The sequence below is a fragment of the Pseudoalteromonas ulvae UL12 genome (assembly GCF_014925405.1).
In the GTDB taxonomy this organism is placed as follows: Bacteria; Pseudomonadota; Gammaproteobacteria; order Enterobacterales; family Alteromonadaceae; genus Pseudoalteromonas; species Pseudoalteromonas ulvae.
On record NZ_AQHJ01000023.1, the window covers coordinates 1 to 57671 of the forward strand.

Consider the following 57671-nt stretch of genomic DNA (forward strand, 5'->3'; position numbering starts at 1 on the left):
ACTTTACAATAGGCTAGTTGTTGGGATATCGCCAAGCGGTAAGGCAGCGGGTTTTGATCTCGCCATTCCCAGGTTCAAATCCTGGTATCCCAGCCACTTCTCTTTTCATTTGTTAAGTGAAGTAAAAAAGTCCATCTGCGGGGGTGGCGGAATTGGTAGACGCGCTGGATTTAGGTTCCAGTATCGCAAGGTGTGAGAGTTCGAGTCTCTCCCTCCGCACCATATTCTTTAGCTAGAATTAAAATAGCTAGGTTGCATAACCTTAAAAGCACTGTACACATTCATGCTGCGGGGGTGGCGGAATTGGTAGACGCGCTGGATTTAGGTTCCAGTATCGCAAGGTGTGAGAGTTCGAGTCTCTCCCTCCGCACCAACATGAATGTTCAATATTTTGATTGTTGTAAATGCAAGTACAATATTTACATGCTTTTTGTTGGGATATCGCCAAGCGGTAAGGCAGCGGGTTTTGATCTCGCCATTCCCAGGTTCAAATCCTGGTATCCCAGCCACTTCTCTTTTAATTTGTTAAGTGAAGTAAAAAAGTCCATCTGCGGGGGTGGCGGAATTGGTAGACGCGCTGGATTTAGGTTCCAGTATCGCAAGGTGTGAGAGTTCGAGTCTCTCCCTCCGCACCAAATTGGCTAACCAAGTTAGCTAGTTTAAAATGACATTGTTGTTGGGATATCGCCAAGCGGTAAGGCAGCGGGTTTTGATCTCGCCATTCCCAGGTTCAAATCCTGGTATCCCAGCCAATTCATCTCTTATAGTTACTCTCTTGTTTATTCTATTCTCTTATTAATTCCTCATTAATTTATCTATTTGTTATTTGAAACTGTATTTTCCCCTATTCTTTTTCATCGTTCCTTTTCGTAATCATGCTGTTATTTTAAAATCAAAAAAATGCTGCTCAGTGGCAACATTTTTAGGGTGTTAAGTATGATGTACGTCTTAACTCATGGTCTCTGTTTCGCCCATTGCATATTTTAATACTTGTTTTTTAATCGGCCCACTTCGATTGGCAAGTCCTAACATACGCTGTCTTATCCAGCTTAATCCTTTCGCTTGATTTGAAAAACCAAGGTAACAAGCATCCATCGCGCTCATCATCAACAAATTGGCTCTTTTTCGTTGCTGTTGATATTGCGCAAGTCCGGCCACGGCACCTAAATCAGATTGATTATGCAAACACTTAGCTAATTCAACCACATCTTTGAAACCTAGATTGACGCCTTGGCCAGCAAGTGGGTTAATCGCATGAGCACTGTCACCTATTAGTACAACGCGATCGGCAAAATATTGATTGGCATGTTGCCGTGTAAGTGGAAAAACCGCATGGCGAAGCACTTCGAACTCACCAGCAAGCGTTGGATAAACGGCTAAGATTTCTTGCTTCAGCTGCGCTGGCGTAAGTTGCTTAAGTTTATCCAGTGTTTCACCTTGGTGATACCAGATCAAATTAGCGTACGGTGCCTGCAGAGGCAAAAAAGCCACCGGACCTGTCGATTGAAATTGTTGCCAAGTAATATCTTGTTGCTCAGCGTCGAGTTTAATTAAGATGCCCATGCAATGCTGTTGATATTGCCACCCTGTGACACCAATTCCAGCCAAAGTACGTGTTTTTGATTGCGCACCATCTGCACCAATGACCAAATCAGCGCTGAGTGAGGTATTTGAAAACGTGAGAGTCACCCGCTCATCAGCAGTATTAAGGCTAATGAGTTCTCCCAGATCACTGTGCACTGTAATGTCGTACTGAGAAAACTGTGACCAAAGTGCGGCTTGAATGACTTTATTTTCGATAATATGGCCCAAATGCGATTGATTAATCTCATCAGCCGAAAAAGTTAAGGTATGCGCCGCTGATTCAAAAGCGGCCAGACGACGATAAACCGCATGGCGATGTGATTGAATAATCGGCCAAGCGCCTAATTGAGAAAATAACTGTTCAGAAAAGCGATTAATTGCAGAAACACGAATATCAATTTCGGGATCAGATAAAACGGCGTCAGCATCAATTGGGTGTTGCTCTACGATATTAACGCGTGCACCCTGCTGAGCTAATTTGATTGCCATTGCAGCACCCACCATGCCACCACCGACAATGATCACTTCATTTTTCATAATTAGTCTCTTTATCTAAGATCGGATTATTGTATCGCAATTCCGCTAAAAATAACCTTTTCACCTGAATCTTGGACGGTTTTTTCACTCTTTTTCGCGATTAATCTTTGCGCAAACCTGATTAGTTTAAATCTATACTTGGCGAGCGGCTGTGATAGTTATAAAATACGCGTCCTTTAAGCGGTCGGTTTATAAACGAGGCAATAGTTAGATGAGTAAAAAGCTGCATATTAAAACCTGGGGTTGTCAGATGAATGAATATGACTCTCAGAAAATGGCTGATTTATTAGATGCCACCAATGGCTATCAATTAACAGAAGAAGCTGAAAATGCGGATGTTATTCTTTTAAATACCTGTTCTATTCGTGAAAAGGCACAAGAAAAGGTGTTTCACCAACTTGGCCGCTGGAAATTATTGAAAGACGATAACCCTGATTTAGTCATTGGTGTAGGTGGATGTGTGGCATCACAAGAAGGTGAAGTGATCCGCCAACGTGCGCCCTTCGTCGATATCGTGTTTGGCCCGCAAACATTGCATCGCCTTCCTGAAATGATTAAACAAGTCCAAGAAAAGCAAGGATCTGTGGTTGATATTTCATTCCCTGAGATTGAAAAATTTGACCGCCTACCTGAGCCAAAAGCTGAAGGTCCAACCGCTTTTGTATCGATTATGGAAGGTTGTTCTAAATACTGTACTTTCTGTGTAGTCCCTTATACTCGTGGTGAAGAAGTTAGCCGTCCACTGGATGACGTTATTTTAGAAGTCGCGCAACTTGCCGAGCAAGGCGTACGTGAAGTGAACTTACTCGGTCAAAACGTGAATGCTTACCGTGGCAAAATGCACGACGGTGAGATTTGTTATTTTTCTGATTTATTACGCTATGTTGCAGCGATTGATGGCATTGACCGTATTCGTTATACCACGTCTCACCCTGTCGAATTCACGCCTGATATTATCGAAGCATATGCGGATATTCCTGAGTTAGTCGATCATTTACACTTACCCGTGCAAAGTGGTTCAGACCGCATTTTAGCTCTGATGAAACGCGCGCATACGGCACTAGAATATAAATCGACAATTCGTAAATTGAAAAAAATTCGCCCGAACCTCAGCATGTCTTCTGACTTCATTATTGGTTTCCCGGGTGAAACGACTGCTGATTTTGAAGCAACGATGAATCTCATCAACGATATCGGTTTTGACATGAGCTTCAGCTTTATCTACAGCGCGCGTCCAGGTACCCCTGCCGCTGATTTACCAGATGACGTGTCTGAGCAAGAGAAAAAAGAACGTTTATATATTTTGCAAAACCGCATTACTCAGTTTGCGCAACAAATCAGTCGCCAAATGTTTGGCACAGAGCAACGTATTTTAGTTGAAGGGCCTTCGAAAAAGAATCCAATGGAGCTTCGTGGTCGTACTGAAAACAACAGAGTTGTAAACTTTGTCGGTGACCATAAATTAATAGGCCAATTTGTTGATGTCAAAATCACCGAAGCCTTACCAAACTCATTACGTGGCGACCTCGTTCGCACAGAAGCGCAAATGAACTTGCGTAAAGATATCGCACCTGCGGCTATTTTAAGTAAAAATGCGCCTGAGCAAGCCAATGACATTGGCGTTGCGACATTTACGCCGTAATTTTAAATTTTAGCACTACTGTTCACGCCAGCAAGTTGCTGGCGTGTTTTTAAAGGAATCAATTTTGAGCAATACCAAGAGCTTAGAAGTCTACTTAGAACCCTCTGATAACAAACGTCTTGCCTCTTTGTGTGGCCCTTTTGATGACAACATCAAACAAATTGAACGCCGTCTTGGTGTCGAAATTAGTCATCGCGTCAATTGCTTTCGTGTGACAGGCCATATCGTTGCCGCACAAGCAGGTATCGAAGTACTGAAAAACCTGTACATCGAAACTCAACCTGTTGCTGGCAAAACCAAAGAAATAGACCCAGATGTGGTGCACATGACGCTAGCCGAGGTAAGCTACCTTGATCAAGACGAAGCCAATAAAGAATTTGCCCAAGACGTTAATATCAAAACACGCCGCGGAGTCGTGAAACCACGAAATCCTAATCAAGCGCAATACGTTGCTAACATCCTTAATCATGATATTTGTTTTGGAATTGGTCCTGCTGGTACTGGTAAAACCTACTTAGCTGTCGCTGCCGCCGTTGATGCACTTGAACGTCAAGAAATTCGTCGTATATTACTAACACGACCGGCAGTTGAAGCGGGTGAAAAGCTTGGCTTCTTACCGGGTGATTTAACCCAGAAAATAGATCCTTACCTTCGCCCTCTTTACGATGCTTTATTCGAAATGTTGGGCTTTGAGAAAGTTGAACGCCTCATCGAAAAAAATGTCATCGAAGTCGCTCCCCTTGCTTATATGCGCGGCCGTACACTTAATGATGCATTTATTATTTTAGATGAAAGCCAAAATACCACCGTTGAACAAATGAAGATGTTCCTGACCCGAATTGGTTTTAATTCTAAAGCTGTCATCACTGGTGATATTACTCAAGTTGATTTACCTCGTGGCGCTCGCTCAGGGCTGCGTCACTCAATCGAGGTATTGGGCAATGTAGAAGAAATTAGTTTTAACTTTTTTCAAGCACAAGATGTGGTCCGTCACCCTGTTGTTGCCCGTATTGTTGAAGCTTATGAAAGTTTTGAAGAAATTGAACGTAAAAAACGTGCCGAAAAGCAAGCAGCGATGGAAAATAAATCATGACTGAACTTGATTTACAATTGGCCACTGAATTCGATAATTTACCCAGCGAAGAGCAGTTTCACTTATGGGCTGACAGCGTATTAACGTTATTTCGCGAAAACAGTGAGTTAACCATTCGTCTTGCTGATGCAGCCGAAAGCCAGCAGCTAAACTTTGAATACCGGGGTAAGAACAAGCCAACCAATGTGCTGTCTTTTGAGTTTGAAGCCCCTCCAGGTATGGATTTACCACTCGTCGGCGATTTGCTTATTTGCCCACATATTGTGTATCAAGAAGCAATCGAGCAAGAAAAAACATTCCATGACCACTTTGCACACATGGTCGTTCACGGTTGTTTGCATTTACTTGGCTTTGATCATATTGAGCCAGCAGATGCCAATGAGATGGAAAGTCACGAAAAAGAAATCCTTGCCAAGCTTGGGATCAGTGACCCGTATCGTGATGATGCAGAATAACTTTAAACTTGCGTCGATTCACAGTATATTGATCCGGTTTTAAGAACAAACAGAATTATTTCACCTCTAGATTTACCCATTTTAATCATGGAGTAAGCTAGATAAGTTAAAGCAATATGGAGCTAAAAAATAGCGTATGAGCGACGATAACTCGCAGAGTAGCCAGGGTTCGTCTGGTAAAACATGGTTAGGGCGTATCGCCCAAATGTTTCAGGGTGAACCCCAAAACAGAGCTGAATTAGTCGAGGTTATATTAGACGCACAAGAACGTGCATTAATCGACCCCGAAACTAAAGACATGATGAAAGGTGTATTAGGCGTATCGCAATTAAAAGTGCGTGACATCATGATCCCCCGTTCTCAAATGACCACTTTAGACATTGAGCAGTCACTCACTGAATTACTGCCTATCATGGTCGAATCAACTCATTCACGTTTTCCGGTTGTCTGTGAAGATAAAGATCATATCGAAGGTATTTTACTCGCCAAAGATCTATTACCGCTGATTTTAACTGATCAGGATGATATGCCTAGCTTAGCTTCGTACTTACGCCCAGCGATGGTCGTACCTGAGAGCAAGCGTGTTGATACCCTACTCAATGAATTTCGCCAACAACGCTACCACATGGCGATTGTGGTCGATGAATATGGTGGTGTATCAGGTTTAGTGACCATTGAAGATATTCTCGAATTGATTGTCGGTGAAATCGAAGATGAACACGACCACGAAGAGGAAATACAAGATATTCGTCAAATTGCTACCCATGTTTTCTCTGTGCAAGCATTGACGCCTCTGGATGAGTTTAACGCGTATTTCTCTACCCAGTTTGATACTCAAGAAGCAGACACCATAGGTGGTATTGTATTACACGCTTTTGGTCATATGCCTTCTCGAGGCGAAACCATTGAAGTCAGTGGATTACAAGTTAAAATCACTAATGCTGACAGCCGTCGTATTCAGCAGATACAAGTTACTGTACCAAAGAATGGTCAGGTTGTAACTGAAGACGCAGCCTAATGCACTGGTTTCGTCCTGAAAAAAAAAGCATGCTTGCGCTTGTCGCTGGCATGCTTTTAACGTTTAGCTTCTCACCATTCTCAATTTGGCCACTTAGTTTTGTCTCAATGGCCATCCTGTGTTATTGCCTCCACCAACAACCGTGGCAACAAGCTGCAAAGCTAGGCTTTTTATTTGGTTTCGCTTGGTTTGCCGTTGGGATCAGTTGGGTGCATGTTTCCATTGCACAATTTGGTGGCCTGCCTTTAATTGTTTCACTGGCCTTAATGGCCGCCCTCGCCGCTTACCTTGCTTTATTTCCGGCGTTGGCATCTGCTGTTACTGCCAAACTGTCAAAACGTTACTGGCTTGGTATCTTTATCCCCATTTGGCTGATCAGCGAACATTTAAGAGGCACACTCTTAACTGGTTTTCCATGGTTGTCATTTGGTTATAGCTTAACTGATAGCCCACTTAATGTACTGGCTCCGGTGATGGGCGAATTTGGTCTGACTGCCTGTGTTATCCTCGGTGGATACGGTTTGTTTTGCTTGTACATCAAGCAATGGCATTTTGCCGCATACTCATTGGCTGTTATTGTTATAAGTTCAATGCTCGCACCTTTTATGAACTCAACATTTTATCAAGGTGAACCGATTAAAGTGGCCTTAGTGCAAGGCAATATCAAACAAGAGCTCAGATTTGATCCTGATGAATTTGCACGGACCATGCTCAAATATCAAGATTTAACTCGCCTTAATTGGGATGTTGATTTAGTGGTTTGGCCTGAAGCTGCGGTGCCCGAGATTGAAGTGATGGCACAAGAATATCTACAACGTATCGATAGCGCTGCAGCATTAAATAACACGGCACTCATTACTGGCATTGTCGATTATCAACCCAGTACAAAAGCGATTTTCAATACCTTAATTGTACTGGGTAAGCAACATAACAGCGATCAGACGGGTCATTATCAGTATTTACATCAAAATCGCTACCAAAAATACAAACTCTTACCTGTGGGTGAGTTTGTACCATTTGAAGAGGTACTTCGCCCGCTTGCGCCTTTATTCAATCTTGCATGGTCATCTTTTACTCAGGGCGAGCAAGTTCAAGCAAACCTGACAGCGAATGGCCTCAATATTTTACCCGCTATCTGTTTTGAAATTGTGTTTACTGATTTAGTCCGAGATAATTACCGCAACGAATCAGATATTTTATTTACTGTGAGTAATGATGCGTGGTTTGGTGATTCACATGGCCCCCACCAGCACATGCAAATTGCACGCATGCGCGCAATTGAGCTAGGTCGGCCACTATTAAGAGTAACCAATAATGGTATTACCGCGATATTTGATCCTTTAAGTGGCCAACAACAACGCCTAGCGCAATTTGAAGCTGCAGTGCTCAACACTAGCATTCATAAAATCAAAGGGGAAACCTTTTACGCTCAGTATGGAAAAACCCCGTGGTGGTCACTCGCTCTGCTGATTTTGCTCATCACTATATGGTTAAACTACCGTCTAAAAAGTCAATAAGCTAAAAAAAGGTCGCTTATCGCGACCCTTTTTATTTAATGACCTATGTGTGAATAACAACTTACATTGGGTTTATTCCGAGTCACTGCCATTGACAATATCTGCAATGCCACTTAAACGCTGCAATGCCACATCGTTAATTGTGTCTTTTGCATAGGTGCCTTTTTTAGATAAATCGCCCGCTTCTTTACCCATTAAGATCTCTAACGCTTCATCGACGGTCGCAACAGCATACACATGAAACTTTTCTTGTTCGACTGCACGGCACACTTCGTCATTGAGCACTAAATTGACACGGTTAGACTTAGGAATAATCACGCCTTGATCACCCGTTAATCCACGCATTTTACATAATTTGAAAAAGCCTTCGATTTTTTCATTCACACCACCAATCGCCTGAACTTCGCCATGCTGGTTAATTGAACCCGTTAACGCAATACTTTGATTGATTGGCAAGCGTGTAATCGCCGACAAAAGCGCACATAACTCGGCGAGTGATGCACTATCACCATCGATATAACCATAGCTTTGCTCAATGGCTATATTGGCGCTCAGTGTCAATGCAAACTCTTGTGCGTATTTATTACCTAAATAACCCGTTAATAACATCACACCTTTTGAATGAATGGCTTTGCCAAGTTCAGCCTCACGCTCAATATCCAGCACCCCATCACTACCCGCGTAAACGGTCGCGGTGATCCGAGCTGGGCTACCAAAGCTGGTATCACCAATGTGTAAAACGGTTAAACCATTCACTTTACCCACGGCTTGACCTTGTGTATCAATTAAGGTGTGGCCCTCTTTGATTTCATCAAGCATGTTTTCACTGATTTGCCCTGTCCGGTACTCTTTACCTTGCAAAGCTTCATCAATATGGAATGCTTCGATATAATTGCTGGTATCTTGGCGGGCGTAATAATGAGCTTCGTTGACTAATTCCAAAATATCGGCAAATCGAGCTGAGAGCTTTGATTGATGCTCTGCTTGGCGGTAACTGAAATACATTAATCTTGCCATCGCTTGCGCACTAAGGTCGCTACTGAGGTTCTCACTGACATGTTGCTGGACTCGGGTAATCAATTGATAACGATATTTATCAGAATCTGGTATGAAATACTCAAAGTCGGCCAAAACTCTAAAAAACTCATTAAACTCATCGTCGTAATCTTGCATCAAATAATACAAATCGCGAGAGCCAAGCAAAATGATTTTTACATCAAGCGGAATAAGCTGGGGTCTTAGGGTAAAACTGCCACCTAAGCTGCTTTCTTGGGCAGGCAAATCATTTTTTATATGGTGAGCTTTGAGTGATAATTTCAGGCCATCCCATACTTGCGGGTTCGCCATCACTTTTTCAGCATCCATAATTAAGTAACCGCCGTTGGCTTTATGTAAAGCGCCCGCTTGGATAGAGCGATAACTGGTGACCACTGAACCTTGCTGAGACGAATACTCCACTTTGCCAAACACATTCCCAAAGGTCGGATTTGGCTCATACACAACAGGTGCAGGGTCGTCTTCTTTGTAATCAACGATTAGATTAGGTGCAAAGTAATCGGCTAACATCGCCTTTTTATCGAGATCTTCATTTTTTTCTTCTGACTCATCCGCCAACCACTCAAGTACCGCATCAATGAGCTCTTTTCTCAGTTCTTTGAAATATTTCAAAATACCTATTTGCGTGGCATATTTATGCTCGAGCTCTTTTAACAGTGGTTTGATAGCTTGCTCTGCCGTCGCTCGCTTTAATTCTCGTAGTTTTTCAGACGATTCACGTTTCCATCGCGGTAGCTCAATTAAGGCTTCGTTCAAATCATCTTCTAATGCTGTAATTCTGGCAAAAATTTCTGTGCGCAGTGTTTCTGGTAACGCTGCAAACTGAGTTTCATCCAATTGCTTGCCATCCACAACAGGGGCAAAACTAATCACGCCATTGTCTTCGAATAAGACAATTCCTTGTGTAATTGCTTTCGCTTCGACTAAATCGATCGCTTGATCGTATTTGGTATTAAACGCGGCATCGATTGATTTTTTCTTGCGTTGATAACCTGGGTTATCAAACGCAGCTGGGAAAGTATCAATAATTTCGTCAATCAACGAATCAATATCAGCGCAAAATAGTTTACTTTCACCCGCGGCTAAGCAAATGGCGATGGGCTCTCGATGATCTTCAAAATTATTAACATAAAGCCATTCTAACGGTGTTTTACGGGTTTTGCTATGAGCTGTCAGTTTATCTTTAACTAAGGTAAAACGCCCTAATGCAGCCTCTCCCATCACATATAAATTGTAACCTTGAAGTTCCATTCCTAACGAAAAATCAATCGCGCTACGTGCGCGCTGCTGACCAATAAAACTTAAATCATCGGGGTAAGGGGCCGCCATGCAGCTCGAAATTTGCTGAAGATCTATCGAAGGAGTCAGTGTTTTCACTGATAATTGATTGGTTTTTATCGTCATTGCCTATTCTTATATTGATTTACGACAAACAGAGTCAACATCACACTACACAGTGATAAAGAAACGTTTAATATTAATGGCTCAAGCTTACCTAAGCATTCGTTAAGTTAAAACTAGCAATTGAGGTTTTTGGTAAATAAATCCATTTATGGACTAAGGGCTTGGCGTGTAAAGTATATCCCTTGGCATTTCGAGCACGCATCGATTTTTACTGGGTGGTAATTGTGTATCGATTGGTCACAGTTTTTACAGGTTAAAATGCCTATCCCCACCCATTCTCCTTGATGATAAATCCCGTTATGTTGGAAATCTTCGAGTAAAGAAAACCACTCAACTTGCGAGCGATCCGCCACTTCGGCCAATTCATACCAACAAGACTCTTTGAGTTCTTCGAGTGCCAATTGGTGATAATGTTTTTGATGGGCTTGCCAGTGGGATAAATCACGCAGAAAATACTCTTTGTACTGTGCTAATTGCTCTGAGCTATAGTGCCCAATCGCTTTGGCTTCATTTTCGCCTTTTTGAATGTATGCGACAAGTTGGCTTAATTCATGTTTTTTAACATCACTGAGCCACTGATGAAGCTCTTCCAACCATTTTTGATAGTTATTGCTGTGACTCATACTTAGCTCTCCGTGAAAGGCCTTATTTTGAGTATAGACAATTGAGGCTATTTTTCTGCAACCGCTGATATAATGGACAAAGTAAATGACTGATATTGAGTTCGATTAAATAAACTAAGCTCTGGTTAAGAGCTTTATTATCCAGAATTCAGGTCAAATAGTGTAATCGCTTATTTTTTAAGATGATTGACTAACAATTAGCTATAACGACTTAGCATAAAAAACAAAAACAACATAACCTATTGTTTAGGTTATGAATAATTAATGGTTCAATAATTGCTTATTTTTATTAACTGAATAAGAACAAACACAGAAAAGGATGTAAAATGACTGTTAAAGTTGAAGATCGCCCTATTGAAACATTACGTCAAGAAACCATAGACCAGCTCATCTTAAACTATAGCCATGGTATTTTATCTAATGAAGCATTTGAACGGCGTCTTGATCAAGCGATGGCCACGCAAAATCATCAAGAGCTCGAGGCGCTAGTCAGTGATTTAACTCTTAAGACCGATCCACTCTACACTGAACGTAAAGAGCAACGATTCAACACTCAATACTCTGACCACCCAGCCGAAGAAGCCGAAAACATTATTAATGTCTTTGGTGGAACTAAACGCAGTGGATTGTGGCAGGTACCTAAAACCATCAATGTGTTTAGCCTATTTGGTGGCTCAGAAATAGATTTTTCAAACGCGGTATTCACCGGTCCGAATGTTACTATCAAAGCAAAAAGCATCTTTGGCGGCGAAGCCATTTATGTGCCCGAAAATGTCAATGTTGTCACTAAAACCTTTTGTATCTTTGGTGGGATCAGTAACAAAGCTCCTTCTATTTATAACCGCCAAGCACCAACCATCACCATCGAGGGGTTTGTTTTGTTTGGGGGAATAGATATCAGCATTAAACGCACCGTAAAAGAAAAGTTTGTTGCCTTTGCAAATGAACTAAAAAGTATGTTTCATTCTTAAAACAAAAAGAAAAAAGAGTAAGCAACCAGCTTACTCTTTTTATATTGCGTCGAGTTTTGATTCAAACCTTTGAGTATTACCTATCAGTCGATGACTCAGCATAAAAAGTAAAACTCTAGCTATTTTCACAACAAATGAATCTCTTTGAAACCGACATCAAGCCTACAATCTTCGCTAGCGACCCGTCTGAATTTAAGTTATCCTATCGGCAATTTTTTATTAGTTTGCAAGAAGTTTGGAATTGTAAATGCAAGAGCAATATAACCCGCAGGGTATAGAATCAGAAGTACAAGCATACTGGGACAAAAACCAAGTATTTAAAGTAACAGAAGACGAAAGCAAAGAAAAATTCTACTGTCTGTCAATGTTCCCATACCCAAGTGGTCGATTACACATGGGCCATGTACGTAACTATACTATTGGTGATGTTGTCTCTCGTTTCCAACGTCTGCAAGGCAAAAATGTAATGCAACCTATGGGTTGGGATGCATTTGGCTTACCTGCTGAAAATGCTGCTATTAAAAATAATACGGCTCCTGCTAAATGGACCTATGAAAATATCGACTACATGCGTACTCAGCTTAAGCAGCTTGGCTTTGGTTATGACTGGGACCGCGAAATCGCAACATGTCACCCTGAATACTACAAGTGGGAACAATGGTTCTTCACTAAATTGTATGAAAAAGGCTTAGTTTACAAAAAAATGTCAACTGTAAACTGGGATCCAGTTGACCAAACTGTATTGGCAAACGAGCAAGTTATTGACGGCCGAGGTTGGCGATCTGGTGCTTTAGTTGAGCAAAAAGAGATCCCACAGTGGTTTATTAAAATCACTGATTACGCGCAAGAGTTATTAGATGATTTAGATAAACTTGAGCACTGGCCTGAGCAAGTTAAAACCATGCAGCGCAACTGGATTGGCCGCTCAGAAGGTCTCGATGTTGAATTTAAACGCGTTGATAATAACGAAAGTTTCCGCGTTTATACCACGCGCCCTGATACCATTATGGGTGTGACCTATGTTGCAGTTGCCGCGGGCCACCCGATTGCAATTGAAGCAGCTAAAAATAGCCCAGGTGTGGCAACGTTTGTTGAAGAATGTAAAAACAACAAAGTAGCCGAAGCCGATATGGCCACTATGGATAAAAAAGGCATTGCAACTGGTTTCTATGCCACTCATCCGTTAACTGGCCAACAAGTGCCAATTTGGGTCGCTAACTTTGTCTTGATGCATTACGGTTCTGGCGCGGTGATGGCAGTACCTGCTCACGACCAACGTGATTTCGAATTCGCAACAGCTTACGGCTTAGATATTAAACAAGTCATCGCACCAGCAGCAGGCTCTGATTTGGTTGCCGATATCGACAACCAAGCCTTCACAGATAAAGGCACACTTATTAACTCTGAGCAATTTGATGGCTTAGATTTTGATGGTGCCTTTAACGCGATAGCTGACGCGCTTACTGCGCAAGGCTTAGGTGAACGAAAAGTAAACTTCCGTTTACGAGATTGGGGTGTAAGTCGTCAGCGCTATTGGGGCTCTCCTATCCCAATGCTCAATAAAGAAGACGGTTCAGAATTAGCTGCCCCTGAAGAAATGTTACCTGTACGCTTGCCTGAAGATGTGGTGATGAATGGTGTTACGTCACCAATTAAAGCCGATCCGCAGTGGGCTCAAGCTCAACTAAATGGTGAAACAGTTTTCCATGAAACCGATACGTTTGATACGTTCATGGAATCATCTTGGTATTATGCTCGCTATTGTAGCCCTCGGTTTGCTGAAGGCATGTTAGAGCCAGGTGCAGCCAATTACTGGTTACCGGTCAATCAATACATAGGTGGTATCGAGCATGCTATCTTGCATTTATTGTACTCGCGTTTCTTCCACAAATTGTTACGTGATTTTGGCCTAGTCAACTCTGATGAACCATTTGAGCGTTTACTGTGTCAAGGTATGGTGCTAGCCGAAACATATTATCGTAAAGACGAAAAAGGCGGTGATATCTGGATTTCACCTTCTGATGTTGAAACCGAAAAAGACGATAAAGGCCGTATCATTAAAGCGTGGCACAAAACAGATGGCGAGCCTGTGTTCTCATCTGGTATGAGCAAAATGTCAAAGTCAAAAAATAACGGTATCGACCCACAATCTGTTATTGAACAGTATGGTGCCGACACAGTTCGTTTATTTATGATGTTTACTGCCCCACCGGAGCAAACCCTTGAATGGTCTGATTCTGGTGTTGAAGGCGCGCACCGTTTTGTTCGCCGTGTCTGGAAATATGCCTTCGATGTTAAAAATGCGGGTTCTGCTACCTTAGATATCGCAGCATTATCAAATGATCAAAAAGCATTACGCCGTGAGTTACATAAAGCGATTGCCAAAGTGACCGATGATTTAGAACGTCGCCAAACATTCAATACTGCGATTGCGGCAGTTATGGAGCTATTAAACAAACTTACTAAAGCACCGCTTGATTCTGAACAAGATAAAGCCTTAGCCCATGAAGCGCTCAATGCGTTAGTGATTATGTTGTCGCCTATTATCCCGCATGTTTGTCATCAATTATGGCAAGAAATGGGCAAAGAAGGCGATGTCATCAATGCCGAGTGGCCATCGTTTGACTCAGCAGCCATGATTGAAGACGAAAAACTCATTGTGGTACAAGTGAACGGTAAAGTTCGCGCGAAAGTAACTGTTGCAGCCGATGCTGAGCAATCTCACGTTGAAGAAATTGCCTATGCTGAAGCGAATGTGAGCCGTTTCTTAGAAGGCGTTACAATCCGCAAAGTTATTTATGTTCCGGGTAAATTACTGAATGTGGTTGCCAACTAAGATGTTTCGCACGTCGACCTTTTTAGGATACATAGCGCTTTCGCTATGTATCCTTGTTACTGCAGGCTGCGGGTTCACACTCAAGCAAGCCTCTAATTTACCCACTGACTTACAACAGTTAACGTTTAGTGCTGTTGATCCTCAATCTGATTTATACCGCATAATGAAAAAACAATTTTCATTAGCAAAAATCGATTATAAAAATGAAGTCAGAGCTGACCGCGCCGAGTTAACGTTGCTCAGCGATCAACTTGACCGTCGCACTTTGTCTTTATTCCCAAATGGGCAAGTCGCTGAATACGAATTAACTTATGGTGTACGATATCAAGTGACTCGTCCCGGTGCACAAGCTACCGAGCAATACTTTGAGATTTATCGTAACTATCAAGATGATCCTGATAGTGCCTTGGCTAAAGCCAAAGAACTTGAGCTGATTTTATCTGAAATGCGCTTACAGGCTAGTCGACGTATTGTTCGAGAATTGGCCCAACTTTAATGCGCTGCTATGCCAATCAGTTAGCCAGTAAACTCCAACAGCGTCTTGAGCTGGTTTACATGGTGTTAGGCGATGAACCATTTCAAGTGCAGCAATGCTGTCATGCGATTAAAACAGCCGCTAAACAACATGGCTATGATGAGCATATTCGTTTATCGGTGACTCCACAGTTTGATTGGCAAGAAATAGAACAACACCTCAATAGCTTATCGCTATTCAGTGATAAAAAAATCATTGAGTTAGATTTTGCCGATGCCAAAGCTGGCCAGCAAGGCGCTAAAGTATTAAAAAGCATTGCTGAACGCCCAAATCCTGATTGCCTCATTTTAATTAAAGGGAATAAAAATGGCCCTGAGGTCCAAAAAACGGCTTGGTTTAAAGCTCTTGATAATATCGGATTATTTGTACCTTGTTACGAAATAACAGGTCATCACTTACACACTTGGTTAAATGGCCAATGTCAGCAATTACAACTTAACCTCGACGGTGATGCTAAAGCGCTGCTGCTAGAATCTACGCAAGGTAATTTACTGGCCACATATCAAGAGCTTGAAAAGCTGTCTTTACTGTATGGTCAGGCTGCGGTCAGTCGCCAATTACTCGCGCCTGTACTGCTTAATCAAGCTAAATTCGATATTTTTGATCTCACCGATGCACTGCTACAAGGAAACAGCAAACAAGCCGTTACGATTGTTGCTCGCTTGCAAAAGGACAACACAGAGATCACTTCCATCGCATGGGCAATTGCACGTGAAGCGCAACAATTATTCACCATGCAAACTCGCTTACAGCAAGGGCTCAATAAAGCACAGGTATTCAAAGAGTGTAATATATGGAAGAATCGTCAAGCAATAACCGAGCAGGCACTCAATCGCTTACCCTACCAACAATTAACATTGTTAATTAGCCAATTAGCTTTATTTGACCGCCACTTTAAACAAGGCACGCTTGCTTGCCCTTTTCAAGCCATCACACACATTGCATTGGGCTTTTGTCAGCCCGTTAATGTAGCCTTGCCAATCTATCACGACCCAATATGATAGGTATTTTTGGCGGCACATTTGATCCGATCCATCAAGGGCACCTAAATATTGCCACACACTGCATTGAGCAATTGCCTCTGAGCACACTCGCATTTATGCCCTGTGCACAACCGGCACATAAAACACACAGCGGTGTCAGTGCAGAACAACGCTTGGCCATGGTTAAATTAGCCATTGCGCAGCAGCCTAAATTTACCATTGATGATCGAGAACTGAAACGCAAAGGCCCTTCCTATTCATTACTGAGTCTGCAAGAGTTAAGGCAAGAACACCCAAACGACGCCATTGCCTTTTTAATCGGCATGGATTCACTGAATAACTTACATAAATGGTATCAGTGGCAAGAAGTCGTCGACTTATGCCATTTAATTGTCTGCCAGCGTCCAGGTGAAGCATTAAACCCAAGCCCAGTAATACGCGATTACATTGCACGAAACAGCGCACCTGATGTGCACGCTTTAAAAACAAAACAAGCAGGTCTTTGCTATTTTTTGGCCACTTCTTTGACGGCGATTTCGTCAAGTGAACTGCGCGAACAACTTAAGACATCCCCTAGCCTGCCAGAACATTTGCCCACCAGTGTCGCTAACTACATTAAAAATCAGCATATCTACTGTTAATTTTCATTCTCATCTTAATAATTACAAGCAGCCGTGATAAAATCACTAATTAGCTTTAACTTATTTGTGAGAACACATTTTGGAATCAACCGAACTATTAGAGTTTGCTGTAGATAAAATCGACGACATGAAAGCTCGTGACATCATTAAATTAGATGTCAGAGAAAAATCAAATATTACCGATTACTTAGTTATCTGTTCAGGTAACTCAAAGCGTCACGTACAATCCATTGCTGAAAACGTCAATAAAGAAGCCAAAGCGATAGGCCTTGAGCCACTAGGTATTGAAGGCCAAACAGGTGGTGAGTGGGTCTTAGTAGACTTAGGTGATGTGGTTGTTCATGTGATGCAAGATCAATCTCGAGATTTCTACCAGTTAGAAAAACTTTGGGGTTAATCAACAATGAAGATACAACTAATTGCGGTTGGTACTAAAATGCCAAGCTGGGTTGAAACAGGGTATCAAGAATATCAACGTCGCTTCCCAAAAGACATGCCGCTGGAATTAGTTGAAATCAACGCGGGAAAACGTGGAAAAAATGCCGATATCAAACGCATTTTACAATTAGAGGGTGAAAAAACCTTAGCCGCAATCCCAAAAGGGAACCGTATTGTTACCTTAGAAGTCACAGGTAAACCTTGGGATACCCATGACTTAGCCAAACAAATGGAAAAATGGCAACACGATGGGCGTGATATCAGTTTGCTCATTGGTGGGCCTGAAGGTTTGGCACCTGAGTGTATTGCTGCATCTGAGCAGAAGTGGTCACTGTCTAACTTGACTCTGCCTCATCCTTTGGTCCGAATTGTGGTTGCAGAAAGCCTCTATCGTGCGTGGAGCTTAAACAACAACCACCCATATCATCGCGAATAATCTCAATGATGTTCAAACGACGAAGCCAAATCAGAGATCATTCCGCCGAAGCCAATTTATTTGCTCGGCGCTCATTTATCGCCTTTGTCTTTGTCTTAATTCTGATTGCTATTTTATTTGTTAATATTTACCAACTTCAAGTTATTGCTCATCAGAGCTATCAAACTCGCTCCAATGACAACCGAATAAAACTCGTCCCTATCGCACCTAATCGCGGATTAATCTACGATAGAAATGGCGTCATCCTCGCTGAGAATCAGCCAATTTTTAATTTAGAAGCCATCCCTGAAGATGTCGATGACATGGCTGATTCTATCATTCGCCTAAGTGCAATTTTAGATATTAGCGACGCTGAAAAAAGCGAATTTTTAGACGATATAAAACAGCAAAGACGCTTTAAAAGCCAAGTATTAAAGTCTCGCTTAAATGAAGAACAAGTAGCAAAATTTTCGGCGCATCAACATAAATTCCCAGGTTTTAGTATTGAAGCTCGCCTTGCGCGTCATTATCCGTTTGGTGATACCTTAACTCACGCCTTAGGTTACGTTGCCAAGTTAAATAAAAAAGAGCTCAACCAACTTCAGATCGATGGGCTTGAAACAAACTACCGCGCAACACGTTATTTTGGAAAACTAGGGCTCGAAAAGTATTATGAGCACATTTTGCACGGTACTGTTGGCTCTCAAGAAGTCGAAATCAATAATCGAGGGCGCATTCTTCGCACACTCAGTTCAACGCCCCCCGTACCTGGAGAAGATTTAGTCTTAACATTGGACGTCGGTTTACAGCAAATAGCGCAATATGCACTCAAAGACAGTCGAGGCGCAGTTGTGGTGCTCGATGCGAAAAGTGGCGGGATCCTCGCACTCTATTCAAACCCCAGTTACGATCCTAACCTGTTTGTTCATGGCATTAGCCGCACCGATTATCGGGCATTGCTCAACCCTGACCGACCTTTAATCAACCGCGCAACACAAGGTAGCTACGCCCCAGCTTCGACCATTAAACCGTTGATGGCCATCTTTGGTCTTGAGGAAGGATTAATCACTGAGTCGACTACTATGTTCGACCCTGGTTTTTTTCAAATCCCCAATGTTGAACATCGTTGGCGTGACTGGAAACGATGGGGGCACGGTAAAGCGGTTGATGTTTATCAAGCCATAGAAGAGTCATGCGATACGTTTTTTTATGATATTGCCTTTCGAGCCGGTGTCGATAAAATCAGTAACTTTATGGCACAGTTTGGCTTTGGTGAGTTATCCGGTGTTGATATTTATGAAGAAACGTCGGCTATTTTACCCTCTAAAGAGTGGAAAAAAGAACGATTTAAAGAATCGTGGTGGCGTGGCGACACAATTTCTGTCGGAATTGGTCAAGGCTACTGGACGGCGACTCCAATGCAAATTGCCAATGCGACAAATATTATGGTCAATAAAGGCGTGCATAACCCCCCCCATTTGGTCTCATTAACTAAATTAGGGGAAGAAGTGAATCTCATTAATAATGAAGAAAAACCTCCTATTACGTTAAAAGATCCGCACAATTGGCAAATTGCTATTGATGCCATGCACAACACTGTCTACAAAAAAACCGGCACCGCGCACGCTGCATTTGTCGGTGCTGATTATGATCCATCAGGAAAAACCGGCACCGCGCAGGTTGTGAGTATTGCGCAAGGCGAACGATATGACGCTGAAAATCTAAAAGAGAAACATCGCGATAATGCCCTTTATATTGGTTTTGCTCCTTACAGCGATCCTGAAATTATTGTTATGGTGACTGTCGAAAACACTGGCGGCGGCAGTAGCGTCGGCGCTCCAATTGCTCGTCAATTGATGGATTATCATTTTTCTTCTCAACAATCTCGAGCTGACACACCATGACCTCATTGCACAGTCAAAAATCGTTTTGGGATAAAATTCACTTAGATTGGCCGCTCTTTGCAGCCTTGATTGCAATGCTCAGTGCAAGCACATTTATTATCTACAGTGCTAGCGGACAAGACATGGCAATGTTAATCCGTCAAAGTAAACGTATTGGCTTAGCACTAATGGCTATGATTATCTTGGCTCAATTTTCCCCTCGTACCTATAAACAATGGGTGTTTTTGTTTTACGGGATTGGGCTGGCGTTACTTATCGCTGTGTTAGTCATGGGAGTCAGTAGCAAAGGTGCACAGCGCTGGCTTGATTTGGGCGTGACACGGTTTCAACCATCTGAGATTATGAAATTAGCAGTGCCGATGATGGTTGCATGGTATATCGGCAAATATCACCTCCCGCCCCGATTAATTCATTTAGTGGTTGGCTTCGCTTTGGTAATGGTTCCAACAATTTTGATCAAAGAGCAACCTGACCTTGGTACCTCTATTCTAATCGCCAGTTCGGGGATTTTCGTTTTGTTTCTAGCTGGCATAAGCTGGCGCTTAATTCTGTTTCTTGGCGCTGCGGCAGGCTTAGCGGCCCCTGTTTTTTGGACTTACGGCATGCATGCCTATCAGAAACAGCGAGTGTTGACCTTTTTAAACCCCGAAAGTGATCCATTGGGCGCTGGTTATCACATTATCCAATCAAAAATAGCCATCGGCTCTGGCGGAGTTGAAGGCAAAGGTTGGTTACAAGGTACCCAATCACAATTAGAATTTTTACCTGAGCGCCATACTGACTTTATATTTTCGGTGTTATCTGAAGAGTTTGGCCTTGTTGGTGTGACTGTGCTACTGGCTGCATATTTATTTATTATTGGTCGTGGGCTTTTTATTGCCGTTAACGCACAAGACGCATTTGGTAAGCTATTAGCTGGGAGCCTCACTTTGACCTTTTTTGTCTATGTCTTTGTTAATATAGGAATGGTGTCAGGCTTACTCCCTGTGGTCGGCGTGCCCCTACCACTCATCAGTTATGGAGGGACATCGATGGTGACCTTAATGGCTGGATTTGGCATAATTATGTCTATTGCAACGCACAAAAAGGTCATAATTAACTAATGAAACGGTGGCTTCTATTTCTAACATTTTTTGCGGTGTTGTTACTTTCTGGCTGTAGTTCTAGCCGCTATGATATGCGCCATGATGCTGCACCTCTTCGCAAGCCAACTCAACTAGAGCAGCAAGATGCAACGGTTGTCGCTACAAAAAAAAGCATTGCTGCGAGTCGCCCTTATACCATCGCAGGCAAGCGCTATAAGCCAATGTTAGATGAGACTGGCTATCAACAAGAAGGAGTAGCTTCTTGGTATGGCCGCAAGTTCCATGGTCATAAAACATCAAATGGTGAAGTTTATGATATGTTTGCCATGACCGCGGCTCATAAAACATTACCTTTACCCAGCTTTGTTAAAGTCACTAATTTAGACAATGGTAAGAGCGCTATCGTGCGAGTAAATGACCGGGGTCCGTTTCACGATGACCGTATCATCGATTTGTCTTACGCTGCTGCGTATAAACTTGATTATTATCGTTCTGGTACAGCGCAGGTTAAGTTAGAAGCCATTACCCTCGATGACCAGCCACACCCTTATATTTATATTCAGGTCGTCGCTGCCAGCAAAACAGACACTATGACCGTTCTTGCAGAGCAAATGCGAGAGAAATACCAAGTAGAAAATATTATTAATCATAGAGATGGAATTTTTCGGCTAAAAATTGGTCCTATGAAAAACTTAACACAAGCTAAATCGACATTAGCAACCATTCAGCGAGATGGCCATAAAGAAGCCTTCTTGCTTTACAGTGAACAGTTGCTTTAGGATAATACCTTGGCAGCACACATATTCTATTAACCAAATAAATTATTATAATGAAACGATTAAAAAACACTTTGCTCAAAAACGTTTGCACGATTGTTTGCACTGTTGGCATTTTCAGCGCCAATGCGCAAATTCTTCCTGCTCCGCCTCAAATTAATGCTAAAGGGTATTTTTTAGTTGATTACACAACTGGGAAAGTGATCGCCGAAGGCGCACCTGATGAACGCCTTGCCCCTGCATCACTGACCAAAATGATGACCAGTTATGTGATTGGCCTAGAAATAAAAAATAAAAACATCCTCCCCAGTGATGTCGTCACAATCAGTGAAAAGGCATGGAGTAAAAACTTTCCTGACTCGTCGAAGATGTTTATCGAAGTCGGTAAGAAAATTACTGTTGAAGACTTAAACCGTGGCATCATTATTCAATCAGGCAATGATGCCTGTGTGGCGATGGCTGAGCATATTGCAGGTAGCGAAAGCGCCTTTGCAGATCTTATGAATGCGCATGCCCAACGTTTAGGTATGAGCAATTCTCACTTTATTAATAGCCATGGCTTAGATACAGACGAGCATTACACTACACCACGTGATATGGCGAACTTAGGCATCGCATTAATTCGTGATGTGCCTGAAGAATATGCAATTTATGCTGAAAAATCATTTACATTTAATGGCATTAAGCAATATAACCGCAACTCATTATTATGGGATGAAAGTCTCGATGTTGACGGTATCAAAACGGGCCATACTTCAGAAGCTGGCTATAGCTTAGTGACCTCAGCCACTAAAGCTGATATGCGCTTAGTGGCCGTTGTTATGGGCACAGACAGCGAGCGTGCTCGTAAAGTCGAAAGCAAAAAGTTATTAAACTACGGTTTTCGTTTTTATGAAACAATCACACCTTACAAAGCGGGTGACTCATTTGCCAGTCAGCGTATTTGGATGGGCAATAAAGAAGAAGTCTCTTTAGGGATTGTTGAAGATACCCCGATTACAATTCCTCGTGGCCAAGCTAAAAACTTAAAAGCAAACTTTAAGCTAGATAAAGTCCTTGAAGCTCCGATTGCAAAAGGAACAAGTGTCGGGACTTTGTTCTTACAACTTGACGGTGAAGACATTGCGCAGTATCCACTAGTCACATTAGAAGAAGTTGAAGAAGGCAGTTTCTTTAGCCAGATTTATGATTATCTTCGTCTTCAATTAGCTAACTAATTAGTGAAGCAACCCCACAAAATGCAGGCTCTTTAGCCTGCATTTCTAATTTATAAAGCTAGTATTTAGATTAGGATTATTAATAAGCGTTTTATTAAAAACGATGTTAAAATGCCTGCCTTTAAAATTTACCTGTCTTGTTCTGTTTTTTAAAACTGACTCAAATACGGTGTTTGTCCGTATTATGTGACAGGTAATTATCTACCAAACAACCGATTTTGAGGCTCACGCACCGTGGTAAAACTTGTCCAAAACACTAAATTTGACGAATATCTTGAATTTCCTTGTACGTTTAGTTTTCGCGTTATGGGGTTAGCCAATAAGCAATTAACTGAACAAGTCTTGGCTGTTATGCAACAAGTCGCACCTGGCGATTATGCTCCAACAGTAAAACCAAGCGCTAAAGGCAATTATGAGTCTGTACATTTAGTTGCGCGCGTTGAAAGCAAAGAGCACATTGAAAAAATTTATAACGAATTAGGCCAATTAGAAGACGTTCGTCACGTATTATAATTGCGCTTGCTAAATTAAAGCAGTAAGGATCCCGTTTTGAGTAACCCTACTTTGATCATCCGCCAGCTAGGCCAACGAGCATATGAACCTACCTGGCAGGCGATGCAGAATTACACGGATACCCGTGATGAATTCAGTGCCGATGAAATTTGGTTAGTCGAGCATGATCCTGTTTTTACGCAAGGGCAAGCAGGTAAAGAAGAACACCTCTTAATGCCAGGGGACATCCCAGTGGTTAAAGTTGACCGCGGTGGTCAAGTGACTTACCACGGCCCAGGGCAACAAGTCATGTATGTGTTGTTTAACTTGCGCCGTTTAAAAATAGGTGTAAGAGAGCTTGTCACTTGGTTAGAAGACTGCGTCGTGTCGACCCTTGCCGATCATGGCGTAAACGCTTACGCGAAGCCTGATGCACCGGGTGTGTATGTCGATGATAAAAAGATTGCCTCACTTGGCCTGAGAGTGAGACGCGGCTGCTCTTTTCATGGCTTAGCGTTAAACGTCAATATGGATCTGGCACCGTTTTTAAGAATTAATCCCTGCGGTTATGCAGGAATGGCCATGGTGCAATCGTCTGATTTAGCAGGTCCAAAAACTATCGAACAGGCACAAGCAGGCTTGATAAAACATATCGTTGAGAAATTAAACGTCACCGACGTCAAACAAAAACTAGGGTTTGATAACGAATGAATAAACCAGTAAAGATCCAACCAGGGGTTAAACTGCGCGATGCTGAAAAAATGGCATTGATCCCAGTTAAAGTGTTACCGACTGAAAAAACTGAGATGCTACGTAAACCTGAGTGGCTCAAAATCCGCCTTCCTAAGTCGACAGAACGTATTGATGGCATAAAAAGCGCGATGCGTAAGCACGGTTTGCACTCTGTGTGTGAAGAAGCATCTTGCCCAAATCTTTCAGAGTGTTTCAATCATGGTACAGCAACTTTCATGATATTAGGGGCTATCTGTACACGTCGATGCCCATTTTGTGATGTGGCTCATGGGCGTCCATTAGCCCCTGATGCAGCTGAGCCAGAAAAATTGGCTTTAACAATTCGTGATATGAAACTCAGTTATGTTGTTATCACTTCAGTCGACCGTGATGATCTTCGAGATGGCGGTGCACAACACTTCGCTGACTGTATCCGAGAAATCAGAAAATATAATCCAAAGATTACTATTGAAATCTTAGTCCCTGATTTCAGAGGAAGAATGGACCGTGCATTAGAAATCTTAATTGAAACGCCACCGGATGTTTTCAATCATAACTTAGAAACTGCACCTCGTTTATATAAGCTAGCACGTCCAGGTGCTGACTATAAGTGGTCACTTGAACTGCTACGTCGCTTTAAAGAAGCTCACCCTAATGTGAAGACAAAATCAGGCTTAATGGTTGGTCTAGGTGAAGAAATCAGCGAAATTGAGCAAGTTCTTCGTGACCTTCGTGAACATAACGTTGACATGCTCACTGTTGGCCAATACTTACAGCCTTCAAAGCATCACCTACCAGTGAAACGCTATGTGCCGCCAGTTGAGTTTGACGGCTTAAAAGAGTATGCCGATGAAATTGGCTTCGTCCATTCAGCATGTGGGCCATTCGTGCGCTCAAGCTACCATGCAGATCAGCAAGCAGCTGGAAAAGAAGTAAAATGATTAAAAAAGGCTTAGTGATCACTAAGCCTTTTCTTTATCTGTTTAAACAGACCTAATACAGCTCATCACATCTTAGCACTGCCAGTTTAACGTCTCACTGACATAAGAAAGACTTCACTGCCTAATTATCACTTTGCTTAAAAAGCTATCTCACACCGCTGTATTTAGGTGGATTTCACAGCAAAAAGCATTACACATACGACTTATTTGCTCTGAACTTTCAGAGGAAACTTCATCTGTAGATGGAGCAAATAATAAAGTGAGGATATTAAAGTCGGAATAAACAAGGAAGTAAGTTTGCCCCCCCTCATCAGTGACGAAATATTATACTTCCTTGTTACAACAACTTATCACCGGTCGGAGTTGTTGTAACAAGAAAGGGCTTCTTAATCTTTTTCGATTTTATCCAAGCCTGTGGTTTCTTTCTTAGCTGGAAGCTTGTGATGGATTGCAGCTTTAATCAGCATATAACCACTGATCGGAGCGGTTATTAATAAAAATATCGAAATTAAAATTTCTTTTGCACTGATCCCATCTTTAGTAAAACTGAAATACACCATAGCAGCGGTTAATACACCGGCCATTCCAAGAGTCGTTGCTTTGGTAGGCCCATGTAAGCGCATAAAAAAATCGGGCATTTTAAGCAGACCAATCGAACCGATTAAAATAAACAAACCACCAACCAACAGTAAAACAGATACAACCCATTCAAAAATTAACATAACAATACCTTTTAAACCTTGGTTACTCGATGATATCGCCACGAAGTAAAAACTTACACACAGCAACTGTGCTGACAAATCCTAGCATTGCAATCAACAAAGCGGCTTCGAAGTACAAATTTGTATCAACTCGAATGCCATACAAAATGATTAAAGCAATTGTATTAATATACATAGTATCAAGCGCTAAAATACGATCAGGAAGCGTCGGACCCAAAATTAAGCGCCATAAATTCATTAACAAGGCGATGCCAACCATAGTCAATACAATAAGAATTACCGTGTCTAGCATTGAAAAATCTCCTTCAAAGGGGCCTCATAGCGCTGCTTAATTGTGTCGATCAACGTCTGCTCATCATCCAAATCAAGTACATGGATCAATAAAAAACGCTCCGTGGGTACTTCGCCTTTTTCAAGCTTCTCAGGAATAGGATACACTTCAGCACTGACCGTACCGGGCGTCAGCGAAACGGTGCTGGCCAAAATGGTAATAGGCATTTCATGTGATAAGTCGAGTGGGATTTTAACAAACGCCGGACGTAAACGCTTAGTCGGGCCTAGAATCAAAAAAGCCACTTGTACGTTTGCTGTAATAATATCGTATAACACTAATAAAAAGTGTTTAAAGGCCAACCCAGGCTTGAGTATGAGTGGCTGAGGGGCGCGAAACCGAAACGTTAAGAGTGGGATCACAATCGCAAGAAACGTCGCAAGTATTAAATGACCCACAGATACACTGTTATTTAACAATAACCAGACACAAAACAGCATCAAGCTTCTAAATGGAGTGGGTAACCAGGAAAATTTTGCTTCTAATCTCATAAAGGCACATGCTCCATAGATTGACCAATAACACTATGTACATGGCCATTGACATCATGTAATTGCTTGGCAGCTGCCAAGGTAAATTCACTGATCGCACCAGCAAAAATAACCATCAACGGTGCGCATACTAACAACACAATAATTACACCCACTTGAATAGGATGACTTCGCTCCTCACTTGGCTCAGCATTACTCTGCTTCCAAAATAGATTTGAGCCTGCACGACTGAGCGCAATCATGACCAATAAGCTGACTAAAAGATAAACGGGCCAAAATGAAAGATGAACATCCCCTTCCAATGCCGCATTTAGAAACCATATTTTCCCAATAAAACCAGAAAATGGCGGCATGCCAATCACCGAAAGCACTGCAACAATAAAACATGTGCCCAATAAAAATGGCTGCGCAACTGCGCGAGCGGGCACTAAGCGATCACCTGCTTTGCCCCGCTGTTCAGCTATTAACTCGGCCAATAAAAATAACGCCGCAACCATTAAAGTAGAGTGAATAACATAATATAAAGCAGCCGCAGTTGCTGTCACTGACTGCATTGCCACAGCTGCAACTAAAGTACCCACTGACACAACCACCAAATGTGCAACTAACCGACGAAGATCTTGACTGGCAAGTACACCAAACGCACCGACAGCCATAGTAATAATCGCTAACGGCCAAAGCCATTTAGATGCCATAAATGCCAACTCCCCTGCTTCACGACCAAAAATAGTGGTATAAACACGAAACATCGCATAGACACCAACCTTAGTCATAATCGCAAACATAGCGGCCACTACAGGCATCGCAACCGAGTACGTCGCAGGCAACCACATATGCAAAGGTAGAATCGCAGCTTTCAAAGCAAAAACAATAAGTAACAGTAAGCCACCGACTTTGGCAAGTGCCAAGTCATCACCACTGAGCATTGATACTTTATAAGCCATATCTGCGATATTTAATGTACCGAGCACACCATAAAGCACCCCAAGTGCAATCAAAAAGACACTCGAGCCGACTAAGTTGAGGATGACATAGTGCAGTGCAGCCTTGGTTTTTTGCTTATCCGCGCCATGCATCAACAATGAATATGATGCAATTAATAGCACTTCAAAAAATACAAACAGATTAAACAAGTCGCCAGTCAAAAATGCACCATTCACCCCTAAAGTAAGGAAATGAATGAGTGGATGAAAAAAGCTCCCTTTTTTGTCATCTCCAGCTATCGAATAAACAACACAACACAAGGTTAAAAATGACGTCAAAGTCACTAATAAAGCTGATGTCATATCACCGACTAATACAATACCAAAAGGAGCCGACCAATCACCGATGGCATAGACTAATACTTGCCCTTCTAAACTTTTTAGTAGTAATGCCACACTAGCAATAAACGTTAGGACAGCAAAAGTCACCGATGCGATACGGCGCATTTTTGTATTTTTACCACACGGAGGCAGCAACACCACTACAGCAGCAAGCATTGGAAGCAAAATAGATAACGTCACTAAATGCATTATTTGCTCTCCTTAATTTCTTGCATCACCGAAGTGGTCACTTCTGTTTCTTTACCATCAACATGGTCCGTGCCTAAGTCCGCTCGCCCTCGTATTGCTAAAATAACCACAAATGCGGTCATCGCGAATCCGATAACAATAGCTGTAAGCACCAATGCTTGCGGTAAAGGATCCGCATAGTCACTCGAAAAACCAAGGACAGCGGCTTGATTTAAACTCAAGCGACCCGATGAAAATAAAAATAAATTGACGGCGTAAGAGAGCATAGTCAGTCCGAGCACCACAGGAAACGTACGTGCGCGTAATAACAAAAACACCCCACACGCGACTAACACACCCACACAGGTTGCATATAAGGCTTCCATTACTTGCCCTCCGCTTCAGGTTGTTGGTTGAGTGTCAATTTACCTAAACTTGCTAATATCATTAAGACAGAGCCTACCACTGTTAAATACACCCCTAAATCGAATACTAAGGCACTGGCCAGTTCTACTTTTCCAACCAATGGAATATCAAAGTACTCAAACCAGCTCGTTAAGAAAGGACGACCAAATAACCAACTCCCTAAACCTGTCATAAAGGCAATCGCAATACCAAAGGCAATCACTTTACGGTAGTTGACATCAAAGCGGTCATAAATCCACTGCGAACCATGTGCCATGTATTGCAAGATAAAAGCAATAGCGGTGATAAGACCGGCTATAAACCCACCACCAGGTAAGTTGTGACCACGTAAGAAGATATAGACAGTCACTAATAAGGCCAAAGGCAGTAAACTTTGCGAAATTGACGCTAATAGAATTGGATGACGCTCTCGTGCCCAAGGTCTGCCCTCACCATCTCTCGAAGGCATAAATAAAGGCAAGTTAAGCAACATTTTGTAAATTCCTAATGCGGCAATCCCTAATACAGTAATCTCACCTAACGTATCAAAGCCCCTAAAATCAACCAAGATGACATTGACGACATTCGTTCCACCGCCACCGATTTTAGCGTTCGCAAGGAAGAAATCAGAAATAGAAGACAATGGACGAGTCAAAATTGCATAACACAAGCTGCCAACAATCACACCAAGACTCGAAGCAATCGCCAGATCACGTAAAATTCTCAGTGAGCTTGATTCTTTTGGTGTTTTTTGTGGCAAAAAGAACAACGCCAACATTAATAAAATAATTGTCACCACTTCGACTGTCAGCTGAGTCAATGCTAAATCGGGTGCTGAGTAACGAGTAAATGCAACGGATACCATTAAACCAACCACAGAAATTGTCAGCAATGCCACCATTCTATTTTGATGCCATATCAAAGTTGCTAAAGCACCCGCAATTAATAAACCAGCCCCAACCGCGGCATTCGGTGTCACCGCAGATAATGGCTTGGTTCCGGCAAGCTGAACCATGTCAAACAGCGGCAAACCGGCCAAAATAATGACACTGATAAGCACAAAGAGAATATACCGTTGCAATGAGCCACTCTCAAGACGGTCAATAAACTCACGGCTCCAACGCACTAATTGCTGAACGCGAAGTTCAAAAAACTCTTTGGCATCGAAACTCGGTAAAGAGGCTTGAAAATGAAATAAGTGCTTTCGTTGACTATAAACGAACAATCCACCAAGCACCGCTAAGCCACTCATCAATAGTGGAAGGTTAAAGCCATGCCAAATCGCTAAACTGTACTCAGGTAAAACAGGCCCAAGCACCGCACGTGAAGCGGCATTTAAAATATCGTGCACCACAAAATTAGGAAATATCCCAACCACGATACAAAGTGCGACTAATATTTCAACGGGAATTCTCATATAACGTGGTGGCTCATGCGGGGTTTTAGTCAACCCGATTGGCTCACCATTAAAGAAAACATCGTGAATAAAGCGAATCGAATACGCAACGGAAAACACAGCTGCCAAGGTCGCGACGACAGGGATCAACCAAGACATCGAACCAAGCACTTGTTGATGCAATGTTTCCGCAAAGAACATTTCTTTTGATAAGAAACCATTTAGTAAAGGTACACCGGCCATTGAGGCCGCAGCCACCATTGCAAGCGTCGCGGTGTAAGGTAAAAACTTGAGCATGCCATTGAGTTTACGCATGTCCCGGGTGCCACTTTCATGATCAATAATCCCAGCAGCCATAAACAAAGAAGCTTTAAAGGTCGCGTGATTGATAATATGAAAAATAGCTGCAACTACTGCAAGCTGTGTATCTAAGCCGAGTAATAACGTGATTAAACCTAAATGACTCACTGTCGAATAAGCCAATAACCCTTTAAGATCATGCTTAAATAGCGCCATATAGGCACCAAAGGATAACGTCGCTAAGCCGGTTAAGCCAACAAACATGAACCAAAACTCAGTCCCTGCTAATGCCGGATGAAAACGTGCCAATAAGAATATACCAGCCTTAACCATAGTGGCAGAATGTAAGTAAGCGCTAACAGGCGTTGGGGCCGCCATCGCATGTGGTAACCAAAAATGAAATGGGAATTGTGCTGATTTGGTAAAGGCACCAAGTAAAATCAGTCCAAGAGTTGCAACATATAGCTCATGTTGTTTAATTAACTCACCACTTTGTAAAATGACGCCTAGATCATAACTACCGACAATATTGCCCAGGAGTAATAAACCTGCAAGTAAAGCTAATCCACCTGCACCAGTGACAGTCAGTGCCATACGGGCACCACGGCGTGCCTCTGATTTTTGCCACCAAAAACTAATCAACAGGAACGAGCTAATACTGGTTAATTCCCAAAAGACCCATAACTGAATAACATTATTTGATAAAACGATGCCCAGCATCGCGGTCATAAACAGCATTAAAAAAGCAAAAAACTTTGCCATGGAGTCATTTTCACTCAGATAATAGCGAGCGTATAAAATCACCAACAAGCCAATACCTAAGATCATGTAAACAAATAATAAAGACAAACCATCTAAACGAAACGACAGTTCAATGCCAAGCGCTGGGATCCAATCGAGATGATACAGTAACGTCTCACCAGCAAAGACAGCAGATGAATAATTGAAGGCAATCATTAAGGCAATAAAAGGGGTTAATGCCGTGAGCCAAGTGCATGTTGTACGACCAAAGCGGCCGCTCAGACCTGCGAGGATACTTCCGAACAATGAAAGTAAGGGGATCCATAATAAAGCTATCACGTTATTTTATTTCCTTAATTCAATGTTTAACATATTAGTTATAGCAATAAATAACAAAACCTTTCCTTTTAATAAAGAGTCATCACTCACTTCGATGCTAAAAACTACCAAAGGAGTATTAAAATTTATCGCTTTGAAATCATATCACTTTTAATATTAATGCCGATAGATATATAGATGAAAATCAATTTTTGTAAGATAAAAGTACTTTATTGATTACTTATAGTGCGATCTGTGTGGATTTTTGAGCCAGTGGATTGCCTTTTGACGCAGCACGTTGCAACAATGCTTGAGCTGCGGCTTTATCCATTTTGCCTCCTTCGCCATTCGCGAGCATTTTGGCATAAAAATACTCGCCATAACTATCCCCTTGTTTAGCAGCTTGTGCATACCAAAACCGAGCTTGTAACTTATCCCCTTGTTGATAAAACAGCCGAGCAATAGTTGACTTTGCAAGCGGCCAATCTGAGGCCAACTTTAAATACACAGTGGCTTGTTTTATTTGCCCTTTTTCTTCTAAAAACAAAGCATACTGCAAATAACTCCCCTGAAAACCGAGAGCAACACCATAGTTGAGCCAGTAAAGATCATTTGTTCGCTTAAACATCGCACGACTAAAGACCTCTAATTGACTGCGTTGAACAGTGATATTTGAACGTGCTTTATCTAAGTATGCTTGGGGTAAAGGTTTATCTAAAAACTCCATGATAGTCGCAGCTGAAATTGCTTTAAACGCATTAATATAACTTTCATCACACGTCGACACAGGGTATAACGCCCCCTCTGCAACCGTATTGACCTGATAATGTAGCTGGCTTAATGGATTGACTAATCGACAACGTGTTTGACTGCTTTGTTTCGATAATCGATATTCATCTTCAAGACCTAACAAATGCATCCATTCGTGTTTATACACCTCGAAACTACTGAGTTTGTTTAAGTACAAGATCCCTTGGTTCACATTCGCTTTACCTGTATCGCTCAATACAATCAAGTTCCGAATTCCAGCTGGCCATTCACGGCTTTGAGTTAATCCAGTTAATTGGCATTCGATCGCCTGCTGCTCTGTTGTATTTTCACAGCCAAGTTGTTGTTTATTCTGATATAAAATTTCAGTAAAACATACCGGCAGCTGACTTAATTGTGGATCCGTAATAAAAATGTTGTGTAATCGTAACCAATGCTGTCCAGAAACAACATCGGATATCACCGGCACCACTGTAATCGGGCAATCAGGCAACATACTTAACTCTGACACTGTATGAACAATTGGATACGCAATAAGTTGCCTTAAACTAGCTTGAACATCGCTTGGGGCTTGATGCCAATCTTGCCCTAGCTCAAACGCACTTCGAAAAGACCAGAGCGCGGGATCATCTGCTTGAACAAACTCAGCCAATGAAGACCAATTTTTTTGACGATGATAAAACTGCGCAATAGTTTGGCGAGCGCCGCGACGTGCGCGCGGTGACAACGGCAGTGCAAGCAATTGTTTATAATACGTCTCACTAAAGGCTGGTTTTGAAACTTGCTCATAGTGCTCTGCTAATTGATATAAAGCCTGTTGATCATCATGACGAGCTAACGTTTTAGCCAAAGCAATATGTTGATAGGCTTGTTTTGGCACTTGATGTTGGCTAACGAGCCAAGGCGCATATCCCATCGCACCTTGCAAAAAATGATACTGCGCCAAGCTATAATCGCTGTCGCTTGCTCGAATTTGGGACAATACACAGAAAATAAAACACAAAAACCAGCCCCTTGAGACTGGTTTTAATTTAAAAAAGGCAGTTGCGTTAATCATTACTCACTGTGTGAATATAAAAGCTCTAGCTCTAAACGCGCATATTTATATTCAACAAACTCATGGACATTAGTGGATAACGAAAGTTTAAAGTAATCTTCTGCACTACGAACATTCCCCGCAGATAAGTGCTTTTTGGCAAGATAAAAATACGCTTCACACAAACGCTCGGCAAATTCTTGCTCAGAAGACACTCCTTCATCCAATTGGGCTAAAAAAGTATCCTCAGACAACTCCCCAGAATACAATTGAATCAATTGGTACGCCCAAGTTGTTTCATCTAATTGACTGCTCGCACTCATCAATTGTTGTTGTGCCGTTATAGGATCTAATTCTTTTTGCGCTAAATAACGCCAAACGACTCGATAAGGATCACTCGGGGCCAAGGCTAAAAAAGCATCAAAATCTTGCTCTGCCAATTGCGGCCGTTGCCCATAATACAAAGCGATACCACGATTTAAGTAAGCATATTCATGTTCAGCTTTGAGATCTAAAACCGCATCAAACATTTCATAGGCTTTATCGTACTGCTGCATTAAGGTGTAATGGATCCCTAAAAAGTTATACACCTCAGGTAAGTCTGGTTTTAAGTTTAAAGTGCGATTAAAGTCAATTCGAGCCAATGTTGATAAACCAAGACTGTCGTACAAGACACCTCGGTCATATAAAAGCTGCGCTTTTTGCTCATCGGTTAAGTTGGTGCGGTACAGCAATTCTGAATAACGCGCTATTGCAATTTCACTACGAAAGTCTGTCGATAATGGTGTTGCAAAGGCAACATTCACCACAGCTTTATCTTGTGAGTCTGAAGTCAGACTACAACCCATCATTAAGCCACTAAGTAGTGACAAAACAGCAATTTTTTTTAAGCGCATTGAATTCCTTAACGTATTTAACTTCTATTATTGGCAGTCATCAAGCAAAAACCGACCTTAGCATTAGAATCTCTCACTGCTAAATAGTTCTCCATTAGAGCATAAAAAAAGGGGCCTTACAGCCCCTTAATTATTTCTTATGTGAAAATCAGCAATTATGCTTCTGGTTCACTTGCTGGAGCCGCTTCTTTTGCTGGCGCCATTGCTTCTTTGATACTTAAACGTACACGGCCTTGACGGTCAACTTCAACAACTTTAACCTTTACTTCTTGGCCAACTGATAAGTGGTCTGCAACGTTATTAACACGCTCTTCACTGATTTGAGAAATGTGAACTAGGCCATCTTTACCTGGTAATACATTAACAAATGCACCGAAATCAACTAAGCGTACAACTTTACCTTCGTAGATAGTACCTACTTCAAGCTCAGCCGTTAACTGCTCGATACGAGAGATTGCGTTTTGTGCGCTAATGCCGTCTGTTGCAGCAATTTTGATTGTGCCATCATCTTCGATTTCGATGGTAGTGCCAGTTTCTTCAGTTAGCTGACGGATTGTTGCGCCACCTTTACCAATTACTTCTGCAATCTTCTTCGGAGGAATAGTCATTGTATAAATACGCGGAGCGAATTGTGACAACTCTTCAGAAGGTGCAGCAATGGCTTCATCCATTACACCTAAGATATGGATACGTGCTGCTTTTGCTTGCTTAAGTGCAATTTGCATGATCTCTTGGGTGATACCTTCGATCTTAATATCCATTTGAAGCGCAGTAATACCGTTTTGAGTACCTGCAACTTTAAAGTCCATATCACCTAAGTGATCTTCATCACCTAAGATATCTGATAAAACAACAAAGTTTTCTTCTTCTTTCACTAGACCCATCGCAATACCAGCAACAGATGCTTTGATTGGTACACCTGCATTCATAAGCGCAAGTGACGTACCACATACAGAAGCCATTGAAGATGAACCATTTGATTCAGTGATTTCAGATACCACACGAATTGAATATGGGAATTCAGTTAATGTTGGAAGAACTGCTTGGATACCACGTTTTGCTAAGTTACCGTGACCGATTTCACGACGCTTAGGTGAGCCTACAAAACCAGTTTCCCCAACACAGAACGGAGGGAAGTTATAGTTAAGCATGAAGTGGTTCTTGTGAGTACCGGTTAAATCATCGATTAACTGAGAATCACGTTCTGTACCTAACGTTGCAGTAACAAGTGCTTGAGTTTCACCACGTGTAAAGATAGCAGAACCATGAGTTCGAGGTAATACACCCGTCATTACATCAAGGGCACGGATCATATCTGGTTCACGACCATCGATACGTTTTTCGCCCGCTGTGATACGGCCACGAACGATTTTCTTCTCTAATGAACCAAATACTTTTGATACTTCTTGCTTATCAAGAGTCTCATCTTCAGCAAGTTCAGCTGTAAGTGCTTCAATAACTGCATCTTTTGTTGCAGTTAATGCTTCTTTGCGCGCTACTTTATCAGTAATACGATATGCTTCACCTACTTTCTCAGCAGCAAGTGCCGCAACTTTCTCTTCAAGAGCAACGTTTTTCTCTGGAGCAGACCAATCCCATGCAGGCTTGCCAGCTTCAGCTTTAAATTCATTAATTGCATTGATAATCGCTTGAGATTGCTCATGACCATATACAACGGCACCAAGCATCACTTCTTCAGCAAGTACATCTGCTTCTGACTCAACCATTAATACTGCGTTATCAGTACCGGCTACAACAAGGTCTAACTTACTTTCAGCTAGCTCAGTTAACGTTGGGTTAAGAACGTATTGATCATTGATGTAACCCACACGTGCTGCACCAATTGGGCCTGAGAATGGAATACCTGAAATAGCAAGTGCAGCTGAAGTACCAATCATAGCAACCATATCTGGTTGTACTTCTGGATCAACAGAAACAACAGTAGCAATTACTTGTACTTCGTTTACGAAACCGTTAGGGAAAAGAGGACGAATTGGACGGTCAATAAGACGTGCGATTAATGTTTCGCCATCGTTTGGACGACCTTCACGCTTTAAGAAACCACCAGGGATACGACCCGCAGCGTACATACGCTCTTGATAGTTAACTGTTAACGGGAAAAAATCTTGACCCGCTTGTGCTTCACGCTTACCAACAACAGTGACTAACACTGATGTGTCACCGATACTAGCCAATACTGCACCATCTGCTTGACGGGCGATCGCACCTGTTTCTAATGTTACTTCGTGTTGACCTAATTGGAATTTTTTAATAATTGCTTGCAATGGAGATTCCTTTACATTTTTCTTAAATTAATCGAAATACCAATTACAGTAGTAAATTGTACTTTTCCTTTATATTTCAAGGCAATGACCGATTTACTACTACAATTGGTACTATTTCGACTGTGAGTATACTTGAACATCGACATTATGGTCGATGCTTAGAATAAAAAAAAGGGGCTAAAAGCCCCTTTTTTTCAATCTTTCTCTTAGCGACGAAGGCCAAGCTCAGCGATTAACGCAGCATAACGTGCTAAATCTTTACCTTTAAGGTAATCAAGCAATTTACGACGTTGGCTAACTTTACGTAATAAACCACGACGAGAATGGAAATCGTGTTTGTGATCTGCAAAGTGACCTTGTAGCTTGTTGATATCGAAAGTTAAAAGTGCAACTTGAACTTCAGGTGAACCTGTGTCGCCTTCAGCGCGTGCGAATTTTGCTACGATATCTGCTTTATCTTGAGTACTTAGTGACATAATAACTCCAAAAATAATATTTAATAGGTGTCTCAGCCGATCACTAATTCAGCCAAAACGATTAAGCTGGCGAATTCTACCAGAAAAATAATAATCTACAACCAAAAACCTTACTGAGGTTCTTGATGTGTTGAAAGTCCGCGCTTAGATTTAAGTTGCCCTAGCTCATTACGTTCGCCTAAGCCAATGAAACGCTGCTCTGGTAAGACTTCAACACGAAAAATACCATCCGGTAAATCAGCTATTTCGCTACATTGACCGTTCTTGAATGCTTTTTCTTGCTCAGTATTAATTGTCACAATAGGCAGATTCGCAAGCGCAGTGTCCATAGGTAGCAACAAGCTATCGAGTAATGGGTGAGCATCTGGACCTGAAACCTTGGCTTCTTCAAGCATGGCTTCCAACGCAGATAAAGACATCATTTGCGAAGCTGGATAATGTCCCACTTCACTTCGATGCAGCATAATAACGTGTGCACCACACCCTAATACTTCTCCTAAGTCATCGACAATTGTCCGAATATAGGTTCCTTTGCTGACATGAGCAGTCATTTGTATTTCGTTATTCTCTTGATCAAATTCATCAAGAGTTAAACTAAAAACGGTGATTTTTCGACACTTTCTTGGTACTTCAATACCTTCACGCGCATATTTATACAAAGGTTGCCCTTGGTATTTTAGCGCTGAATACATCGATGGATATTGGTCGGTTGTGCCTAGAAAGCCTTCAATTGCTTTCGTTAATTGCTCATGATTAACCGAGACAGGCTTTTGCGAGACAACCTCACCATCCGAATCTGAGGTGGTTGTTCTCACACCAAGCTTTGCTCTTACCACATAGGTTTTATCTGTATCGAGCAAAAACTGAGAAAATTTGGTCGCTTCACCCAAACAAATTGGCAGCATACCTGTCGCCAGAGGATCTAATGCACCAGTATGGCCTGCTTTTTGTGCACCGTATAAATGCTTAAGCTGCTGTAATGCTCGGTTAGATGACAGACCAATTGATTTATCTAACAAAAAAATGCCGTCCACAGGACGGCCTTTTAATTTTCTAGCCATTATTTATCATCTTCTGGGCTTGGTTCGTCTGCAATATTCAGATCATCACCACGCTTTTTCTTATCTTCACGGATCACTTGATCAACCAAATTAGACATTCTCATCCCATCTAGTAATGAGCTATCAAGCACAAACTTTAAATCGGGCATGATACGTGCTCGAATTCGCTTCCCTAATAAAGAACGAATATAACCCGTTGCTTCATTAAGAATTGCAATGCTTTCTTTAGTTTTGTCTTCGTCTGCAGTATTAAGAATCGTCACAAAAACTTTGGCATAAGCCAAATCTCTTGACACTTCAACAGCCGAAACTGTCGCCATACCTAAACGCGGATCTTTAATTTCTCTTTGTAGGATGACCGCAATTTCTTTTTGAATTTGCTGACCTACGCGATCAGTACGAGAAAAATCTCTCATTTTCACCACTTATATAATCAGGAGTCAAAATGACTCGCTAGTTAAAGCACTAATGGGGGCAAACGCCCCCATTAAATTTACTTGTATTGATTCAAATACTTAAAGAGTACGTTGGATCTCTACAGTTTCAAATACTTCAATTTGGTCGCCAACGCGAACATCATTATAGTTCTTCACGCCGATACCACATTCCATCCCGTTACGGACTTCTTGTACATCGTCTTTAAAGCGACGAAGTGATTCAAGCTCACCTTCATAAATAACAACATTATCACGAAGAACGCGAATTGGGCTGTTACGTTTGATGTTACCTTCAGTCACCATACAACCTGCAATCGCACCAATCTTAGGTGATTTAAAGACATCACGTACTTCAGCAAGACCAATGATTTCTTGTTTGAACTCTGGTGCCAACATGCCTGACATTGCTGATTTAACTTCATCGATTAGATGATAGATAACGCTGTAGTAACGTAAATCTAAGTTTTCAGTGTCAATCACTTTACGTGCAGAGGCATCAGCACGAACGTTAAAGCCAACAACGATTGCATTAGATGCAGCAGCAAGTGTTGCATCAGTTTCAGTGATACCACCTACACCGCTACCAACAATTTTCACTTTCACTTCATCAGTCGATAATTTAAGAAGTGCATCAGCAATCGCTTCAACCGAGCCTTGTACGTCCGCTTTAAGTACCACGTTCACTTCAGAAACATCACCTTCGGTCATGTTCGTAAACATGTTTTCAAGTTTCGATTTCTGTTGACGCGCTAATTTAACATCGCGGAATTTACCTTGACGATATAAGGCGACTTCACGTGCTTTACGCTCGTCTTTAACAACTGTTGCTTCATCACCTGCAGCTGGAACGCCTGATAAACCAAGTACTTCAACCGGAATAGATGGGCCAGCACTTTCAATTGGCTTACCATTTTCATCACGCATCGCACGAACACGACCATACTCAAGGCCACATAACACGATATCGCCTTGCTTAAGCGTACCGGCTTGAACCAAGATAGATGCAACTGGACCACGGCCTTTATCAAGACGCGACTCAATAACAACACCTGATGCCATGCCATCATGGTCAGCAGTTAACTCAAGTAGCTCTGCTTGCATTAAAATGGCTTCAAGTAAGTCATCAATGTTCTCACCTGTTTTTGCAGAAATATGAACAAACTGCACATCTCCACCCCAATCTTCTGGGATTACATCATGCTGTGAAAGTTCATTTTTAACGCGATCAGGATCAGACCCTTCTTTATCGATTTTATTTACAGCAACAATTAATGGGACTTCAGCCGCTTTAGCATGCTGTACCGCTTCAATTGTTTGTGGCATTACACCATCATCTGCTGCAACAACCAACACAACAATATCAGTCGCTTTTGCACCACGTGCACGCATTGATGTAAATGCTGCGTGACCTGGGGTATCAAGGAAAGTAATCATTCCTTTACCGATTTCAACATGGTACGCACCAATGTGCTGGGTGATGCCACCCGCTTCACCTGATGCTACTTTCGCTTTACGAATGTAATCAAGTGTTGATGTTTTACCATGGTCAACGTGACCCATTACTGTTACAACTGGTGCACGAGATTGTTGTTTCCCAGCATCACCACGATCAGCAAGGACGTTGAACTCTAATTCGTTCTCTTTAACTAAAACAACTTTATGGCCCATTTCTTCAGCAACAAGTTGTGCTGTTTCTTGGTCAATAACTTGGTTAATAGTAACCATGTCACCCATTTTCATCATTGTTTTTACAACTTCAGCGCCTTTCACAGCCATACGAGAAGCTAGTTCTGATACTGTGATTGTCTCACTAATACGTACTTCGCGTGTTACTTCAGCTGTTGGCTTTTGGAATCCATGTTGTAATGACGCAGGCGCTTTAAGCTTACCTTTACGTCCTTTACCACGCGGGTCAACAGCAACCGGTGCAGGCTTTTTCTTTTTACGACGACGAGCAGACTTTTCTTCTTTCATGTCTGATTCATCTTCAGCGGCACGAGCCGTCGTTGATGTCGTAAGGTGGAAATCTGAAGATTCTTCGCGTTTTTTACGCTCTTCTTCTTCTTGCTTCCAACGAGCTGAATTTTGCTCAGCTAAAATGCGCGCTTCTTCGGCAACACGTTTAGCTTCTTCTTCAAGCTTTTTACGGGTGGCTTCTTCTGCTTCACGCTGTAAACGCTCCGCCTCGAGTTTATCTTGGGCCGAACGGCCTTTATCAACTTTTTGGTTTGTCACGTTATTCTTTGCTTTCTCTTGGGCAATACGCTTTGCTTCAGCTGCTTTACGATCCGCTTCTTCTTTTGCTTTTCGTTCTGCTTCGGCTTTAGCTTTACGCTCTGCTTCTTCTTGCTTCAATTTAAGTTCAGCTTCTTTGGCTAAACGCTCCGCTTCTAGCTGTGCTTGCTCTTGTTGCTGCTGCTCTTCAATGGAGCTTTTTTTCACATACGTGCGCTTTTTGCGCACTTCAACTTGCACAGATTTACCTTTACCCGCACCGCCCACACTTAATGTGCTTTTGCTCTTGCGTTGTAAAGTCATGCGAGCCGGTTCATTTGAACCTGCTCCACCATGTTGCTTGCTTAGGTGATCCAGTAATTCGGTTTTTTCCGCATCAGTCACTTGCGAAGTGGCTGTTTTACTAATCCCTGCTTCTGAAAACTGTTGGACTAATTTATCAACCGTTGTACCTATGTCACTGGCTAGCTTATCAATGCTTACATCTGCCATCGTATTTGTTACCTCCGTCAATAAATTATTCGTCACCAAACCAGCAAATATTACGTGCAGCCATAATAAGCTCACCGGCTTTCTCTTCTGAAAGCTCTGTAATATCAACTAATTCGTCTACGCCTTGCTCAGCTAAGTCTTCAAGTGTAATAACACCTTTACTTGCTAATACAAAAGCTAAATGTCTTTCTAAACCTTCAAGGCTTAGTAAATCTTCAGCAGGCTCTGCACCTTCTAAAGATTCTTCATTTGCTAAAGCTTGTGTCGTTAACGACGCTTTAGCACGAGCACGAAGCTCTTCAACAGTCTCTTCATCTAGACCATCGATTTCTAAAAACTCAGATGTAGGCACATAAGCTACCTCTTCAAGAGTTGAAAAACCTTCGTCAATTAATAATTGAGCGAAGTCTTCATCAATATCTAAGCCTTCAGTGAATACTTTAAGAACCTTACATGATTCTTCTTCGTTCTTTTTATTCATCTCATCAACGGTCATTACGTTGAGTTCCCAGCCAGTTAATTGGCTTGCTAGACGAACATTTTGACCATTACGACCAATTGCTTGTGCAAGGTTATCTGATTCAACAGCAATATCCATTGAACGAGAATCTTCATCCATTACAATCGATGCAACTTCCGCAGGCGCCATTGCATTGATAACAAACTGTGCAGGGTTATCATCATAAAGAACGATATCAATGCGCTCACCACCTAATTCCGTAGAGACCGCTTGAACACGTGCACCACGCATTCCGACACACGCACCAACAGGGTCGATACGCTTATCGTTTGATTTAACCGCTATTTTAGCGCGAGAACCAGGATCGCGAGCTGCACCACGAATTTCTATCATCTCTTCGCCAATTTCTGGCACTTCGATGCGGAATAATTCAATGAGCATTTCTGGTTTTGAGCGGGTGACAAATAATTGCGCGCCACGAGCTTCTGGTTTAACGGCATATAACAAACCACGGATACGATCGCCTGGGCGGAAATTCTCACGTGGTAACATGTCGTCACGGTAAATTACTGCTTCAGCGTTATTACCTAAATCAAGAACGATTGCTTCACGGCTGGCTTTCTTTACTACGCCAGTGACCATTTCACCTTCTTGATCTTGATACGCTTCAACAATCAACGCACGCTCAGCTTCACGTACTTTTTGCACGATGACTTGTTTTGCTGTTTGCGTCGTGATTCGGTCAAACTTAATTGACTCGATTTGCTCTTCAATGAAATCACCTAAAACGATGTTAGGGTCATCATATTTAGCGGCTTCAATTGTAATTTCACGGTACGGGTTTTCTAACCCACCTTCACGGTCATCAACAACTTCCCAACGACGGAAAGTGTCGTATGCACCTGTTTTACGATCGATACAAACACGAACGTCAATATCACCATCGTGTTTCTTTTTTGTCGCTGTTGCTAATGCAAACTCTAATGCTTCAAATATTTTTTCTTTTGGGACTGCTTTCTCATTGGAGACAGCTTCTGCTACCAATAATATCTCTTTTGCCATGTGTAATGCCTCGCTTGCCCTATTCCTTTCGCACTCGAATTAAAATTTAGCGATAATGTTTGCTTTTTCTACATTGCTTAACATGACGAGCACGTCTTTATTATCAATGCTTAGCGTTAACATATCACCTTCAACTGTAACTAGATCGCCTTTAAAATTACGACGACCATCTTGCGGAAGCTTTGTTCTTAAGCGAATTTCTTCGCCTTGCGCTTTTGTAAAGTGTTCTGGTTTGAATAGTGGACGATCAACACCAGGAGAAGAAACTTCCAAATTATATTCATTTGTAATTGGATCTTCGACATCGAGAATCGCACTCACTTGGCGACTCACCTCGGCACAATTATCAACATTAATGCCATCAGCATGATCAATATAAATGCGCAATGTCGAGTGACGACCCGCTTGTGCGAGTTCAAGCCCTAGTAATTCGAAGCCTAACGCTTCGATTGAAGGCTCTAACATTGCAATAATATCTTGCTCGAGCTTAGTCACAAAAATCCTCCATACAAACAAAAAAAGGGCTTATAGCCCTAGAATCTTAGTTAGGTTTAGAAACAACAACGCCCCGTACCAAGCGGGGCGTCACACCTAAAACTATAACTGTGTGGCCAATGGCCTACCTGGTAAAAGGTATTGTTCTGACTAAACCAAGTCAAACGTTGACTTAAAGCTTATTGCATAAGAATATTAGCAGTAAACCTTTAAAAATAGCTGGTTGCGGGAGCCGGATTTGAACCGACGACCTTCGGGTTATGAGCCCGACGAGCTACCAGGCTGCTCCATCCCGCGTCAGAATTGCAACGATTATAATTTCACAGCAATTAATAAGCAACCTTTGCGTGTAATTAATTGGTTAAAGTCTTGTCCCCTCAACTCAATATTATGCTAAGGCAAGATTCCACTTTACAAACCACCTTATTTAAGATGAATTTATAATTGACAAATAAAGGGCTGGCCCTTCATCATTGCCGCCTATTTTAAATACTCCCCACTCATCTCAATGGAGAATTCATGCCTGTGCCATTGGCTTATTTTGCCGTCGTACTTATTTGGTCGACCACGCCTCTTGGCATTGTATGGAGTAGTACATCCGTCAGCCCCACTTTAGCGGTCTTTTTGCGTATGTTGATTGCGCTCATTTTAGGGTTAAGTATTTTACTACTTAGTCGTAGTATCCGCTTTCCATGGCATAAAGAAGCCTTGAAGCTTTATAGCTACTCCAGCATTGGCATTGTCGGCGGCATGCTTTTAAGCTATTTTGCAGCTGGATACATTACCTCAGGAATGATGTCGTTAATGTTTGGGCTCGCCCCTATATTTTCAGGTCTGCTTGCGCAGTATGTGCTAGGTGAGCCCCCATTTAGCTTTATGCGTAAAATTGCTTTAATGCTTTGTTTTATTGGCCTTGGGATCGTTTGTTTAGATAATATTTCCGTTAATAGTGACAGTCTGATCGGCTTAACCTTGATTTTAGTCGCGGTGATTTTTTTCAGTCTCAGTGGCGTCTTAGTTAAAAGCGTACAGATTACGATTCACCCACTGGCCACAACTATGGGTGCACTTAGCCTTTCAACCCCGGCGTTTTTCTTAATCTGGCTTGTCTTTGATGGCCAACTCAACATCGCACAATGGCAGTCAAAATCAGTATGGGCGATCATTTATTTAGGCGTTTTTGGTTCTTTGCTAGGGTTTTTAGCTTATTTCCATATTTTGCAAAAGCTTTCAGCCAGCACAGTTGCTTTGATTACCCTACTCACCCCAGTTATTGCGATGTCTCTTGGTGCTTGGCTCAACAATGAAACCATTACTCTCAAGCTTATTGTAGGGGCGACCCTGATTATGACAGGGCTTGCCACCTACCAATTTGGTGAAAAATGGCGCTTAAAAAAGTTCCTTAACTAAGGGCTGTGGTAGCTGCGGGTTAAATGCCGTAAGCCATTTTGCTGACTATTGCCTAGCTATTCCCTGCAAAAGCAATCACGAAAAATCAATTGCCACTAAACGTTTAACATTTTGAGCTTTGCTTCAACATCAGCAAACCTCAGCTGTTCACATGATGCAAAGCCTTCGAGCTGTCTGACTTTTAAGCGAGTAAATATAGGCGTGCTCATGCCAATTAAAAATCGTGTTTGCGCTTTAATACTCAATGATACCGAATGTGTGGACTGGCAATGACCTTTAAGCGCAGTTAATACCGAAACCAAATACTCATCTTGTGGCCAAACTTGGGGGCTTGAATACGCTAAATGGGCAACCAAACCCCGACAGACAGAACAATGCCCACATTGTTCAGGGCTGGCATAATCATCAAAATAACACGCTAGATTATGACTTAAACAGCGATCAAGTTGAAAAAAGCGCACCAATGCCGCAATGCGATTAATTTCAGAGCGCTCTTTTTGCTCAAAATACGCCGTCAGTTGTGATGCAAGCGTTTCATCTTGTAACACAGCCAGATTGACTTTATATACTTGCGTAATCCGTTTTGTTTCAAGCTCTATCGCACCTTGTTGGTGCAAATATTCGAGTGCTGCAACCACGCGAGATCTTTCTACACCCGTTTCTTGCAATAAACGTTTGAAATCTAACGTCCCCCATACTTTTTTAAAGTCGGTATAGGCTAACACTTGATTTAGAAACGCTTGTCTGGTCGGATCAAACTGCGCTAACACAACTTCTTTTGGCTGTAAGAACTTCAGCCTGAAGTCAGCGTAATACGCATATTGAGCAGTGAGCGCTCCTTTTAACTCCAACTGGACTAATAATGTTTTTAAAGCCAATAAACGAATGTTACTCGCATTTGAAAGTGTCAGCTCTTGTAGTTCCCATATCCCTTGCTCCTGCTGAGTGTGAATACTCTGGATAACAAACTCGATACTTTGACGTTCAGGCGTATCACCGTAAACAAAGTTTTCAACGGTATTTATCCCATCTAAATTTGCGAGTGTAATGCAGGTAGATGGCTGCCCGTCGCGTCCAGCCCTGCCTATTTCTTGGCTATAATTTTCAATCGATTTTGGTAGATCATAGTGAATCACAAAGCGGATATTTCCTTTATCTACCCCCATGCCAAAAGCAATCGTTGCAATGACTATCTCGATACGATCAGTCATAAAATCATGTTGAACCCGTTGACGAACTTCATCGGGCAAGCCGGCATGATAGGCGGCCGCGTTTAAACCTTGTAGGTTTAAATAATCAGCCACTTCTTGCGCCGTTTGTTGCAAGGTAACATATACAATTCCACAGCCCATTTGCTTGCCAATTAACGCTAATAAAGCAGGCTTTTTTTCCTGTTTAGTGACAGCTTGTACTGCTAAATCGAGATTAGGACGATAAAATCCGGTTTGAATGATGTCTGATTCGGCTATGCCAAAACGAGCAGCCATGTCTTTTTTGACTTTTTTTGTGGCTGTTGCGGTCAATAACAAAACTTGAGGAATACCCAGTGATTCACGATAAAAAGGGAGCTTTAAATAATCCGGACGAAAATTATGCCCCCACTCTGAAATACAATGTGCTTCATCAACGACCAATAAAGACAATGTCACTTCTGCTAAAAACTGTCTGAAACGCTCATTTTTAAACCGCTCAACCGAGACCATTAATATCTTAATTTTCCCCGTCTTCACATCAGCCATTATTTGCTTACTTTGCTCAGGTGTTAAGGTTGAGTCAAGGCTAGCTGCGGCAATCCCTTTTTGATTTAAAAAATCAAGTTGATCTCTCATTAAGGCTAATAATGGTGACACCACTAAGGTAAGATGAGGCAATTGGGTCGCCGTGAATTGATAACACAATGATTTCCCTGAACCCGTGGGGAATATCGCCAAAGCAGATCGCCCTGCTAATAAGGTATCGATGGTTTTTTGCTGACCCGTTCTAAAATGTTCAAATCCAAATAACTGCTTTAATGGGGTCGTTAAATCTGTCACTGTTACACTCCTCAATTGAACTCTTATGATAGCGCTATCGAGTGTGTTAGGTGAATCACTTCTTCAATTAATAGAGGTAATGGTCAACGACAGCTTCAATTTCAGCGTAATGTCGCAAAATAACCTGATTAAAAAGGCTCACTTGCTCAGGAGAAACCGTTTTGCGACTAAATAAAAAATAAATTGGATTATCGTGAACCGCATAAGAGGCCATTTCAAGCATCGCGTTTTGATGATGGCGCAAGTAATACCGGCCAGGCACAATATCATCAATCACAAAATCGACATGTCCTAATTCGAGCATTTTCATTCTTTGCTCTACGCTCGGTACACTGGCTATTTTGGAGTTAAAGCTGGTTTCTCGCATCAAATAAGAAAACTCTTCACCGTAATACGCGCCAAGGTTTACGACACCGACTAAATCTTGTTTCTGCAATTCATATAAACTGGAAATTTGAAATTTATCGCGATTTTTTTGGTGATGAAAAATACGCATGGCTTCGCTTCTATATGGTGAAGAAAACCAGCCTATTTTTGCTCGCTCTTCATTAAAGCTAGCTGCATTCAAAAAATCAATTTCACCACGTTTAAGTTGCAGTATGCCTCTGGCAGAAGAAGGAAGTTTCACGATTTCAAGGCAGTAATTAAGCTTTTTAAAAATGAGCCGAGTGATATCAATATCAATACCAAAATATTGATTATTGTCATGCATAAAAAAGGGCGGCCACGGCTCGCCAATACCTAACTTAAAGTGAGCTGTGCATGAGACGGGTTCCTGCGTGTTACTGATAACAGGCAGCGACAAAACTAATAGAAGTAGTAACAAGAAGCAATTTCCACGCCCTGCCCGTCGCATCATTTATTTTCTCGATTATTTACCTGTGTTTTTAAGCCTAGTTGAATATAAAAAAAGCAGCTATATAAAGCTGCTTTTTTGATTTCAATCATTGGTTTAATTTACGCTTTGCGCCACGTTGTTTTACCAGCGCTATCTTCTAAGACAACATTCAAGGCATTTAACTTGTCACGGGCTTCATCAGCTAATGCCCAATTCTTATCAGCTCGCGCTTGATTACGCTGTGCGATGAGTGCTTCGATGATCGCGACTTCATCATCATCTTGCTCCCCTTGTAAAAAGCTCTCTGGATCTTGCTGTGCAATGCCAATTACATCTGCTATTGCCTTTAATACAAATGCCAACTGCCCTGCTTTTTGTGCTTCAACATCTTTAATTCTGTTGATTTCTTTTGCGAGTTCAAAAATAACCGGTAAGGCTTCAGGTGTATTAAAATCGTCATTCATGGCCTGTCGGAATTTAGCCACATATTCATTGCTCGCCAACTCAACAGCTACAGGAGTGACACCTCGCAACGAGGTATAAATACGTTCAAGTGATGAACGAGCTTGATCTAAGTTTTCTTGTGAATAATTCAGTTGACTGCGGTAGTGACCATTAATTAAAAAGAAACGAACCGTTTCACGGTCGTATTGCTTAAGCACCTCACGTACTGTAAAAAAGTTATTCAGTGACTTAGACATTTTCTCTTTATTCACTTGCACCATGCCCGTATGGATCCAAGTATTCACATATTGTTTGCCTGATGCACAGCAAGATTGAGCAATTTCATTTTCATGATGAGGGAACTGCAAATCAGATCCGCCACCATGAATATCAAAGTGATCGCCTAAATGCTTTGAGCTCATTGCAGAACATTCGATATGCCAGCCTGGACGACCCGCTCCCCATGGCGACTCCCAACTAGGTTCTTCTGGCTTGGCTTTTTTCCACAAAACAAAATCAAGGGGATCATCTTTACCTGTGTCGACTTCAACGCGCGCACCCGCTTGTAACATTGACAAATCTTGTTGCGACAACGCGCCATAATGCTCGAACGTTGAGACGTCAAACAACACGTCACCATTGCCTGCAACATATGCATGACCTTTTTCGACCAAACGTTCAATCATGGCGATAATTTCTGGCATATGCCCTGTGACAGTCGGTTCGATTTCAACTGGTAATATGTTCAACGCAGCAAAGTCTTCATGCATCGCTTTGGTCATTCGAACAGTCAACTCATTGATCTGTTCGTTGTTTTCATTAGCTCGCTTGATAATTTTGTCATCTACATCAGTAATATTACGTACATAGGTCACGTCATAGCCTAAATGGCGAAAATAACGATTCATTACGTCAAAAGAAACATAAGTGCGACCATGACCTACATGGCAGTAATCATAAATTGTAATACCGCACACATACATGCTGACTTTGCCATCAACCATAGGTTTAAACTGTTCTTTTTGTCGTGTAAGTGTGTTGTATATCTGTAGCATTTAAAAACTATCCTTTACTCTTTTAGGTAAGCGCGCATATTAACACCTCATGCCGCGTTGCTCTATATCTTTGTGAATTACAGTTAACTAAGATAAAATACACCCCGACTTTTTATTTATCAAATAGGAATAAGCATGGTTGTTTTACACACAAACTTTGGTGACATTAAATTAGAGATGCATCAAGCAGAAGCACCAAAGACTGTTGAAAACTTTTTAAACTACGCTAACTCAGGTTTTTATGACGGCACTATATTTCACCGTGTCATCGATGGCTTTATGGTTCAAGGTGGTGGTTTTACTCCGGGCATGGATCAAAAAGAAGTCAATGATCCAATCGAAAACGAAGCTGACAATGGCCTTTCAAATAAAGTAGGGACTGTCGCAATGGCGCGTACTCCCGATCCACATTCAGCGACTGCACAGTTTTTCATTAATGTGAATAATAATGATTTCTTAAACTTCAGCAGTGCAACGTCACAAGGCTATGGCTATTGCGTGTTTGCATCCGTTGTAGAAGGAATGGATGTGGTTGAAAAGATTAAAGCTGTGAATACCGGCAGCAATGGTTTCCACCAAGATGTACCACTTGATGATGTGATCATTGAACGCGTTTCAATCGAAGCATAATCTCTGCGCGCACTGAAATCAGTGCGCCTTCCCCCACCGATAAGATCTCTAACAATGCGCAACACTCTTTTTATTTCAGATCTGCATTTGAGCGATGAACGCCCAGATATCAGCTCAGCATTTTTTTCTTTTTTAGATCAACACATCACCGCGCATACCGACGCATTGTATATTTTGGGCGACTTCTTCGAAGTATGGGTTGGAGATGATTATCATACTCCTTTAACGGATAAAGTGGCTGCTAAGCTGCATGCAATTAGCCAATCAGGAATACCCATATTTTTTGTTCACGGTAATCGCGATTTTTTAATCGGCAAACGATATGCTGAACAATGTGCAATGACATTGTTACCAGAGCAAAGTGTCATTGACCTTTATGGTGAAAAAACGGTGATTTTACACGGCGATGAAATGTGCACTGATGATCTTGAATACCAACAATTTCGTAAAAAGAGTCGTGGATGGTGGTGGCCAAAACTTATGTTGTCATTGCCATTGTGGTATCGCCAATCAGTAGCGAAAAAAGCCCGAGCCAAAAGTAAATTAAGTCAACAAGGCAAAGAAATGGCAATCCTCGATGTGACTCAGCAGGCCGTCGATGACATGTTTGCACTCTTCAATGTAAAAACAATGATCCACGGCCACACTCATCGCCCCGATGTTCACCAATGGACTGACAATAACCAAACCTATAGCCGGATTGTCTTAGGTGACTGGTATCATCAAGGTTCGTATTTAATTGTCACTAAAGAGTCAAAACAACTACTTAGCACACCTTTTAGTTAGCTGCATATTCAATCAACAATTTGAACCACATAGGTGTATTTATTAGTCTAAAATGAATGCACCACACTATAAAAAAGCTTTATTTAAAACATGCCCTTTTTCATTGCATGCAGTATTTTACTACTCAGCTTTACCGCCTACAGTAAAAGTTTTGAGGTGATAGCGATTGAATACCCACCTTATACTTCAGAAAATGAAGCGAATAACGGGTTATCCTTTGAAGCGTTAAACGAATACTTTAAACAGCAAGCGATACACTTTTCGCCCTTATTTTTACCCCCAGCTCGCGCAGCATTATACCTAAGCAGTGATCGCTGGTGTTTATCCTTTTATCCACCCATAGAACAAAAGAAATTTCCGGTATTCGACCTCGATGATTTTTCGATTAAATTAGGATTGGTTCGTAAAACCCAATTAACACCGTTTAGTTGGCAATCTTTATCTGAACTCAGTGGACGTAAAGTGGCGATGTTACGCAGTAACGAAAAACGCAGCGATTTAATCAAACAATTTCTGAATGCCAATATCGAGTTAATTAATGTAGAAAGTGTCTCTCAAGGATTACAGCTCTTAGAAAAAGAACGAGTAGACTATGTTTTCTCTGACTTTGCTGGCGGACAATACATTATGAAACAGTTAGGGTTACATTTAGCTGATTATCAATTTTCACAAACGCTTTTGCTCGAAACTAACATCAAAGTGTGGCACAACCCAAAATGCCACATTCCGAATTTACACGCTGCAATCAAGACACTATAAAGTTGGCTTGCCAGAATGGAATTTAAAATCGGTATCGTCAGAGGTAATCAGCTGCGCTTCAACCTCTGCAAAAAAAGCAATTCGTTCATCCACATTAAATCTGACTGGATCAGTTTGATTAGCAATATCTTGCGCCAGCGAAATATAATCTTGATAATGACGTGCTTCGGAACGAAGTAATGACACATAAAAACGGCCTAGCTCTTCATCTAAATAAGGGGCCAATTTAGCAAAACGCTCACACGAACGAGCTTCGATAAACGCACCTATGATTAACTTATCAATTAAGGCGGCGGGTTCGAACGTGCGTACATGCTTAATTAACGCTCCTGCATAGCGGGATGCTGCAGAAGGTTGAATAGTGATATTACGTTGCTTAATTATGTCTAACACTTGCTCAAAGTGGTGAAGCTCTTCTTTGATGAGGCGCACCATTTTATCTAAAATATCTTGATAGACTGGATTATCGGCTTGAACGGTCAACTCACCTACTAAGGTGTTTTTTCCATCAGAAAAACAGCCATCTCCAATATTACGATAAGTAAAGTCTTCGTACGGCTTTAACCAATGAAGTAATTGCTTCGCGCTTTGCTTATCAATCACATAACGCCTAATTAAAAAAGCTGCTGACTGCGCCGCTTTTAATTCACAATGCATATGATCGAGTAAAATAACATCTAAATTCTCGGCTTTTTTCGCTTCATCCACCCACTCTTGTGGTGTTTCTTCACGTAAAAATTGATATATCGGCGCCAAAAGTTCTGTGTATTTTTCTAACATGTCATCTACTGCATAAATAAATTCGCGCGTAGTGTATCACAGCCTAAACACGATCGAAGTGTAAAAAGATCTCAACTTGATGTATGTCAACATAATGATTTTTGCAATCTTGACAAAAGTTAACACTTGGTTAATACCTAAAAGGATTAGTATAAAAAAACAACACCTTCATTTAATTAGGGATAATAGGAATACACATATGATTTTAAACCACTTATGGGGCATTTATGCTCATCCAAAAGAAGAATGGCATTCAATTGACGATCGCCATGAAAGCTTTAAATATAGCCTATCACACATCTTACTGATTGCATTGATCCCCTCTGTTATGGGGTATTTCTCCGCGGTTTATTTAGGTTGGAGTATCGGTGCAGGTAAGGATATTTTCTTGACTGAATCAAGCGCGGCATTCATTGCGGTTGCCATGTACTTTGCCCTTATTGCTGGGGTATTTGCCCTTGCATATTTAGCACTTTGGATGGCACAAACATTTGGTGCTACCCCAACATATACACAGACGCTAGAGTTATCGGCTTATACCGCAACCCCTATCTTTATGGCTGGACTGTCCGCTGTTTATCCTGAACTTTGGTTCATTGTGTGCGTAGGGCTTGTCGCATTGGCCTATTCTGTTTACTTACTTTATACAGGTGTGCCAATTTTAATGCATATTCCTGAAGAACGCGGCTTTATTTATGCCAGTTCAGTGGTGACAAGTGGGCTTATTTTACTAGTCATTATCTTAGCGCTCACTGCAATGATGTGGACATCAGGCTACGCTCCTATCTTTACCTGAATCTCATTTATGCAATAAAAAAGGAGCCCGAGGCTCCTTTTTTATTGCACGATAAACACCACTGTCATGTTATTCAGACACATCTTCATTATGCAGTTCTAAACCTGATGACATCGCATCTTCACGATCTGATTTCGCGGCATCATTTCGTAGTTCTTCAATACGATTTAAATAGTCTTGATTAATATCACCAGTGACATAGTGACCATCAAAAACAGATGTTTCGAACTCTTTGATTTCTGGATTTTCTTTTGAAACCGCCGCAATCAAATCTGGAAGAGATTGATAAATTAATCCATCTGAACCTATGCTGGCGTTAATGTCTTCGACTTCACGACCATGCGCAATCAATTCACTTGCAGATGGCATATCAATGCCATACACATTTGGAAAACGCACTTCTGGTGCCGCTGATGCAAAGTACACATTTTTTGCACCTGCTTCCCTTGCCATTTCAACAATTTGAGCAGAAGTTGTACCACGTACAATCGAATCATCAACCAGTAATACATTTTTACCTTTAAACTCACGATCAATCGCATTGAGTTTACGGCGCACAGACTTTTTGCGCTCTTCTTGGCCTGGCATGATAAACGTACGGCCAATGTAACGGTTTTTTACAAAACCTTGACGGTACGGCAAGTTCAGAACTGACGCAATTTCTAACGCGATATCACATGATGTTTCAGGAATTGGAATCACAACATCAATGTCTTTATCTGACCATTCCCGAGCGATTTTCTCACCCAACTTTGTTCCCATATTAACGCGAGTTGCGTAGACAGACATTTTATCAATTGTTGAATCAGGACGCGCAAAATAGACAAATTCAAAGATACAAGGAGAGTATGTTGCATGCTCAGAACACTGCTGCGAAAACAACTTACCATCAGTGGTCACAAAAATAGCTTCGCCTGGTGCAACATCACGTATGAATTTAAAACCATCAGCATCTAGTGCAACACTTTCAGACGCAAACATATACTCGACGCCTTTGGCTGTTTCACGCTTACCAAATACTAACGGACGAATTCCGTTAGCATCACGAAACGCGAGCATTCCATGACCAATGATCATCGCAATAGCTGCATAACCACCCACCACTTTATCATTGACCGTAGTAACGGCGGTAAAAATGTCGTCTGGTGATAAATGAAGCGTATCTGGTTTTGCAAGCTCATGAGCGAGTACATTCAATAGCACTTCAGAATCTGAGGTTGTATTTACATGGCGCTTCGCAACTGAAAAAAGCTCTTCTTTTAAAGACTCAGCATTGGTTAAGTTACCGTTATGAGCTAAAGAGATGCCAAATGGAGAGTTAACATAAAACGGCTGCGCTTCAGCAGAGCTTGATGAGCCTGCTGTTGGGTAACGGACATGACCAATACCCATATTGCCTTGTAAACGCTTCATATGACGAGTATGGAACACGTCTTTTACTAATCCATTATCTTTACGTAAATTAAACGTATTACGATCTATGGTGATGATGCCCGCTGCATCTTGGCCTCTATGTTGTAACACAGTTAAGCCATCATAAATCGCCTGATTAACAGGAGAAGTTCCGACTATACCAACAATACCACACATGTAATTATCCTCGCCGATTAACGGTTTACAGAAGTTAGAAAGCTTGAGTTATTTTCGAGATAGGCAAAAAACCATTCGATCACAAATCCAAATTCAGGAATTAAAATTGAATCTCCCCACCACTGCGTTTTTGGCGCAGATGTGAAAGCATCTAGAAAAAATAAAATGGCGCTCACCACCAGCACACCACGCAAACCACCGAATACCAAACCGAATATTCTGTCAGTACCCGACAAGCCTGTGCGTTGAACTAGTTGGCCTAAAATATAGTTTAAAATCCCACCGACAATTAGGGTGGAAAAAAATAAAATGGCGACAGCCGCTGCATTTCTTAACAGTGGCTCGCTGATTTGCGTCAAAAACGCAGCAAGATGTTCGTAGAAAAAACTAGAGATGAAAAAAGCACTTGCCCAAACAGCAAGTGACATGGCTTCTTTGACAAAGCCGCGAAGCAAACTAACACATGTCGAAATCGCAATAATACCTAAAATGGTATAATCAACCCAGATCATATAAAACCAGCCATAGTTAATTTCGGGCGCATTCTATAAGAGAAGGGCTGAAATTGCCAGATCATTTTGCAATTTCAAAGACGGTGACTTTGCCATTGAGCTTAGTCAGAGCCTTTAATTTACTCAATTGAGCTTCCAATATTTCTTTTTCAAGCTCTGGGCCTACATAGACTTTTGTAAGGGTACCAGATGGCGTTTCAACGGGGCGAGTGAACGCAGTAAAGCCAGCACCTTTTAACTTCGCAAGTAGGTTATCGACATTACCTCGATCAGAAAAGCTGCCAAGTTGAATCACATATGCAAAGTCGCTTAGATTGGATTCTGCGGGGCGCTCAAATGATGCTTCAGGCTTCACAACTGACACACTAACATTAGTTTGCTCGTCTGCTGTTAAAGGCTGTTGAATTAAATCATCACTGCTTGGTGTTTGCTCTTCGGTCAATAAATGGTCTTGTGCGACAATATCTTCAACCTGAGTCGATTTTGCGGGTAGCGCAGCGTCAATCTCAGCATCGCTGGGTGGGGCTTGTAAATCGAACTTTTTAAATTCAGGACGATCAGGAATCGTTTTAAATCCTTCTTTAAGTTGGACTTTCTCACCATCTAAAATATTTGGAATAAACACAATAGCGGCCACTAAAACAATTACGGTGCCAACAAGTCGATTTACAAACACAGAATTCACCTACGCTTCCTTTTTCTCTCGCCAGTATGTCACTGCATCAGCCACGGTAAAAAAAGAGCCGAAAACAATCAATAACTGCTTATTATTGGTTATAAGTTGATTATCTAACGCAGTGGCTATAGAAGCAAACTTTTGCACATTACCGATACCCAGCTCAGCTAATACCTCAGCTAAAAGATGATTGTCAGCTCCTCGGGCACACTGTAATGATGCAACATTCCAAATATCAATGCTGTCAGTCAATGCCGATAACGCTGCTTTTTGGTCTTTATCTTTAAGCATACCGACCAATGCATGAATTTCATACCCTTGTTGTTTGTATTGCTGCAATTGAGTGGCTAAATAAGTTGCCGACTCTGGATTGTGCGCCACATCAACGATAACAAAAGGCGCAGCACTTATCGTCTCAAAACGCCCTTCGACGTGAAGCGACCCTAGCACATCATGAACAACTTGCTGACTGGGTAACGCTGATAACTGAGCCAATGTCGTTAATGCCGTCGCGACATTTTGCACTGGAATAGCAGGTTTGCTAAATTCGCGTTTTAGTGAACCAAACTGCCAAACATATCCAGAATCTGTACTGCTGAGTTGATAATCTCGTTGAGCTAAACACACTGAGGCATCGACTAATTGTCCGTGAGCTAACACCGACTCAGGAATCGCCAAATCCCCAACAATGGCAGGCGTGTTTGAGCGAAAGATCCCTGCTTTTTCGAACCCAACCAGCTCACGTGTATCGCCTAAATACTCTTTATGATCTAAATCAATGGTCGTAATGACGCTGGCAACTGGGGTCACAATATTGGTGGCATCTAAACGCCCACCTAAGCCGACTTCTAATAAAATGTAATCAGGAGCTGTACGACGAAAAATTTCCAGCGCCCCCAAAGTCCCATATTCAAAATAGGTCAATGACGTCTCACCGCGACCTTGCTCTAAGCAATCAAAGGCAGAGATATGATACTCATCATTGAGCTGCTGACCATTCAAACGCACTCGTTCATTATATTTAATCAAATGAGGTGATGCATACGTTCCAACAGTGAAGTTTTGAGCAAGTAGCAAAGCTTCTAAACAACGTGCTGTTGTACCTTTGCCATTTGTGCCGGCGATTAAGATTATTTTACTAGGAAGAGAGAGTAGACCGAGTTTTTGTGCGACTTCTGTAACACGAGACAATCCCATTTCGATATTAACAGGATGGATGCCTTCTAAATAACAAAGCCAATCATCAAGGCTAGATGATTGGCTAGGAATATGTTGTGACATTAAATTACTCAACAATAAAAATGTTATGCAATTCTATGTTCTTGCTCCGGTGACGGCAAGTTCATAAACTTAGCGACTAATCGCGCTAGTTTATCACGCATTTCACGGCGATCCACAATCATATCAATCGCGCCATGCTCAAGTAAAAACTCACTACGCTGGAACCCTTCAGGAAGCGTTTCACGTACCGTTTGTTCAATCACTCGAGGGCCAGCAAAACCAATCAGCGCTTTAGGCTCTGCCACATTAATATCACCTAACATGGCTAAAGATGCCGATACACCGCCCATGGTTGGATCCGTCAATACTGAGACAAAAGGTAAGCCTTTTTCACTCATTTTTGCTAATGCTGCACTGGTTTTAGCCATTTGCATCAATGACATTAATGCTTCTTGCATCCGTGCGCCGCCTGATGCAGAAAAACAAATCAATGGCATATTATGCTCTAAGCATAAATTAACTGCATCGACAAAACGAGCGCCAACAACCGATGCCATTGAGCCACCCATGAAGGAAAACTCAAATGCAACTGCAGCAACAGGCACACCTTTTAAACGCCCTGTCATTGCAACTAATGCATCTTTTTCACCGCTGACTTTTTGAGCCGCAGTAATGCGATCACTGTATTTTTTTGAGTCTTTAAATTTCAAGACGTCTTTTGGTTCATGCTCAGTGCCAATTTCAACACGATCAGCATCATCGAGGAAATACTCTAAACGCTTACGCGCGCTGACTCGCATGTGGTGATTACACTTTGGACAAACGCCTAACTCTTTTTCAAGTTCTGCTTTATATAAAATCGCATCACAATCAGTACATTTGGCCCAAACGCCTTCTGGAATTTCTTTACGGCCTGACGATTTTGTTTTAGGTAAGATCTTTTCTAACCAGCTCATTCGCAATTCTCTTAATGCTAAATATTCGTTCGCGTGATGACTGCCAAGGTGAGCAGACAAATTTTTTCAATTAAAACATTATTTCTGAGACTAAGGTATAAAAAACTGGTCTTAGTTGTCAGGATTTCATGCTAATTACACTATAAAATTAATAATCAGGTAAAAACAAAGGCCCTGGATGGGTCTTTGGGATCCCCCATTGCGCGGGATAATCCACATCAACTAAGTAGAGACCCGCCGCTTTTGCTGTCGCGCTGGCTTGCGTACGGTCTTTTGCGGCAAGAATTTCTTGCATCCACTCGGGTGGATATTTACCTGTGCCGATATCAATTAAACACCCGGTAATATTGCGCACCATATGATGTAAAAACGCGTTGGCTTTAATATCAA

The 57671-nt window shown here is 41.8% G+C and carries 52 protein-coding genes and 7 tRNA genes (1 of these 59 running past the window's edge); 30 read left to right on the forward strand and 29 right to left on the reverse strand.

Annotation, left to right across the window (positions count from 1 at the left end; translation table 11 throughout):
* Window positions 1-21: 21 nt before the first annotated feature.
* The 6 genes from PULV_RS03475 (at window position 22) to PULV_RS03500 (ending at window position 752) form a co-directional block, all read left to right on the forward strand.
* Window positions 22-96, forward strand: a tRNA-Gln gene (locus PULV_RS03475).
* A 41-nt stretch (window positions 97-137) separates the two neighbouring features.
* Window positions 138-222: transfer RNA gene (locus PULV_RS03480), tRNA-Leu, on the forward strand.
* 66 nt (window positions 223-288) lie between these two features.
* Window positions 289-373, forward strand: a tRNA-Leu gene (locus tag PULV_RS03485).
* 61 nt (window positions 374-434) lie between these two features.
* Window positions 435-509 (forward strand) — tRNA-Gln (locus PULV_RS03490).
* Window positions 510-550: 41 nt separating this feature from the next.
* Window positions 551-635: transfer RNA gene (locus PULV_RS03495), tRNA-Leu, on the forward strand.
* 42 nt (window positions 636-677) lie between these two features.
* Window positions 678-752 (forward strand) — tRNA-Gln (locus PULV_RS03500).
* A 196-nt stretch (window positions 753-948) separates the two neighbouring features.
* Here PULV_RS03500 and PULV_RS03505 read toward each other — a convergent pair.
* A complete protein-coding gene (locus PULV_RS03505) occupies window positions 949-2121 on the reverse strand; it encodes an FAD-dependent monooxygenase (protein WP_176365127.1) in 1173 nt (390 codons plus the stop codon).
* Between the two features lie 211 nt (window positions 2122-2332).
* On the opposite strand from PULV_RS03505, the gene miaB reads away from it, so the two are divergent.
* From miaB to lnt, 5 genes are all read left to right on the forward strand, one after another.
* The gene (gene miaB / locus PULV_RS03510) at window positions 2333-3763 is read left to right on the forward strand and encodes a tRNA (N6-isopentenyl adenosine(37)-C2)-methylthiotransferase MiaB (RefSeq protein ID WP_193330942.1); all 1431 of its coding nucleotides are present in this window, start codon (window positions 2333-2335) and stop codon (window positions 3761-3763) included.
* Window positions 3764-3827: 64 nt separating this feature from the next.
* The gene (locus PULV_RS03515; protein ID WP_193330943.1) at window positions 3828-4856 is read left to right on the forward strand and encodes a PhoH family protein; all 1029 of its coding nucleotides are present in this window, start codon (window positions 3828-3830) and stop codon (window positions 4854-4856) included.
* The gene (gene ybeY / locus PULV_RS03520) at window positions 4850-5311 is read left to right on the forward strand and encodes an rRNA maturation RNase YbeY (RefSeq protein WP_193331251.1); all 462 of its coding nucleotides are present in this window, start codon (window positions 4850-4852) and stop codon (window positions 5309-5311) included. Before PULV_RS03515 ends, ybeY begins: the two co-directional genes overlap by 7 nt.
* Before the next feature lie 136 nt (window positions 5312-5447).
* Window positions 5448-6329 carry a CNNM family magnesium/cobalt transport protein CorC gene (gene corC / locus PULV_RS03525; RefSeq protein WP_086742924.1) on the forward strand — a complete coding sequence of 294 codons (882 nt, stop codon included), beginning with the start codon at window positions 5448-5450 and terminating at the stop codon, window positions 6327-6329.
* Window positions 6329-7846 (forward strand): apolipoprotein N-acyltransferase, encoded by a 1518-nt coding sequence (lnt, locus tag PULV_RS03530; RefSeq protein WP_227009344.1) that lies wholly within the window; start codon window positions 6329-6331, stop codon window positions 7844-7846. The genes corC and lnt overlap by 1 nt, the downstream gene beginning before the upstream one ends.
* Before the next feature lie 72 nt (window positions 7847-7918).
* Here the strand turns inward: lnt and PULV_RS03535 are convergent, their stop codons facing one another.
* Both PULV_RS03535 and PULV_RS03540 read right to left on the reverse strand, forming a co-directional pair.
* Complete coding sequence (locus tag PULV_RS03535) at window positions 7919-10306, reverse strand: Lon protease family protein (protein WP_086742923.1); 2388 nt, start codon at window positions 10304-10306, stop codon at window positions 7919-7921.
* 146 nt (window positions 10307-10452) lie between these two features.
* Window positions 10453-10929, reverse strand: a complete 477-nt coding sequence (locus tag PULV_RS03540) for a zinc ribbon-containing protein (protein ID WP_193330944.1) — start codon at window positions 10927-10929, stop codon at window positions 10453-10455.
* Window positions 10930-11255: 326 nt separating this feature from the next.
* Here PULV_RS03540 and PULV_RS03545 point away from each other — a divergent pair, with 326 nt between their 5' ends.
* From PULV_RS03545 to lipA, 14 genes are all read left to right on the forward strand, one after another.
* Complete coding sequence (locus tag PULV_RS03545) at window positions 11256-11900, forward strand: DUF1707 SHOCT-like domain-containing protein (RefSeq protein ID WP_086742921.1); 645 nt, start codon at window positions 11256-11258, stop codon at window positions 11898-11900.
* A gap of 247 nt (window positions 11901-12147) precedes the next feature.
* A complete protein-coding gene (leuS, locus tag PULV_RS03550; RefSeq protein WP_193330945.1) occupies window positions 12148-14736 on the forward strand; it encodes a leucine--tRNA ligase in 2589 nt (862 codons plus the stop codon).
* Between the two features lies 1 nt (window position 14737).
* A complete protein-coding gene (locus PULV_RS03555; RefSeq protein WP_193330946.1) occupies window positions 14738-15232 on the forward strand; it encodes an LPS-assembly lipoprotein LptE in 495 nt (164 codons plus the stop codon).
* Complete coding sequence (gene holA, locus PULV_RS03560) at window positions 15232-16272, forward strand: DNA polymerase III subunit delta (protein ID WP_193330947.1); 1041 nt, start codon at window positions 15232-15234, stop codon at window positions 16270-16272. Before PULV_RS03555 ends, holA begins: the two co-directional genes overlap by 1 nt.
* On the forward strand, window positions 16269-16895 hold the full coding sequence (nadD, locus tag PULV_RS03565) for a nicotinate-nucleotide adenylyltransferase (RefSeq protein WP_193330948.1): 627 nt from the start codon (window positions 16269-16271) through the stop codon (window positions 16893-16895). Before holA ends, nadD begins: the two co-directional genes overlap by 4 nt.
* A 79-nt stretch (window positions 16896-16974) precedes the next feature.
* Window positions 16975-17292: a ribosome silencing factor gene (gene rsfS, locus PULV_RS03570; RefSeq protein WP_086742916.1), complete on the forward strand. Its 318-nt coding sequence runs from the start codon at window positions 16975-16977 to the stop codon at window positions 17290-17292.
* A gap of 6 nt (window positions 17293-17298) precedes the next feature.
* On the forward strand, window positions 17299-17769 hold the full coding sequence (rlmH, locus tag PULV_RS03575; RefSeq protein ID WP_086742915.1) for a 23S rRNA (pseudouridine(1915)-N(3))-methyltransferase RlmH: 471 nt from the start codon (window positions 17299-17301) through the stop codon (window positions 17767-17769).
* A gap of 8 nt (window positions 17770-17777) precedes the next feature.
* Entirely contained in the window at window positions 17778-19652 is a 1875-nt protein-coding gene (mrdA, locus tag PULV_RS03580) for a penicillin-binding protein 2 (protein ID WP_193331252.1), read from the forward strand.
* Entirely contained in the window at window positions 19649-20755 is a 1107-nt protein-coding gene (rodA, locus tag PULV_RS03585; RefSeq protein ID WP_086742914.1) for a rod shape-determining protein RodA, read from the forward strand. The genes mrdA and rodA overlap by 4 nt, the downstream gene beginning before the upstream one ends.
* Window positions 20755-21516, forward strand: coding sequence for a septal ring lytic transglycosylase RlpA family protein (locus PULV_RS03590; protein ID WP_086742913.1), 762 nt, complete (start codon window positions 20755-20757; stop codon window positions 21514-21516). The genes rodA and PULV_RS03590 overlap by 1 nt, the downstream gene beginning before the upstream one ends.
* Window positions 21517-21566: 50 nt before the next feature.
* Window positions 21567-22730 (forward strand): serine hydrolase, encoded by a 1164-nt coding sequence (locus PULV_RS03595; protein ID WP_086742912.1) that lies wholly within the window; start codon window positions 21567-21569, stop codon window positions 22728-22730.
* A gap of 234 nt (window positions 22731-22964) precedes the next feature.
* On the forward strand, window positions 22965-23243 hold the full coding sequence (ybeD, locus tag PULV_RS03600) for a DUF493 family protein YbeD (protein ID WP_086742911.1): 279 nt from the start codon (window positions 22965-22967) through the stop codon (window positions 23241-23243).
* Window positions 23244-23279: 36 nt separating this feature from the next.
* Complete coding sequence (gene lipB, locus PULV_RS03605; protein ID WP_086742910.1) at window positions 23280-23933, forward strand: lipoyl(octanoyl) transferase LipB; 654 nt, start codon at window positions 23280-23282, stop codon at window positions 23931-23933.
* Window positions 23930-24895 carry a lipoyl synthase gene (gene lipA / locus PULV_RS03610; RefSeq protein WP_086742909.1) on the forward strand — a complete coding sequence of 322 codons (966 nt, stop codon included), beginning with the start codon at window positions 23930-23932 and terminating at the stop codon, window positions 24893-24895. Before lipB ends, lipA begins: the two co-directional genes overlap by 4 nt.
* 386 nt (window positions 24896-25281) lie before the next feature.
* Here lipA and PULV_RS03615 read toward each other — a convergent pair whose 3' ends face one another.
* The 16 genes from PULV_RS03615 to PULV_RS03690 all read right to left on the reverse strand — a co-directional run bounded on the left by PULV_RS03615 (window position 25282) and on the right by PULV_RS03690 (window position 43092).
* Window positions 25282-25617 (reverse strand): Na+/H+ antiporter subunit G, encoded by a 336-nt coding sequence (locus PULV_RS03615; RefSeq protein ID WP_086742908.1) that lies wholly within the window; start codon window positions 25615-25617, stop codon window positions 25282-25284.
* 22 nt (window positions 25618-25639) lie between these two features.
* A complete protein-coding gene (locus tag PULV_RS03620) occupies window positions 25640-25909 on the reverse strand; it encodes a K+/H+ antiporter subunit F (protein WP_086742907.1) in 270 nt (89 codons plus the stop codon).
* Window positions 25903-26439 carry a Na+/H+ antiporter subunit E gene (locus PULV_RS03625; RefSeq protein WP_086742906.1) on the reverse strand — a complete coding sequence of 179 codons (537 nt, stop codon included), beginning with the start codon at window positions 26437-26439 and terminating at the stop codon, window positions 25903-25905. The genes PULV_RS03620 and PULV_RS03625 overlap by 7 nt, the downstream gene beginning before the upstream one ends.
* The gene (locus PULV_RS03630) at window positions 26436-27953 is read right to left on the reverse strand and encodes a monovalent cation/H+ antiporter subunit D (protein WP_086742905.1); all 1518 of its coding nucleotides are present in this window, start codon (window positions 27951-27953) and stop codon (window positions 26436-26438) included. Before PULV_RS03630 ends, PULV_RS03625 begins: the two co-directional genes overlap by 4 nt.
* Window positions 27953-28318 carry a Na+/H+ antiporter subunit C gene (locus PULV_RS03635; protein ID WP_086742904.1) on the reverse strand — a complete coding sequence of 122 codons (366 nt, stop codon included), beginning with the start codon at window positions 28316-28318 and terminating at the stop codon, window positions 27953-27955. The genes PULV_RS03630 and PULV_RS03635 overlap by 1 nt, the downstream gene beginning before the upstream one ends.
* Window positions 28318-31110: a monovalent cation/H+ antiporter subunit A gene (locus PULV_RS03640; protein WP_193331253.1), complete on the reverse strand. Its 2793-nt coding sequence runs from the start codon at window positions 31108-31110 to the stop codon at window positions 28318-28320. The genes PULV_RS03635 and PULV_RS03640 overlap by 1 nt, the downstream gene beginning before the upstream one ends.
* A gap of 223 nt (window positions 31111-31333) precedes the next feature.
* Entirely contained in the window at window positions 31334-32863 is a 1530-nt protein-coding gene (locus PULV_RS03645; protein WP_193330949.1) for a sel1 repeat family protein, read from the reverse strand.
* 53 nt (window positions 32864-32916) lie between these two features.
* Entirely contained in the window at window positions 32917-33792 is an 876-nt protein-coding gene (nlpI, locus tag PULV_RS03650; RefSeq protein WP_193330950.1) for a lipoprotein NlpI, read from the reverse strand.
* Between the two features lie 155 nt (window positions 33793-33947).
* Entirely contained in the window at window positions 33948-36077 is a 2130-nt protein-coding gene (pnp, locus tag PULV_RS03655) for a polyribonucleotide nucleotidyltransferase (protein ID WP_086742901.1), read from the reverse strand.
* 206 nt (window positions 36078-36283) lie between these two features.
* Complete coding sequence (rpsO, locus tag PULV_RS03660) at window positions 36284-36553, reverse strand: 30S ribosomal protein S15 (RefSeq protein WP_086742900.1); 270 nt, start codon at window positions 36551-36553, stop codon at window positions 36284-36286.
* 110 nt (window positions 36554-36663) lie between these two features.
* Window positions 36664-37614: a tRNA pseudouridine(55) synthase TruB gene (gene truB / locus PULV_RS03665; RefSeq protein ID WP_086742899.1), complete on the reverse strand. Its 951-nt coding sequence runs from the start codon at window positions 37612-37614 to the stop codon at window positions 36664-36666.
* Window positions 37614-38030 (reverse strand): 30S ribosome-binding factor RbfA, encoded by a 417-nt coding sequence (gene rbfA / locus PULV_RS03670; RefSeq protein ID WP_086742898.1) that lies wholly within the window; start codon window positions 38028-38030, stop codon window positions 37614-37616. Before rbfA ends, truB begins: the two co-directional genes overlap by 1 nt.
* 99 nt (window positions 38031-38129) lie before the next feature.
* Window positions 38130-40778, reverse strand: coding sequence for a translation initiation factor IF-2 (gene infB, locus PULV_RS03675; protein WP_086742897.1), 2649 nt, complete (start codon window positions 40776-40778; stop codon window positions 38130-38132).
* 25 nt (window positions 40779-40803) lie between these two features.
* Window positions 40804-42300, reverse strand: coding sequence for a transcription termination factor NusA (gene nusA / locus PULV_RS03680; RefSeq protein ID WP_193330951.1), 1497 nt, complete (start codon window positions 42298-42300; stop codon window positions 40804-40806).
* Between the two features lie 39 nt (window positions 42301-42339).
* The gene (gene rimP, locus PULV_RS03685; protein ID WP_193330952.1) at window positions 42340-42795 is read right to left on the reverse strand and encodes a ribosome maturation factor RimP; all 456 of its coding nucleotides are present in this window, start codon (window positions 42793-42795) and stop codon (window positions 42340-42342) included.
* Window positions 42796-43015: 220 nt separating this feature from the next.
* Window positions 43016-43092: transfer RNA gene (locus PULV_RS03690), tRNA-Met, on the reverse strand.
* 222 nt (window positions 43093-43314) lie between these two features.
* Between PULV_RS03690 and PULV_RS03695 the strand changes: the two genes are divergently transcribed.
* Window positions 43315-44205 (forward strand): DMT family transporter, encoded by an 891-nt coding sequence (locus PULV_RS03695; RefSeq protein ID WP_193330953.1) that lies wholly within the window; start codon window positions 43315-43317, stop codon window positions 44203-44205.
* A gap of 95 nt (window positions 44206-44300) precedes the next feature.
* On the opposite strand, the gene PULV_RS03700 is transcribed toward PULV_RS03695, so the two are convergent.
* The 3 genes from PULV_RS03700 to cysS form a co-directional block, all read right to left on the reverse strand.
* Window positions 44301-46238 (reverse strand): RecQ family ATP-dependent DNA helicase, encoded by a 1938-nt coding sequence (locus PULV_RS03700; protein WP_193330954.1) that lies wholly within the window; start codon window positions 46236-46238, stop codon window positions 44301-44303.
* Window positions 46239-46305: 67 nt separating this feature from the next.
* Window positions 46306-47064, reverse strand: coding sequence for a substrate-binding periplasmic protein (locus tag PULV_RS03705; protein WP_176365126.1), 759 nt, complete (start codon window positions 47062-47064; stop codon window positions 46306-46308).
* Window positions 47065-47195: 131 nt separating this feature from the next.
* The gene (cysS, locus tag PULV_RS03710; protein WP_193330955.1) at window positions 47196-48575 is read right to left on the reverse strand and encodes a cysteine--tRNA ligase; all 1380 of its coding nucleotides are present in this window, start codon (window positions 48573-48575) and stop codon (window positions 47196-47198) included.
* Window positions 48576-48710: 135 nt separating this feature from the next.
* Between cysS and PULV_RS03715 the strand changes: the two genes are divergently transcribed.
* The 3 genes from PULV_RS03715 to PULV_RS03725 all read left to right on the forward strand — a co-directional run bounded on the left by PULV_RS03715 (window position 48711) and on the right by PULV_RS03725 (window position 50750).
* Window positions 48711-49205 (forward strand): peptidylprolyl isomerase, encoded by a 495-nt coding sequence (locus tag PULV_RS03715; protein ID WP_086742890.1) that lies wholly within the window; start codon window positions 48711-48713, stop codon window positions 49203-49205.
* A gap of 54 nt (window positions 49206-49259) precedes the next feature.
* On the forward strand, window positions 49260-49991 hold the full coding sequence (locus tag PULV_RS03720; RefSeq protein ID WP_086742889.1) for a UDP-2,3-diacylglucosamine diphosphatase: 732 nt from the start codon (window positions 49260-49262) through the stop codon (window positions 49989-49991).
* A 90-nt stretch (window positions 49992-50081) separates the two neighbouring features.
* A complete protein-coding gene (locus tag PULV_RS03725) occupies window positions 50082-50750 on the forward strand; it encodes a type 2 periplasmic-binding domain-containing protein (RefSeq protein ID WP_086742888.1) in 669 nt (222 codons plus the stop codon).
* Here the strand turns inward: PULV_RS03725 and miaE are convergent.
* Window positions 50745-51530 carry a tRNA isopentenyl-2-thiomethyl-A-37 hydroxylase MiaE gene (gene miaE, locus PULV_RS03730; protein ID WP_086742887.1) on the reverse strand — a complete coding sequence of 262 codons (786 nt, stop codon included), beginning with the start codon at window positions 51528-51530 and terminating at the stop codon, window positions 50745-50747. The genes PULV_RS03725 and miaE overlap by 6 nt on opposite strands.
* Window positions 51531-51729: 199 nt before the next feature.
* On the opposite strand from miaE, the gene PULV_RS03735 reads away from it, so the two are divergent.
* The gene (locus PULV_RS03735; protein ID WP_193330956.1) at window positions 51730-52326 is read left to right on the forward strand and encodes a Yip1 family protein; all 597 of its coding nucleotides are present in this window, start codon (window positions 51730-51732) and stop codon (window positions 52324-52326) included.
* 69 nt (window positions 52327-52395) lie between these two features.
* On the opposite strand, the gene purF is transcribed toward PULV_RS03735, so the two are convergent.
* From purF to truA, 6 genes are all read right to left on the reverse strand, one after another.
* On the reverse strand, window positions 52396-53916 hold the full coding sequence (gene purF, locus PULV_RS03740) for an amidophosphoribosyltransferase (RefSeq protein ID WP_193330957.1): 1521 nt from the start codon (window positions 53914-53916) through the stop codon (window positions 52396-52398).
* A gap of 17 nt (window positions 53917-53933) precedes the next feature.
* On the reverse strand, window positions 53934-54428 hold the full coding sequence (locus tag PULV_RS03745) for a CvpA family protein (protein WP_086742884.1): 495 nt from the start codon (window positions 54426-54428) through the stop codon (window positions 53934-53936).
* Between the two features lie 61 nt (window positions 54429-54489).
* Complete coding sequence (locus PULV_RS03750; protein ID WP_086742883.1) at window positions 54490-55113, reverse strand: SPOR domain-containing protein; 624 nt, start codon at window positions 55111-55113, stop codon at window positions 54490-54492.
* The gene (gene folC, locus PULV_RS03755; RefSeq protein WP_086742882.1) at window positions 55114-56385 is read right to left on the reverse strand and encodes a bifunctional tetrahydrofolate synthase/dihydrofolate synthase; all 1272 of its coding nucleotides are present in this window, start codon (window positions 56383-56385) and stop codon (window positions 55114-55116) included. It abuts the gene before it with no gap.
* A 23-nt stretch (window positions 56386-56408) separates the two neighbouring features.
* On the reverse strand, window positions 56409-57281 hold the full coding sequence (accD, locus tag PULV_RS03760; RefSeq protein WP_193330958.1) for an acetyl-CoA carboxylase, carboxyltransferase subunit beta: 873 nt from the start codon (window positions 57279-57281) through the stop codon (window positions 56409-56411).
* Window positions 57282-57429: 148 nt separating this feature from the next.
* Window positions 57430-57671 carry the 3' end of a tRNA pseudouridine(38-40) synthase TruA gene (truA, locus tag PULV_RS03765; RefSeq protein WP_193331254.1) on the reverse strand. It continues 547 nt past the right edge of the window, so only the last 242 of its 789 coding nucleotides appear in the window; its start codon lies beyond the right edge, outside the window; the stop codon is at window positions 57430-57432.

What these genes read in the sequence shown, in the direction of transcription:
- PULV_RS03505 (WP_176365127.1), bottom strand. Translation starts at nt 2,121, where the DNA reads ATGAAAAATGAAGTGATCATTGTCGGTGGTGGCATGGTGGGTGCTGCA.
- miaB (WP_193330942.1), top strand. Translation starts at nt 2,333, where the DNA reads ATGAGTAAAAAGCTGCATATTAAAACCTGGGGTTGTCAGATGAATGAA.
- corC (WP_086742924.1), top strand. Translation starts at nt 5,448, where the DNA reads ATGAGCGACGATAACTCGCAGAGTAGCCAGGGTTCGTCTGGTAAAACA.
- lnt (WP_227009344.1), top strand. Translation starts at nt 6,329, where the DNA reads ATGCACTGGTTTCGTCCTGAAAAAAAAAGCATGCTTGCGCTTGTCGCT.
- PULV_RS03535 (WP_086742923.1), bottom strand. Translation starts at nt 10,306, where the DNA reads ATGACGATAAAAACCAATCAATTATCAGTGAAAACACTGACTCCTTCG.
- PULV_RS03540 (WP_193330944.1), bottom strand. Translation starts at nt 10,929, where the DNA reads ATGAGTCACAGCAATAACTATCAAAAATGGTTGGAAGAGCTTCATCAG.
- PULV_RS03545 (WP_086742921.1), top strand. Translation starts at nt 11,256, where the DNA reads ATGACTGTTAAAGTTGAAGATCGCCCTATTGAAACATTACGTCAAGAA.
- leuS (WP_193330945.1), top strand. Translation starts at nt 12,148, where the DNA reads ATGCAAGAGCAATATAACCCGCAGGGTATAGAATCAGAAGTACAAGCA.
- PULV_RS03555 (WP_193330946.1), top strand. Translation starts at nt 14,738, where the DNA reads ATGTTTCGCACGTCGACCTTTTTAGGATACATAGCGCTTTCGCTATGT.
- holA (WP_193330947.1), top strand. Translation starts at nt 15,232, where the DNA reads ATGCGCTGCTATGCCAATCAGTTAGCCAGTAAACTCCAACAGCGTCTT.
- nadD (WP_193330948.1), top strand. Translation starts at nt 16,269, where the DNA reads ATGATAGGTATTTTTGGCGGCACATTTGATCCGATCCATCAAGGGCAC.
- rlmH (WP_086742915.1), top strand. Translation starts at nt 17,299, where the DNA reads ATGAAGATACAACTAATTGCGGTTGGTACTAAAATGCCAAGCTGGGTT.
- mrdA (WP_193331252.1), top strand. Translation starts at nt 17,778, where the DNA reads ATGTTCAAACGACGAAGCCAAATCAGAGATCATTCCGCCGAAGCCAAT.
- rodA (WP_086742914.1), top strand. Translation starts at nt 19,649, where the DNA reads ATGACCTCATTGCACAGTCAAAAATCGTTTTGGGATAAAATTCACTTA.
- PULV_RS03590 (WP_086742913.1), top strand. Translation starts at nt 20,755, where the DNA reads ATGAAACGGTGGCTTCTATTTCTAACATTTTTTGCGGTGTTGTTACTT.
- PULV_RS03595 (WP_086742912.1), top strand. Translation starts at nt 21,567, where the DNA reads ATGAAACGATTAAAAAACACTTTGCTCAAAAACGTTTGCACGATTGTT.
- lipA (WP_086742909.1), top strand. Translation starts at nt 23,930, where the DNA reads ATGAATAAACCAGTAAAGATCCAACCAGGGGTTAAACTGCGCGATGCT.
- PULV_RS03615 (WP_086742908.1), bottom strand. Translation starts at nt 25,617, where the DNA reads ATGTTAATTTTTGAATGGGTTGTATCTGTTTTACTGTTGGTTGGTGGT.
- PULV_RS03620 (WP_086742907.1), bottom strand. Translation starts at nt 25,909, where the DNA reads ATGCTAGACACGGTAATTCTTATTGTATTGACTATGGTTGGCATCGCC.
- PULV_RS03625 (WP_086742906.1), bottom strand. Translation starts at nt 26,439, where the DNA reads ATGAGATTAGAAGCAAAATTTTCCTGGTTACCCACTCCATTTAGAAGC.
- PULV_RS03630 (WP_086742905.1), bottom strand. Translation starts at nt 27,953, where the DNA reads ATGCATTTAGTGACGTTATCTATTTTGCTTCCAATGCTTGCTGCTGTA.
- PULV_RS03635 (WP_086742904.1), bottom strand. Translation starts at nt 28,318, where the DNA reads ATGGAAGCCTTATATGCAACCTGTGTGGGTGTGTTAGTCGCGTGTGGG.
- nlpI (WP_193330950.1), bottom strand. Translation starts at nt 33,792, where the DNA reads ATGCGCTTAAAAAAAATTGCTGTTTTGTCACTACTTAGTGGCTTAATG.
- rpsO (WP_086742900.1), bottom strand. Translation starts at nt 36,553, where the DNA reads ATGTCACTAAGTACTCAAGATAAAGCAGATATCGTAGCAAAATTCGCA.
- truB (WP_086742899.1), bottom strand. Translation starts at nt 37,614, where the DNA reads ATGGCTAGAAAATTAAAAGGCCGTCCTGTGGACGGCATTTTTTTGTTA.
- rbfA (WP_086742898.1), bottom strand. Translation starts at nt 38,030, where the DNA reads ATGAGAGATTTTTCTCGTACTGATCGCGTAGGTCAGCAAATTCAAAAA.
- infB (WP_086742897.1), bottom strand. Translation starts at nt 40,778, where the DNA reads ATGGCAGATGTAAGCATTGATAAGCTAGCCAGTGACATAGGTACAACG.
- nusA (WP_193330951.1), bottom strand. Translation starts at nt 42,300, where the DNA reads ATGGCAAAAGAGATATTATTGGTAGCAGAAGCTGTCTCCAATGAGAAA.
- PULV_RS03695 (WP_193330953.1), top strand. Translation starts at nt 43,315, where the DNA reads ATGCCTGTGCCATTGGCTTATTTTGCCGTCGTACTTATTTGGTCGACC.
- cysS (WP_193330955.1), bottom strand. Translation starts at nt 48,575, where the DNA reads ATGCTACAGATATACAACACACTTACACGACAAAAAGAACAGTTTAAA.
- PULV_RS03715 (WP_086742890.1), top strand. Translation starts at nt 48,711, where the DNA reads ATGGTTGTTTTACACACAAACTTTGGTGACATTAAATTAGAGATGCAT.
- PULV_RS03720 (WP_086742889.1), top strand. Translation starts at nt 49,260, where the DNA reads ATGCGCAACACTCTTTTTATTTCAGATCTGCATTTGAGCGATGAACGC.
- PULV_RS03725 (WP_086742888.1), top strand. Translation starts at nt 50,082, where the DNA reads ATGCCCTTTTTCATTGCATGCAGTATTTTACTACTCAGCTTTACCGCC.
- miaE (WP_086742887.1), bottom strand. Translation starts at nt 51,530, where the DNA reads ATGTTAGAAAAATACACAGAACTTTTGGCGCCGATATATCAATTTTTA.
- PULV_RS03735 (WP_193330956.1), top strand. Translation starts at nt 51,730, where the DNA reads ATGATTTTAAACCACTTATGGGGCATTTATGCTCATCCAAAAGAAGAA.
- purF (WP_193330957.1), bottom strand. Translation starts at nt 53,916, where the DNA reads ATGTGTGGTATTGTTGGTATAGTCGGAACTTCTCCTGTTAATCAGGCG.
- PULV_RS03745 (WP_086742884.1), bottom strand. Translation starts at nt 54,428, where the DNA reads ATGATCTGGGTTGATTATACCATTTTAGGTATTATTGCGATTTCGACA.
- folC (WP_086742882.1), bottom strand. Translation starts at nt 56,385, where the DNA reads ATGTCACAACATATTCCTAGCCAATCATCTAGCCTTGATGATTGGCTT.
- accD (WP_193330958.1), bottom strand. Translation starts at nt 57,281, where the DNA reads ATGAGCTGGTTAGAAAAGATCTTACCTAAAACAAAATCGTCAGGCCGT.